This is a genomic window from Burkholderia sp. COPS, from assembly GCF_019425585.1.
GTDB lineage: Bacteria > Pseudomonadota > Gammaproteobacteria > Burkholderiales > Burkholderiaceae > Burkholderia > Burkholderia cepacia.
Genome location: NZ_WIXR01000015.1, coordinates 341138 through 397036, shown reverse-complemented (window position 1 = coordinate 397036; position 55899 = coordinate 341138). Strand labels below are relative to the sequence as shown.

The following is a 55899-nucleotide window of genomic DNA, read 5'->3' as shown; positions in this document are numbered from 1 at the left end:
TGTAACCGAGGAAAGATGGCGCGAGAGCGACAGTCCGGCGACTGCGGAAGGACGGTTGCGGGCAACCGTACACGCTGCACCGGCGCGTTGCGCGGCGGCGTTCCGCACGCTCAGGAAAACGCCCCGCCGCCCCGGGTTTTCCAGCACCAACGGCGCTCGCTTGCGGAACATGCCCTTCGGGGAGCCCGGCGCGAGGCGACAGGCCCACGGGCGGTCAGATCGCGCCGGCGTCGCGCAGTGCGGCAATCGCCTGCGCATCGTAGCCGAGGCCGCGCAGCACCTCGTCGGTATGCTCGCCGAGTTCGGGCCCGAGCCAGCGCGTTTCGCCCGGCGTGTCCGACAGCTTCGGCGTGATGTTCGGCAACGGAATGTCGGTGCCGTCGGCCAGCTTGAAGCGCTGGATCATCTGCCGCGCGACGAACTGCGGATCGGTGAACATGTCGGCGGCGCTGTAGATGCGCCCGGCAGGCACGTCGGCCGCGTTGAGCACGACGAGCGCTTCATCGATCGTGCGCGGCGCGAGCCATGCGGCAATCGCGTCGTCGATCTCCTGCGTGCGCGGCACGCGCCCGTCGTTTTGCGCGAGTGCGGGATCGTCGGCGAGGTCGTCGCGCTCGATCGCCTTCATCAACCGCTTGAAGATCGGGTCGCTGTTGCCCCCGATCACGATGCTGCCGTCGCGGCATGCATACGTGTTCGACGGCACGATACCCGGCAGCGACGCGCCGGTGCGCTCGCGCACCATCCCGTACACGCCGTATTCGGGCACCACGCTTTCCATCATGTTGAAGACGGCTTCATACAGTGCAACGTCGACCACCTGCCCCGCGCCGCCGTTGACCTTGCGGTGATGCAATGCCATCAGCGCGCCGATCACGCCATGCAGCGCGGCGATCGAATCGCCGATGGAGATGCCGATGCGCGGCGGCGGCAGGTCGGGATACCCGGTGATGTGGCGCAGCCCGCCCATCGATTCGGCGATCGCGCCGAAACCGGGCCGGTCGCGGTACGGGCCCGTCTGCCCGTAGCCGGACAGGCGCACCATCACGAGGCCCGGGTTCTCGGCCGACAGCACGTCGTAGCCGAGCCCGAGCTTTTCCAGCAGGCCCGGGCGGAAATTCTCGATCACGATGTCGGCCTCGCGCGCGAGTTGCCGTGCGATCGCCTTGCCGGCGTCGGCCTTCAGGTTGAGCGTGACCGATTTCTTGTTGCGCGCCTGCACGGACCACCACAGCGACGTGCCGCCCTGCTCCGGATGGAGCTTGCGCCACTTGCGCAGCGGGTCGCCGCCGTTCGGATCCTCGATCTTGATCACTTCCGCGCCGAATTCGGCGAACAGCCGCGACGCGAACGGCCCCGCGATCAATGTTCCGAATTCGAGCACTTTGACGCCCGCGAGCGGGCCCTGGCTGGTGCTCATGTGTCTCCCTGGCATGAGGAACGGCGCCGCCGACCGGCGGCGCCCGGCTTACATCGTGCGGCGGTCGAGCATCGCGCGGGCGATGGTGCCCGCGTCGACATATTCGAGCTCGCCGCCCACCGGCACGCCACGCGCGAGGCGCGTGACCGCGAGCCCGCGCGCCTTCAGCGTCTGGCCGAGGTAGTGCGCGGTGGCCTCGCCCTCGTTCGTGAAGTTGGTCGCGAGCACGACCTCCTTGACGACCCCGTCGGACGCGCGCCGCACGAGGCGGTCGAAATGAATTTCCTTCGGGCCGATCCCGTCGAGCGGGCTCAGCCGGCCCATCAGCACGAAATACAGCCCGCGGTAAGTCATCGTCTGCTCGAGCATGATCTGGTCGGCGGGCGTCTCGACGACGCACAGCAGCGTCGGATCACGCTCTTCGTCGCTGCAGACCTCGCAGATCTGCGCTTCGGTGAACGTATTGCACTTCTCGCAATGCTGCAGGTGCTCGGTCGCGAACAGCAGCGACCGGCCGAGCCGCTCCGCACCCTCCCGATCGTGCTGCATCAGGTGGACCGCCATGCGCTGGGCGGATTTCGGCCCGACACCGGGCAGCACGCGCAACGCTTCGACGAGAGCGGACAGGGCGGACGGCTGTTTCATACGGCGGCAAAAAGTGGCACGGACGCCGCGTTCAGAACGGCAGCTTGAAGCCCGGGGGCAGCGGCAGGCCGGACGTCATGCCGCTCATCTTTTCCTGCGACGTCGCTTCGGCCTTGCGCACGGCGTCGTTGAACGCAGCCGCGACGAGATCCTCGAGCATGTCCTTGTCGTCCGCGAGCAGGCTCGGGTCGATCGACACGCGACGCACTTCGTTGCGGCACGTCATCGTCACCTTGACGAGGCCGGCGCCCGACTGCCCTTCGACTTCGATCAGTGCAAGCTGCTCCTGCATCTTCTTCATGTTTTCCTGCATTTGCTGCGCTTGCTTCATCAGTCCGGCGAGGTTGCCTTTCAACATGGGAATACTCCTTCTTGATCGTGTGAACACCGGCACGCGGCGCGTGCCGGCCAATGTGTGGGCGTGATTGTGCCTGTCGCGGGGCGCTCAGTTCAATGCAGCGTCGGCGGCGGGCCGTCCGGCGCCGCGTCGGCCAGCGGGCGCACCGAACCCTCGACGATGCGCGCACCGAAGTCGCGCACGAGCTGCTGGACGAACGGATCGCCGTGAATCTCCTGCTCGGCCTCACGCTGGCGCGCCGCGCGCGCAGCCGCATCGAGTGCCGCCGCCGTACGCCGGGCAGGCCCGACTTCGACGGCCACCTCGACCGGCTTGCCGAGCGCATCGGCCAGCGCGGCCTTCAGCTTCGCCACCTGCGCAGCGTCCGCATATTGCGGCACCGGCACTGAAAGTTTCAACGTAGTCGCATCGACGGCCGTCAGCTCGCTGTTGAACGCGAGCTGGTACGCGACGCCCTTGAGCGGCAGCCGCGCGGCCAGCGCCGGCCACTCGCCGTCGAAGCCGACTGGATCGAGCGCGATCGCGGGCGGCAGCGGACGCGTGTCGACCGGAGTGGACGGGCGGGCTTCCGCCGGCTTCGGCGTCACGCGCACATCGTCGGGGCCGCTGTCGAATACCGGCACGAAGCCGTCGTCGGGCGGGCCGCCAAACATCTCGTCGGCACTGAGCGGCACGTATTCGTCCGGCGGGATGTCCTCCCACGGCGGCGGGGCCTGACGCGCATCGGCTGCCTGCGGCGCACGGGCCGCCGCGCGCGGCGTCGGTACCTGTACGGCGGCGGGACGCGGCGCGACGGGCCTCTCGGCGGCCGGCTGGGCGGCCGGTTTCGCGGCGGCGCCTGCGCGACCGCGGTCGGACGACACGCGCATCCCCGCATTGCGCAGCACGTCCAGCGCGGCGGCAGCTCCCCCGGAACGCGCTGCCGGACGGGCGGCGGGCTCGGGCGGCGCAGCGCGCGGCACCGGTTCGGCCGGCGCAGCCGGCGTGTCGCTTCGCTGGACAACCGCAGCCGGCGGCTCGGGTTCATCGCGGGCGGGTGTCGGCCTCTCGCTGGCCGGCTCCGCTTGCGGTACTGCGGCCACGCGCGGCTGCGGCGTTTCGACGACCGGCTCATCAACCGGGGCCAGCGCGGATGCGGGGACGGCAGCCGGCTTCTCGGCCGGCTGGTCTGCTTCGCCGCCAGCCGGTGCCGGCGCCGCACGCACAACCGGCGCCGCTGGCGCAGCCGTTGCCGTAGCCTGCGGCCGCGCTGCCTCGACGGGTGCGGCGGATGCCGGCTTCGCCACGGCAGCCGATGCCGCCGCGACGCGCGGACCCGGCACCGCTCGCGGCACGGACGGCTGTCCGCCCGGCGCGCTGCCGGCCGCCACAGCCGGCTCGAACGCGAGCATCCGCAGCAGCGTCATCGTGAAACCGGCGTATTCGTCCGGCGCCAGGCCGAGTTCCGCGCGGCCGACCGTCGCGATCTGATAGAACAACTGGACCTGCTCGGGGCTCAGCGTCTCCGCGAAGCGGCGCAGATCGCCCGCTTCGGGCCATTCGTCGAGCACCGAGCCCGGCGCGAACTGCGCCCACGCGATCCGGTGCAGCAGGCTCGCGAGATCCTGAAGCGCGGTCGAGAACGACAGGCTGCGCAGCGACATCTCGTCGGCAATCGCAAGGATTTCCGGGCCGCTGCCCGCGGCAAGCGCGTCGAGCAGACGCACCATGTAAGTCTGGTCGAGCGCGCCGAGCATGCCCGACACGGCCGACTCGGTCACCTCGTTTGCCGAATAGGCGATCGCCTGGTCAGTGAGGGACAGCGCGTCACGCATGCTGCCCTGCGCGGCACGCGCGAGCAGGCGCAGCGCCTGCGGCTCGAACGTGATGTGCTCTTCGCCGAGAATCCGTTCGAGATGCGACACGATATGCCCGGCCGGCATCTGCTTCAGGTTGAACTGCAGGCAGCGCGACAGCACGGTGACGGGAATTTTCTGCGGATCGGTCGTCGCAAGGATGAACTTGACGTGCGGCGGCGGCTCTTCGAGCGTCTTCAGCATCGCGTTGAACGCGTGATTCGTCAGCATGTGCACTTCGTCGATCATGTAGACCTTGAAGCGCGCATCGACGGGCGCGTACACGGCGCGTTCGAGCAGCGCGGCCATTTCATCGACGCCGCGGTTGCTCGCGGCATCCATCTCGACGTAATCGACGAAACGCCCTTCGTCGATCTCGCGACAGGCGCGACACACGCCGCACGGCTGCGACGTGACGCCGGTTTCACAGTTGAGTGCCTTGGCGAAGATCCGCGACAGCGTCGTCTTGCCGACACCGCGGGTTCCGGTAAACAGATAGGCGTGATGGAGACGCCCGCCGTCGAGCGCGTGCGTGAGCGCCCTGACGACGTGCTCCTGGCCGACGAGCGAAGCGAAATCCTTCGGACGCCACTTGCGTGCGAGAACTTGATAGGTCATCGGGAAATTGTATCAGTAACGCTGCGTCGCGCCGACACGCGAAACGGTGCGAAAGACAGGCAACGCGCAGGTAAAACGGAGTGTGGTGCAGAAATAAAAAACGCCCGGCGAACGGGGCGAGAAGGAAGGTGACGAGCCCAACCCTCGGCACTGGCAGAAAACGATTGTGGCTGCTTCGTTCCCGACCTGACCAGGTTCACCGCCCCACCATGCGAGGAGGCCCGTCACGGCATATTCTATCACCGCTTCCGGACGAATGCGACCGTTTGTTCGCACCAATGCGAATATGACCGGGCAAACCGGCGCGCATCGGGTCGCACGACGATCGCCCGCATCGAATTGCCTGCGTCCCCTTGTAATTTGCGGGCCGGCCTCCACCTGCAGGGCACAACGGTCGAACGGCGCGCCGTACCCCTACTCGCGTAGCGGCTACTATCGCCGCCCGCAGCAGATAGCAATTTAGGCTAATATGACGCCCGAACGACCCGCGAGCCGCGGCATGCAGCGCTTACACCCCTCCTGTCCGGAGAGCGGAGTGACCTGCCGCAGCGGCCGGCAGCCAACGGCGGCCGGTACGCCGCAACGCGCAAGCAGGCAGTCCCCGAACCGTAAGAGGTATTGACCCAATGAGCGAACAGATCAAACACATCAGCGACGCATCGTTCGAACAGGACGTCGTCAAGTCCGACAAGCCCGTGCTCGTCGATTTCTGGGCCGAATGGTGCGGCCCGTGCAAGATGATCGCCCCGATCCTCGACGAAGTCGCGAAGGACTACGGCGACAAGCTGCAGATCGCGAAAATCAACGTCGACGACAACCAGGCAACGCCCGCGAAGTTCGGCGTGCGCGGCATCCCGACGCTGATCCTGTTCAAGAATGGCGCGGCCGCCGCGCAGAAGGTCGGCGCGCTGTCGAAGTCGCAGCTCACCGCATTCCTGGACAGCCACCTGTAATACCGGCAGTTCCGCGGACGTGTTGTCAACCGGCAACACGTCCGTCGCCAAGCCGCCGTTCGCTCGCTCAAGCGCGAATCGGCCTATGCTAGAATTAAAAAACGTCTACAAGACGCATTTAAGTCTCTGAGCGCTTCCGCTCGCCCTCCTCCCTTTATTTCTTTCGTCGTCTCCTCCCTGGCGGGTTCTCCGTATGCATTTATCCGAGCTCAAGTCTCTGCACGTGTCCGAACTGATCGAAATGGCCAATGGCCTCGAGATCGAAAACGCGAACCGCCTGCGCAAGCAGGAGTTGATGTTTGCCATTCTTAAAAAGCGCGCCAAGACGGGTGAGACGATCTTCGGTGACGGTACGCTCGAAGTGCTGCCGGACGGTTTCGGCTTCCTGCGCTCGCCGGAAATGTCGTACCTCGCGAGCACCGACGACATCTACATCAGCCCGTCGCAGATCCGCCGCTTCAACCTGCACACCGGCGACACCATCGAAGGTGAAGTCCGCACGCCGAAGGACGGCGAGCGCTACTTCGCGCTGGTGAAGGTCGACAAAGTCAACGGGCAGCCGCCCGAGGCCTCGAAACACAAGATCATGTTCGAGAACCTCACGCCGCTGCACCCGAACAAGCCGCTCTCGCTCGAACGCGAAATGCGCGGCGAGGAAAACGTCACGGGCCGAATCATCGACATGATCGCGCCGATCGGCAAGGGCCAGCGCGGCCTGCTCGTCGCATCGCCGAAGTCGGGCAAGACCGTGATGCTCCAGCACATCGCGCACGCGATCAAGCAGAACCACCCGGACGTGATCCTGTTCGTGCTGCTGATCGACGAGCGTCCTGAAGAAGTGACCGAAATGCAGCGCTCGGTCGCGGGCGAAGTGATCGCGTCGACGTTCGACGAACCGGCCACGCGCCACGTCCAGGTCGCCGAAATGGTGATCGAGAAGGCCAAGCGCCTCGTCGAAATGAAGCACGACGTCGTGATCCTGCTCGACTCGATCACGCGTCTCGCACGTGCGTACAACACCGTGATCCCGGCATCGGGCAAGGTGCTGACGGGCGGTGTCGACGCGAACGCACTGCAGCGTCCGAAGCGCTTCTTCGGCGCGGCACGCAACATCGAGGAAGGCGGTTCGCTGACGATCATCGGCACCGCACTGATCGAAACCGGCAGCCGCATGGACGACGTGATCTACGAAGAGTTCAAGGGCACCGGCAACATGGAAGTGCACCTCGAGCGCCGCCTCGCGGAAAAGCGCGTCTATCCGTCGATCAACCTGAACAAGTCGGGCACGCGCCGCGAAGAAATGCTGATCAAGCCCGAGATCCTCCAGAAGATCTGGGTGCTGCGCAAGTTCATCCACGACATGGACGAAGTCGAGGCAATGGAATTCCTGCTCGACAAGATCCGCCAGACGAAGAGCAACTCCGAGTTCTTCGACCTGATGCGCCGCGGCGGCTAAGCGCCCCCGCCCCGCACCGAACGGCCGCCCGCGCATCCTGCCCGGCGGCCGTTTTTCGGCGCCAACCTGAACGTGAACGTACAGGTTGATCTATAATCGCGTCATCGCCCGGATCGAATTCCCTCCACGCCCCATGCCGAACGACACCTCCAACCCGTTGCTGACCGTGAGCGATGCCGCGTCGCGACTCGGCGTCACGCCGCGCACGCTGAAGTATTACGAGGAGCGCGGGCTCGTCACGCCGTCGCGCAGCGAGGGCCGCTACCGCCTCTACGACGAAGCCGACCTCGAGCGCTTCGCGCGTATCCTGCGGCTGCGCGCGCTCGGCTTCTCGCTGCACGGCATCACCGAAATGCTGAAGCGCCCGCTGGAAGAAACGGGCGACGGCCGGCGCCGCTACTCGGAAGCATCGCTGCGCGACATCCGTACCGGCCTCGCCGAGCAGGTCGATACACTCGACCGGCGAATCGCGGCCGTCCAGCGCGAACTGAAGGAAGCCGTCGCGCTGCGCAGGGAACTGCAGCACGACATCGACTACGTCGAGCGGCGTCTTGCCGGCGAAAGCGCCGACACGCTGATCGCGCAGCGGCAGGCCGAAAGCGGCACGCGGCGCGCGCGCAAGGCGCGCGAATGAACGCGATGCCCGGCCGCCCGCCGCTGTGGAGCCGCGCGAACCTGCGCGCGGACCTGTTCCCGTGGGCGCTCGCGCTCGTCACCGGCATCGACTATTTCGACAACGCGGCCTTCTCGTTCTTCGCAAGCCACATCGCGGGCGGCATCAACGCTTCGCCCGACGAACTCGTGTGGTCGTCGAGCGCTTACGCGGTCACGGCCGTGCTCGGCATCCTGCAGCAGCAATGGTGGGTCGACCGGCTCGGCCATCGCCGCTACGTCGCCGGCTGCATGCTGATGTTCTCGTTCGGCGCGATCGCGGCCGCGCTCGCCGACACGTCGCTCGAACTCGCGTTCGCGCGCGGTTTCCAGGGATATTTCATCGGCCCGATGATGGGCGCGTGCCGGATCCTGATCCAGATCAGTTTCAAGCCGCAGGAACGGCCGCCCGCGACACGCGCGTTCCTCATCATGATCCTGCTCGGCAGCGCGCTCGCGCCGATCGTGGGCGGCCTGCTCGTCGCACATTCGACATGGCGCGCGCTGTTTGCATGCACGGCGCCGGCCGGCATCGCGTTCGCGATCCTCGCGCTGCTCACGCTGCCCGACTCGGGCCGGACGCCCGACGACGAACGCGGCTCCGGACATTTCTGGCCGTATGTCGTGTTCGCGCTCGCACAAGGTGCGCTGCAGATCGTGCTGCAGCAGGTGCATTACCAGCTCTACAGCGGCTCGCCGATGCTGATCCTGCTGACGATCGCGGGGATCGGCGCGCTCGCGTGGTTCGCGTATCACCAGTGGAACCATCCGACGCCGCTCGTGCGCCTTCACGCGTTCCGCGAACGGACGTTCCAGGTCGGGCTGCTGCTCTACATGTTCTATTACTACGAGTCGACAGGCTTCAGTTACCTGACCTCGCGGCTTCTCGAAGGCGGGCTCGGCTATCCGGTCGAGAACGCCGGGCGGCTCGTGGGCACGATGTCGCTGATTTCGGCCACCGCGCTGTTCGCCTACCTGCGTTACGCGAAATTCGTCACGCACAAGAAGTGGTTCGTCGTGCCGGGGTTCGCGATCGCCATCACGGCCGCGCTGTGGATGACGCGAATGACGCCGCAGGTCGGCGAAGCCGCGCTGATCGTCCCGCTGCTGCTGCGTGGGCTGCTCCTGCTCTTCATCGTGCTGCCGGTGGCCAACCTGACGTTCCGGATCTTCGCGATCGACGAATACACGCACGGCTACCGGCTGAAGAACATCGTGCGGCAACTGACGATCTCGTTTGCGACGTCGTCGGTGATCATCGTCGAACAGCACCGCGTGGCCGTGCACCAGACGCGACTCGTCGAGCGCGCGAACGTGTTCGATCCGCTGTTCCAGCAGGCCGTCGATGCGCTGACGCGCAGCTATGCGGCCGCCGGCCACGCGCTGAACGACGCGCACGGGCTCGCGGTCGCATCGATCGCGCGCATGGTCGCGCAACAGGCGTCGTTTCTCGCGTCGCTCGACGGCTTTTACTTCCTGGCGGGCGTGGCGCTCGTCGGCGGCCTCTTCGCGGCATGGCAAAAAGAGATCGATTGAGTTAAAAGACAGGCTTTGGATTTCCGCGAGCCGCCTTCATGCTCTCGAAACTGACCCGCTGGTTCGACGACCGCCGCCGCGACCGCGCGCTGCGCAGCCATCCGATCCCCGACGCGCTATGGCAGGACACCGTCGAGCGCCTGCCGTTCCTCGCGGCGCTGTCGCCCGACGCGCTCGGCCGGCTGCGCGAACTGACGAGCCTGTTCGTCGCGAAGAAATCGTTCTCGACCGCGCACGGGCTCGAGCTGACCGACGCGATGATCGTCGCGATCGCCGCGCAGGCCTGCCTGCCCGTATTGAATCTCGACCTGTCGCTGTACGACGGCTGGGTCGGCGTCGTCGTGTATCCGGGCGAATTCGTGATCCGCAAGACGGTGCAGGACGAGGACGGCGTCGTCCACGAAGTGGAGCAGGACGCGAGCGGCGAGGCCTGGGAAGGCGGCCCCGTGATCCTGTCGTGGGAGGATGCGCAGATGACGGACGGCCGCGACGCGTACAACGTCGTGATCCACGAGTTCGCGCACAAGATCGACATGGTCAACGGCGCAGCCGACGGCTATCCGCCCCTTTTTCGCCGCTGGCACGCGCCGCACCTCGATGCGCAGGCCTGGGCCGACGTGTTCGAGCACGCGTACGACCAGTTCTGCGCGCGCGTCGACGCGGTGCCGGACCGCGCGTGGGCGCGCTTCGAGCGGGAATCGCTGATCGATCCGTATGCGGCCGACCACCCGTCCGAATTCTTCGCGGTGTGCAGCGAAGCGCTGTTCGTACGACCGAAAGCGTTCGAGTCCGAATTTCCGGAGCTGTACCGGCTGCTCGCGCGCTACTACCGGCAGGATCCGGCCGGCACCGGCGCGCTCGACGCACCGTGAAAATAATTCGTCAACCATCTGATTTTCTGGCATAATCGCCGTTTTTCGACCTTAGGCAAGTGGCTCGCGCCGGGCTTGACGTCGGCTGGATCGCGCAACTTTGTGCGGCACGGCACGGCAAGCGGCGGGTTGGCTACCGCTCTCACCAAGGAAAATCATGAAACCTGGCATTCACCCGGATTACCGCGAAGTCGTCTTCCAAGACATGTCGAACGGCTTCAAGTTCATCACGCGCTCGACGATCCAGACGCGTGAAAACATCGAACTCGACGGCAAGACCTACCCGCTCGCCAAGATCGAAGTGTCGTCGGAATCGCACTCGTTCTACACGGGTCAGCAAAAGATCATGGACACGGCCGGCCGTGTCGAGAAGTTCAAGAACAAGTTCGGCGTTCGCGCCAGCGGCAAGGCGAAGTAAGCTTTGCACCGCATCCGGTGGTTGCAACGCACCGGTATCGCACAAAAGGGCAGCCCAGGCTGCCCTTTTTTGTCTCTGCTCGCCGGAAAAGCACCGGCCGGCGTCCGGGCATCGGCCTGACGCGCAACTGCCGGCGCGTCTACAATGCCGGATGCTCGAAACCGGCTCGACCGCGCGCACCCGCGCCGGCCGCCCGCCCATAACAAATCGCTCATCTGCATGAAGCCTGTCGTCCGTCTCACCGCCTCCGCCACGCGTGCGCTGCCGCGCTGGCTGCTGCTTACCCTCTGCTTCGTCTACGCAGCGTTCGGCCTGTTCGGCCGCGACCCGTGGAAGAACGAGGACGCGGCGGGCTTCGGCGTGATGTGGACGATGGCCAAGGGCGGCTGGCACGACTGGCTGCTGCCGAACCTCGTCGGCAAGTTCATCACGACCGACGGGCCGCTCGGCTACTGGCTCGGCGCGCTGTCGATCCGCGGCCTCGGCCCGTGGGTCGATGCGAGCAACGCGTCGCGCGTCGATACCGGCGTGCTGTTCTGCGTCGCGTGCGCGTTCGTCTGGTACGCAGCCTACCTGCTCGGCCGGCGTGCCGAGGTCCAGCCGTTCAAATACGCATTCGGCGGCGAACCCGAGCCGCGCGACTACGGCCGCACGCTCGCCGACGGCGCGCTGCTGGTGCTCGTCGCCTGCTTCGGCCTCGCGGAACGCGGGCACGAAACGACGCCGCAGCTGGCGCAGTTCGCGTGGATCGCCATGCTCGTCTACGGGATCGTCCGCGGCATCGACAAGCCGATGCAGGGCGCGCTGTGGTGGGGTCTCGCGATCGGCCTCGTCGCCCTGTCCGGCAACCCGGTGCTCGTCGTCGCCCTGCTCGCCGGCACGGCCGTGCTGTGGCTCGTCACGCCCGAGATGCGCAACCTGCGCCTGCCGCTGGTCGGCGTACCGCTCGCGGCCGCGATCTTCGCGCTGTGGCCGCTTGCCGCGTTCGTCGCGGCACCCGACGACGCCGCATGGTTCTTCAACCAGTGGATTCACGGCAGCCTGATGCGCTTTTCCGGCCCGCCGACCGCCGTGCTCGGCTATGCGGCAAAGAACCTGCCGCTGTTCACGTGGCCCGCGTGGCCGCTCGCGATCTGGGCATGGTGGAGCTGGGCCGGCATGCGCCGCCGCGCGCACGTCGCGATTCCGCTGTCGGTCGCCGTGCCGCTCGTCGCGCTCGTGATCCTGCAAAGCCAGCAGTCGAACCGCATGTACATGCTGCTGATGCCGCCGCTGGCGGTGCTCGCGACGTTCGCGCTGCCGACCCTCAAGCGCGGCGCGATCAACGCGATCGACTGGTTCGCGGTGCTGAGCTTCACGATCCTCGGCACCTTCGTGTGGCTCGTATGGCTCGCGTCGCTCACGGGTTTCCCGCATCCGCTCGCCCGCAACCTCGCGCGCCTCGTGCCCGGCTATGAGCCGCACTTCAAGATCCTGTCGTTCATCTGCGCGGTGATCGCCACGGTGTGCTGGTGCTTCCTCGTGCGCTGGCGCATCTCGCGGCAGCCGAAGGTCCTGTGGCGCAGCGTCGTGCTGTCGGGTGCGGGCACCACGCTGATGTGGGTGCTGCTGATGACGCTGTGGCTGCCGATCGTCAATTACGGCCGGACCTATCGCGACGTCGCGCAGCAGATCGCCGTGCACCTGCCGTCCGACTACGAGTGCATCTCGCCCGTGCGGCTCGGTGACGCGCAGCTCGCGACCTTCGCGTATTTCGGCAACATGCGCTTCGATTTCTCCGGCGACTGCGACGTGATCCTGCGCCAGGACCGCGCGGACTTCGGCGAGCCGAGCTCGATGTCGCAATACGTGTGGCGTCTCGTGTGGGAGGGCCGCCGCGTCGCCGACCGCGACGAGCGCTTCCGCCTGTACGAGCGCATCGAACGGCCGAAGACGCCCGTCAAGCGGCGTCCGCCGCGCCGTCAGCCGGCCGACTGACGATGTTCGGCGACATCCGCCGGATCGTCGGTCTCGCGTGGCCGGTGCTCGTCGGCCAGCTCGCGATCATCGCGTTCGGCGTGATCGACACCGCGATGGTCGGCCGCTACTCGGCCGTCGATCTGGCCGCGCTCGGGCTCGGCTCGTCGATCTACGTGTCGATCTACATCGGCCTGACGGGCATCCTGTCCGCGCTGCAGCCGATCACCGGGCAACTGTACGGCGCGCGACGCTATGCCGAAATCGGCGAGGAAGTGCGCCAGGCGCTGTGGCTCGCGCTGCTGCTCGCGGTGCCCGGCTTTCTCCTGCTGCATTTTCCCGAGCCGCTGCTGCGCGTCGCGCACGCACCCGCCGCGCTGCACGACCGCACCGTCGACTACCTGCGCATCCTGTCGTACGGGCTGCCCGCCAGCCTCGTCTTCCGCATCTACAACGCGCTGACCAACGCGGCCGGCAAGCCGCGCCTCGCGATGATCCTGCAGATCGGCGCGCTGGTGCTCAAGTTTCCGCTCAACGTGTGGTTCATCTTCGGCGGGTTCGGCGTACCGGCCCTCGGCGGCCCCGGCTGTGGGCTCGCGAGCACGCTGATCAACTGGGCGCTCGCACTGATCGGCTACACGCTGCTCGCGAAGCTCGACGTGTTCGCGCCGCTCGCGATCTTCTCGCGCTTCTGCTGGCCAGTGTGGGAACGCCAGAAGGCGATCCTGAAACTCGGCGTGCCGATGGGCCTGTCGTACCTGATCGAGGTCACGTCGTACACGTGCATGGCGCTGTTCATCGCGCAATTCGGCACGACGACGCTCGCCGGCCACCAGATCGCCGGCAACATCGGCGCGGTGCTGTACATGACCCCGCTGTCGATCGGCGTGGCGGCATCGACGCTGGTCGCGCGCGCGCTCGGCGCCGGACGGCCCGAAGAAGCCCGGCTGCTCGGCCGGCACAGCGTGATCTTCGCGTGCGGCATTGCCGCGACATACGGCCTGCTCGTGTTCGTTCTGCGACCACTGATCATCGGCGGCTATACGCCGAACCCGGCCGTCGCCGCGGCCGCGATGCCGCTCGTCGCGATCGTCGCGTGCTACCACGTCTTCGATGCGCTGCAGGTCACGTCGGCGTTCGTGCTGCGGGCCTACAAGGTCGCGGTCGTGCCGACCGTGATCTATGCGGTCGCGCTGTGGGGCGTCGGGCTCAGCGGCGGCTACGTGCTCGGCTTCGACGTGGGCGGCATCGCGCCCGCGTGGCTGACCGGCGCGCGCGGCTTCTGGTTCGCGAACACGGTCAGCCTGATGCTCGCGGGCGCCGGGCTCGTGCTGTACCTGCGCCGGGTGAGTCGCGCGCACGCCCCGGCGCCGGCCTGACGCGCCGCCCGCTAGCTGTTCTCCAGCACGTCGGCCGCATGGTACGACGACCGCACGAGCGGGCCGGCGACGACTTCCCTGAAACCCAGCGCCAGCGCGTCGTCGCGCCATGCGGCGAATGCCTCGGGGCTTACGTACCGTCGCACCGGCAGGTGGTGCGACGACGGCGCCAGATACTGGCCGAGCGTCAGCACGTCGACTTCGTGCGCGCGCAGGTCGCGCAGCGTGTCGCGCACCTCGTCGTCGCGCTCGCCGAGCCCGAGCATCAGTCCCGACTTCGTCACGAGCGTCGGCCGCGCGGCCTTCGCCTGCGCGAGCAATTCGAGCGAGCCGCGATAGTCGGCGCCCGGCCGCGCCGCGCGATACAGCGACGGCACCGTCTCGATGTTGTGGTTGAACACGTCGGGCCAGGCCGTCGACAGCGCATCGAGCGCACGGGCCACGCGGCCGCGGAAGTCCGGCGTCAGCACTTCGACGCCGATGCCCGGCACGCTCGCGCGCACCGCCGCGATGCACGCGGCGAAATGCGCGGCGCCGCCGTCGCGCAAGTCGTCGCGGTCGACCGACGTGATCACGACGTAGCGCAGCCCGAGCGCCGCGGCCGCGTCGGCCAGCCGCGCCGGCTCGTCGGGATCGAGCGGCTCGGGACGACCGTGCGCGACGTCGCAGAACGGGCAGCGCCGCGTGCACAGGCCGCCCATGATCATGAACGTCGCGGTGCGCTGCGCGAAGCACTCGCCGATGTTCGGGCACATCGCCTCCTCGCAGACGGAATGCAGCCGATGGTCGCGCAGCACGGCAGCCATGTCGGCCACCGCCGCGCTCATCATCGGCCGCGCGCGCAGCCACGGCGGCTTCGGCAACGCCGCGCCGGCCGCGGGCTCGACGCGCACCGGAATGCGCGCGAGCTTGTCGCGGCTTCTCGCGCCCGGCTGGCCGAGCGCCGTGAGGCTGGGTCGTTCGAGCGCGGCGGCCATCGTCAGTCTCCGAGGAATGCGACGATCAGGCGGTTCACGTCGGCGGCCGCCTCCATCTGCACCATGTGCCCGCTGCCGGCGATCACTTCGGCACGCACGCCGTCGGGCAAACCCTGCGCGTGATGCGCCGGGATCACCTGGTCGCGCTCGCCCCAGATCACGAGCGTGCGCGGTGCAAGCGTCACGAGCCGGTCGCGGAACACACGCCGCTGCGCGGCGCCGTCGAACGCCGCGTTCGCGATCTTCTCGAGCGCGGCCTGCACGCCTTCGAGCCGCTTGTACTTGACGAGATCCTCGACAAGCTGCCGCGTGACCAGCGCGTTGTCCGCGAACAGCGCGCCGAGGTGCGGCTTCAGCGTATTGCGGCTGTTGCCGGCGACGAAACCATCGATGTAAGCGCGGTTGATGTCGGTGCCGAGCCCCGCGCTCGCGATCAGCGTCAGCGACGCGACACGTTGCGGCGCGCGTTCCGCTGCCGCCATCGCAACCGCGCCGCCCATCGAATGGCCGATCAGGTGTGCCTGGTCGATGCCCTTCGCATCGAGCAGCGCGAGCACCGCGTCGGCGAGTTCGTCGAGGCTGCCCGTCTCGACCGCCTTGCCCGATTCGCCATGGCCGGGCAGGTCCAGTGCCCACACGGGCCGGTGCGCGGCGAGATCCGCGTGATTGAACAACCAGTTGTTCAGGTCGCCGCCGAAGCCGTGAATCAGCACGGCGGGTGTGCCGGTGCCTTCGCCGAGCTTCAGGAAGCGCACCGTCCGGCCGCCGATCTGCGCCTTCTCGGGTTGCGGGCCGGCCGCTTCGTCGGAGGCCGCGCTCGGCACGAAATCGCGCTGGAAATCGGCGATCGCCGCGTCGATGTCCGCATCGCTCGCATCGGCCGCCGCGACGACGCCGAGCAGCGCGCCGACCGGCAGCGTCTCGCCTTCCTGCGCGACCTGCCGGCGCAGCGTGCCGTCGAACGCGCATTCGACGCCCGACGAGATCTTGTCGGTCTCGACGTCGAGCACCTCGTCGCCCTTCGTCACGCGTTCGCCGATCGTCTTCAACCAGCCGTTGACCTGCCCCTGCTCCATCGACAGCCCCCACTTGGGCATCGTGATCATGTGAATCGACATCGTGTCAGCTCCTCGTCTTCAGGACCGCCTGCGCAATCGCATCGGCGGACGGGATATACAGGTCTTCCAGCACGCTCGCGAACGGCGCGGGCGTGTGCGGCGCGGTCACGAGCTCGATCGGCGCCTTCAGCGCATGGAACGCGCGCTGCGCGACGAGCGCGGCAATGTCGGTCGCGATCGAGCAGCGCGGGTTCGCTTCGTCGACGACCACGACGCGCCCGGTGCGCTCCGCGCTTTCGAGGATCGTTTCCTCGTCGAGCGGCGACGTCGTGCGCAGATCGATCACGTCGACCTGAATGCCGTCCTTCGCGAGCTTCGCGGCCGCGTCCATCGCGAGATGCACCATCCGGCCGTACGTGACGATCGTCGCGTCGTCGCCGTCGCGCATCACGTTTGCCTCGCCGAACGGAATCGCATAGGACTCCTCCGGCACGTCGCCTTCGCGGGTATAGAGCAGCTTGTGTTCGAGGAAGATCACGGGATCGTTGTCGCGGATCGCCTGGATCAGCAGCCCCTTCGCGTCGTACGGCGTCGACGGGCACACGACCTTCAGCCCCGGGATGTGCGTGAACAGCGACGTGAGCATCTGCGAGTGCTGCGCGGCCGCGCGCAGCCCGGCGCCGTACATCGCGCGGATCACGACCGGCGTCACGGCCTTGCCGCCGAACATGTAGCGGAACTTGGCGGCCTGGTTGAAGATCTGGTCGAAGCACACGCCCATGAAGTCGATGAACATCAGCTCCGCGACGGGCCGCATCCCGCATGCGGCCGCACCGACCGCCGCGCCGATGTAGCCGCCCTCCGACAGCGGCGTATCGAGCACGCGGCCCGGAAACTTGTGGAACAGCCCCTTCGTCACGCCGAGCACGCCGCCCCACGCGTCGTCCTCGCCCGGCGCGCCCGCGCCGCCTGCATTGTCCTCGCCCATCACGATCACGCTGTCGTCGCGCGCCATTTCCTGCGCGAGCGCCTCGTTGATCGCCTGCGAATAAGTAATCTTCCTTGCCATGTCTGTCTCCTGGAATGTTCGGTTCGCCGTGTCGGCCGCGGTGTCAGGCCGCGCTCACGGGTACGACACGTAGACGTCGGTCAGCAGGTCGGCTGCGTCGGGCAGCGGCGCGGCCTTGGCCTGCGCGACCGCGTCGTCGATCAGCGCTTTCACCTGGGCATCGACCGCGCGCAGATCGGCGGTCGTCAACGCTTCGGCCCGCACGACGCGCGTCTCGAAATGCTTCAGGCAGTCCTTCTCGTCGCGCAGCTTCTGCACCTCGCCGGGTGCGCGATAGGTCTGCGCGTCGCCTTCGAAGTGGCCGAAATAGCGCGTGAACTTCACCTCGACGAGCGTCGGGCCGCCGCCGTTGCGCGCGCGCTCGACCGCTTCGCCGAGCGCTTCGTGCACCGCGAAGAAGTCGAAGCCGTCGACGATCACGCCCGGCATCCCGAACCCGTTCGCGCGATCGGCGATGTTGTCGGTCGCGACCGACCAGCTCGACGACGTCGCTTCCGCGTAGCCGTTGTTTTCGGCGACAAAGATCGCGGGCAGCCGCCACACCGACGCGAGGTTCATCGATTCGAAGATCACGCCCTGGTTCGACGCGCCGTCGCCGAAGAAGCACACGCCGACGCCGCCCGTCTTCTTGTGTTTCGCCGCGAGCGCGGCGCCGCACACGAGCGGGCCGCCCGCGCCGACGATCCCGTTGGCGCCGAGCATCCCCATCGACAGGTCGGCGATGTGCATCGAGCCGCCCTTGCCGTGGCAGACGCCGGTTTTCTTGCCGTAGATCTCGGCCATCATCCCGTGCACGTCGACGCCCTTCGCGATGCAATGGCCGTGGCCACGGTGCGTGGTCGCGACGTAGTCGTCGAGGCCGAGGTGCAGTATCGTGCCGACCGCGGACGCCTCCTCGCCCGCGTACAGGTGAACGAAGCCGGGGATCTCGCCGGTCGCGAATTCGACGTGCAGGCGTTCCTCGAATTCGCGGATCGTGCGCATCAGCCGGTAGGCGTCCAGCAGCTTGTCCCTGCTGAGCTGTGTCGAAACGGTCATGTGTGTCTCCTGGGTAGGTCTGACTGCGAATGCCGCCGCGGCGATGCCGTGGCGACGGATTGCACGGCCTGCGGCCGTCAGTGGAACGTGAAGCCGCCGTCGACGTTCACGGCCTGGCCCGTCACGTTGTCCATCGTCGCGAAGAACAGCGCGAGCCGGCCCATGTCTTCCGGTGTCTGCGCGCGGCCCTGCGGGATCAGCGTCAACTGGTGCCGCTGCCACGATTCCTCGACCGATTCGCCGTCGGCCTTCCATTCGTCGGACAGCCGGTCCCACATATAGGTACGGACGATGCCGGGGCAGATCGCGTTGACGGTCACGCCATCGCGCGCAAGCTCCTTCGCAAGCGCGTTCGTGAAGCCGACGACCGCGAATTTCGATGCGCTGTAGTGCGCGAGATTCGGAAAGCCTTCCTTGCCGGCGATCGACGCGACGTTGATGATCCGGCCGCGGCCCTGCGCCTTCAGGTGCGCGAGCGCCGCGCGGCAGCCGAGGAAGGTGCCCTTCGCGTTCACGTCCATCACGACATCCCAGTCGCGCTCGGTAAGTTCGGCGACCGGATGAATGCTGATCACGCCCGCGCAATTCACGAGGATGTCGAGCCGGCCGAGTTCGGCGAGCGCCTGCGCGACCATCGCGTCGACCTGCGCGGCCTGCGTGACGTCGACCTTCGCGACCGCCGCCCGCCGGCCGAGCGCGCGTACCTCGCGCGCGGTGGCGTCGAGCGCGTCGTCGAGCAGGTCGGCCAGCAGGATGTCGGCACCCGCGCCGGCAAGCGTCAGCGCAATGCCGCGGCCGATGCCGCGCGCGCCGCCCGTGACGATGGCGACCTGTCCTTCGAGTGAAGCCGTCATGGCAATGTCTCCTTGAGGATCGTTATGGATGTCGAAATGTCATGCTAAAAGCGGCGGCTCAGTCGTGCCACGCGCCGGCATCGCGCAGCAGTTGCCGCGACGACGCGTAACGCAGCGTGCGCCCGACATCGACCGTCAGCGGCCCGCGCCAGTCGAGCGAGATCTCGTAGCGATCGCCGCGCGCGACCTCGATCTCGCGTTCACCGTCGAACGCGAGCGTGCCGCGCTCGAACGGGATCGTCTGCCACGCGCCCGGCTCGAGCCGTTCGCAACTGCGCATCACGACGCGATCGACGCGGCCCGGCGCAATCGGCGCGACGAGCGGCGTGCCGGCCGCGTTGCCTTCGGCCGCGAAACGCATCGCGAGCCCGTGCGGCGCGCTGCGTTCGAGCGGCGCCCACGCGCCGCCGAGCGCGGACAGGCCGATCCCGTCCGGTTCCGCGAACGTCAGGTAGAGCGAATCGATGTCGTCGGACCCCGAGATCGCGCGGGCGCCGATGAAACGCTGGCGTGCGGCGCACACGTCGACGAGCGCGATCTCCTCGCGCCCCGGCTGCGCACCCGCCACGCAGCGCACGACGAGCCGCTTGTTGCGCGTGAATGCGACTTCGGCCGGCACCGCGCCGGTCGCGGCGAGTCCTGCCGCGACGCCCGCGACGGTTGCCTCGCGATGTTCGGGGAACGCGTTGTTGGTGCCGGTGGACAGCGCGACGAGCGGAGTCGCGCCACAGTGCGCGGCCACGGCGCGATGCGTGCCGTCGCCGCCGAGCACGACGATCAGCGCGACTTCCATCCGGTGCAGGTACGCGGCACCGGCCTGTGTATCGGCGACGGTATCGGTGATCGGCAGGTCGACGAATTCGACCTCGGGCCAGCGCTCGTGCGGCGCGACCGCGCGATGCGTGTCGATCGCGCGCAGCAGCAGCGTCGCGATGCCCGTGCGGTCGCGCAGCGTCAGCACGCGCTCGACGCCCATCGCGCCGAGGCCGGCCAGCAGGCGCACGATCATGTTCGCCTTCTCCGCCGTCGGAAACACGGAGGCATGCGTCGTGAGGCGGCGGATGTCGCGCCCCGATGCGGGGTTCGCGATCACGCCGACGGTAACGGGCGTCGTCACGGGTTCGTCTCCATCCAGTTGGCCGGCCCCGGCGCATGGGTGTACGCCGCGGCCCTGCCTGTCTCGTCCGCTGCCATCGCCGGGCGGCGGATCTTCATCGTCGACGCGACCGCGCCGACCTGCCCGTGATCTCTGCAAGCGGCGTGCCATCGTGCGTGCGATGACCGTGAAACCCGTGTGCACGCTGGCGCGGCGGGAATGTCGACGCCGCCGGTTCGCTGCCGGAACCGCAACGTGCGCGGCAATTCCGCCCGTTCGTCTCACCCCGTCGATGCGACGAAATGGCCGCCGCGAGGCCGGTGCAAGCGCGCCGTTGCGCCCGCAAACCCCGCGCTGTCGCGGCGCCGCGCGGGCCGCGTCATGCCGGACGATCCGCGCATGCCGCACATGCGTGCCTCTCAGCGACACGAGACAGCGCGCGATACCGGTGAGACGAACGTCTCACGCCCGCCGCGTGCTGCGATGCAATGTGATCCGTCGAACGGGATGTGCTACAAGAACATCGCATTCCCCGCCGTACGGAACCGGAGCCGACCATGCCCTACGCCGTCCCCCAGGCCCAGCACGCCGACCGTGTGCTCGGCGCGCTCGCCGGACGCCTGCCCGCGCCGGCCGAATCCACGCGCCTCGTGTCATCGTGGCAACGGTCGCTCGAGCGCTACCGTCTCGACCCCGCTTCGTCGATCGGCCCGCGCGTGCTGACCGCGGCGGAGCTGCGCGAAGTGCGCGACAAGGAAGAGGCCTTCCTGCGCGCGTCGGGCCAGTGCCTGACGCGGCTGCACGACATGATCCGCGTCGCCGACTACTGCGTGATGCTGACCGACGCGCACGGCGTGACGATCGACTACCGGATCGACCGCGAGCGTCGCAACGACTTCCGCCACGCGGGGCTGCACATCGGCTCGTGCTGGTCGGAAAGCGAGGAAGGCACCTGCGGTGTCGCGAACGTGCTGACCGATCTCGCGCCGATCACCGTGCACAAGACCGATCACTTTCGCGCGGCCTTCACGACGCTCACCTGCAGCGCGGCGCCGATCTTCTCGCCGGGCGGCGAGCTGATCGGCGTGCTCGACGCGTCCGCCGTTCAATCGCCCGACGGCCGCGACAGCCAGCGTCTCGTCTATCAGCTCGTGCGGCAGAGCGCGGCACTGATCGAGGACGGCTACTTCGTGCACAGCACCGCGCAGCACTGGATCCTGTTCGGGCATCCGAATCGTCACTACGTCGAAGCGCAACCCGAGTGGCTGATCGCGTTCGACGAATGCGGCAATATCGTCGCCGCGAACCGGCAGGCGCGCGACGCGCTGCCGGCGTTGCGCGAACCGCGCCATATCGACGAGATCTTCGATGCGACCGAGATGCCGCTACGCGATGCCGCGCGGCTCGATGCGATCGTCGCGCTGCGACTGCGCACGACCGGCGCGCCGCTCTATGCGCGGCTGCGCGCGCCGCTACGGCGCACCGGCCGCGAGCCCGGCTCGGCCTCGCGCCGCCCGGGCACCACGCAACGCCACGTCGGCGCGCTGACGCCGTTCCTGCACAGCAGTGATGCGCATATCGCGCAACAGGCCGAACTCGCGTTGCGGGTCGCGAGCAAGCGGCTGCCGATTCTCGTGCTCGGCGAGACCGGTGCGGGCAAGGAAGTGTTCGCGCGCGCGATCCACGACGCCGGCGCGCGGCGCGCGCGGCCGTTCGTCGCCGTCAACTGCGGCGCACTGCCGGAAGCACTGATCGAGAGTGAATTGTTCGGTTATGCGGCCGGTGCGTTTACCGGCGCACGCAAGCACGGCGCGCGCGGCAAGATCGCACTCGCCGACGGCGGCACGCTATTCCTCGACGAAATCGGCGACATGCCGCTCGCGCTGCAGACACGCCTGTTGCGCGTGCTCGCCGATGGCGAGGTCGTGCCGCTCGGCAGCGATACGCCCGTGCGCGTCGATCTCGACGTGATCTGCGCGACGCACCGCGATCTCGCGCGCATGGTGGCCGACGGCACGTTCCGCGAGGATCTGTACTACCGGCTGAGCGGCGCGACGTTCGAACTGCCGCCGCTGCGCGCGCGCGCGGACGTGCGCGACGTGATCGCCACCGTGTTCGCCGAGGAGGCGCAGGCAACCGGCCACGTGCTGACACTCGATGCAACGCTCGCGGAACAGCTCGCCGCGTATCCGTGGCCCGGCAATGTCCGGCAGTTGCGCAACGTGCTGCGCTATGCGTGCGCGGTGTGCGACGCCGCGCGCGTGACGCGACAGGATCTGCCGGCCGATATCGCCGCGCAGCTCGGCGGCGCGTCGATCGGCGCCCTGCCTGACGACGAGCGCGGCCGCATCGTCGCGGCGCTCACCGCGCACCGCTGGCGGCCCGACGCCGCCGCGCAGGCGCTCGGCATCTCGCGCGCGACGTTGTACCGGCGCATCGCGAAGCACCGGATCGTCGCGCCGCACCGCGCGTGACGCGCGGGTGCCGACGCATGCCCCGTCACGCGAGCTGCCCGACCGCGTCGTGCGCGTCGTTCGCGTCGTTTTCCTCTGCGGCCGCTTCGTCGAGCCGCGCGAACACCTCGCGCGCCGCGAACAGCGCGTTGAGCGCGGCCGGGAAACCCGCGTACACGGACATCTGCATGAACACCTCGACGATCTCGTCGCGCGTGCAGCCCACGTTCAGCGCGGCCTCGATATGCACCTTCAACTGCGGCTGCGCGTTGCCGAGCGCGGCCAGTGCCGAGATCGTCGCGATCTCGCGCGCCTTCAGGTCGAGTTGCGGCCGGCTGTAGATGTCGCCGAAGCCGAATTCGACCAGCAGCCGTGCGAAGTCCGGGGCGATCGGCGCAAGCGCCGCGATCACGCGTTCGCCCACCTCCCCGTCGATTTCCTTCAGTTTGTTCCAGCCGCGCGTGTAGCGGTCTTCAACGAGTCGTTCCATGGTGTTCGTCCTGTTCCGATGGGGAGTGAGAGGGTTTTGCCCGTCGTGCCGCATCGCGCTCCTGTGCCTCGTAGTACGCGATCTTGTCGCTGATCACGTCGAGGCTCGCCTGCAGCTCCGCGAGATGCGCGCGCACCGCGTCGCGATGCGCGACCAGCAGGCTGCGCCGCGCACCGAAGGTCGGCTCGCCCTGCGCGCGCAGCGCCGCGAATTCCTGCATCTGCGCGATCGGCATGCCGGTCGCCTTCAGGCGCATCACGAAGGCCAGCCAGTCAAGGTCGGCCGGCGCATAGAGCCGGTGCCCGGCCGCCGTGCGCGAAATCGCACGCAGCAGGCCGGCCTGCTCGTAGTAGCGCAGCGTATGCGTGGACAAGCCGGTCAGCTCGGCGACTTGCCCGATCGTCAGCGGACCGGTGGCGGAAGGTTTGGATACGGTTTTCGACATGGCAGGAACAAGGTTAGGAGTTAGAGTCAACTCTAAGTCAAGCGCTTTTGAACGGCCAGCGCGACGACGACCCACGACACCCCGCGACACCGTAAAGAATGGTCAAAACCGCCGCCCGGCACGGGTTTCGGTCTTTACAGCGCCGCAAGCCTTCAGCAAGATTCGGTCAGCCTGTCTTAAAAAGGGCACGCATTTGTCCTATGCTTAACGGCGACGCCCGGCCAAGTCTCGCCCGCCGTCCGTTGCAACAGCCATTCATCCGTCAGAATCAGAACCAGGGAGCCTTTGCCATGCTGAAAAAGCTGCTGATGCTGTTCGTCGCGCTGTCGCTGTCACTCGCCGCAGGCCTTGCCGCGGCCGTCGAAGTCAACACGGCCGACCAGGCCGCGCTCGAATCCGTGAAGGGTCTCGGGCCGGTGAAGTCGAAGGCGATCATCGACGAACGCACCAAGAACGGCCCGTTCAAGGACGCGGACGATCTCGCGAACCGCGTAAAGGGCCTCGGCACGAAGTCGGTCGGCCATCTCGAGGAAAACGGCCTGACGATCGGCGGCTCGTCGACGCCGCCGAAGGGCGTGAAGCTGTCGAAGCCGGCCGCGACGACACCGGCGACCCCGTCGGCAACGACGTCGGCAGGCACCGCGTCGACGTCCACGACCGCGACGGCCGGTACGACGGCCACTGCGCCGGCACCGGCGGCAAGCGCGCCGGACACGGCGGCGAAACCGGCCAAGACCAAGCGCGCGTCGAAGAAGGAAAAGGCCGCCGCGGCCGCAGCGGCATCCGCCGACGCGGGTGCGAGCGCACCGGCCGCCGCGTCGTCGACCAAGGCGACGAAGGGTTCGAAGAAGAAAAACAAGAAGGACAAGGCAGCCTCCGCCGCCGCGGCGTCGGGCGCCTGATGTGCGCCGCGCGCGCGACGGCGTGCGCGCGGCATTCGTTCAACGGGCGTCGTCGTCACGACGCCCTTTTCAGTAAAGGTGAAGCACCATGGGTCTCCTCGACATCGTTGGCGGTCTGCTCGGCGGCCAGGCCGGCGGCAACTCGCAAAGCGCGCTGATCACGACCGCGCTCGAATTCATCAACAACCAGCCGGGCGGCCTGAACGGCCTGATCGAGAAATTCAAGGCAGGCGGCGCCGGCGACATCATCGGCTCGTGGGTCGGCAACGGCGAAAACCAGCCGATCTCGGCAGACACGCTGCAGAACGTGCTCGGCTCCGACGTCGTCGGCTCGCTCGCGAGCAAGGTCGGCATCGATCCGTCGCAGGCTTCGTCGATCCTCGCGCAGGTGCTGCCGCACGTCGTCAACGGCGCGACGCCGAACGGCGAAGTGCCGGCAGGCGGCCAGGTCGATACGTCGAACGTGCTCGGCACGCTCACGCAACTCGCCGGCATGTTCGGCGGCAACAAGCAGGGCTGAGCCCGCACCACGCCGGCTGACGGCCCCGGCGGCGGTTTTGGCCGCCCCATAAGCAAACACCCCGCCGAGGCGGGGTGTTTGTTTTTGCGCGCCCGGCGCGAACCGGGCGGGCAGCCGATGGCAGGCGATCAGTGAACGACGCGGTCGAACACGAACTTGCCGTCGTTGACGTCGACCGGAATCACGTCCTTCGGACCGAAACGGCCCGCGAGGATGAGCTTCGCGACCGGGTTCTCGATCTCCTGCTGGATCGCGCGCTTCAGCGGCCGCGCACCGAACAGCGGATCGTAGCCGACCTTGCCGATCTGTTCGAGCGCCGCCGGCGACACGTCGAGCGCCATGTCGAGCTTCGCGAGCCGGTCGTGCAGGCGGGCGAGCTGGATCTTCGCGATCGACTCGATGTTGCTGCGGTCGAGCGCATGGAACACGACGACGTCGTCGATCCGGTTCAGGAACTCGGGGCGGAAATGCTGCTTCACCTCGAGCCACACCGCGTCCTTGATCTCTTCCTGCGGCGCGCCCGTCATCGCCTGGATCACCTGCGAGCCGAGGTTCGACGTCATCACGATCACCGTGTTCTTGAAGTCGACCGTGCGCCCCTGCCCGTCCGTCATGCGGCCGTCGTCGAGCACTTGCAGCAGCACGTTGAACACGTCCGGATGCGCCTTCTCGATCTCGTCGAGCAGGATCACGCTGTACGGCTTGCGGCGCACGGCTTCCGTCAGGTAACCGCCTTCCTCGTAACCGACATAGCCCGGCGGCGCGCCGATCAGCCGCGCGACGCTGTGCTTCTCCATGAACTCGCTCATGTCGATGCGGATCAGGTGCTCTTCCGAATCGAACAGGAACGTCGCCAGCGCCTTGCACAGCTCGGTCTTGCCGACACCCGTCGGGCCGAGGAACAGGAACGAGCCGTACGGACGGTTCGGATCGGCGAGACCCGCGCGCGAACGGCGGATCGCGTCGGCCACCGCGCTGATCGCCTCATCCTGGCCGACCACGCGCTCGTGCAGCTTTTCCTCGATGTGCAGCAGCTTCTCGCGTTCGCCCTGCATCATCCGCGACACCGGAATCCCGGTCGAACGCGACACGACTTCCGCGATTTCCTCGGCACCGACCTGCGTGCGCAGCAGGCGCGGCCGCGTCGGGTTGTGCTGCTCCTGCTCTTCGGCCTGCGTGACCTGCTTCAGCTGTGCCTCGAGCTGCGGCAGCTTGCCGTACTGCAGCTCGGCGACCTTCTCCAGCTTGCCGTCGCGCTGCAGACGCGCGATGTCCGCACGCACCTTCTCGATCTCTTCCTTCAACTGCGCGCTGCCCTGCACCGCGGCCTTCTCGGCGGTCCAGATCTCCTCGAGGTCCGCATATTCGCGGCCGAGGCGCTCGATCTCTTCCTCGATCAGCTGCAGGCGCTTCTGCGATGCTTCGTCCTGCTCCTTCTTCACGGCTTCGCGCTCGATCTTCAGCTGGATCAGCCGGCGGTCGAGCTTGTCCATCTCTTCGGGCTTCGAATCGATTTCCATCTTGATCTTCGAAGCGGCTTCGTCGATCAGGTCGATGGCCTTGTCGGGCAGGAACCGATCGGTGATGTAGCGGTGCGACAGTTCGGCCGCAGCGACGATCGCCGGATCGGTGATGTCGACGCCGTGGTGCAGTTCGTACTTCTCCTGCAGCCCGCGCAGGATCGCGATCGTCGCCTCGACGCTCGGCTCGTCGACGAGCACCTTCTGGAAGCGGCGCTCGAGCGCGGCATCCTTCTCGATGTACTTGCGGTATTCGTCGAGCGTGGTCGCGCCGATGCAGTGCAGCTCGCCGCGCGACAGCGCCGGCTTCAGCATGTTGCCCGCATCCATCGCGCCTTCGGCCTTGCCCGCGCCGACCATCGTGTGGATTTCGTCGATGAAGACGATCGTCTGGCCTTCGTCCTTCGCGATGTCGTTGAGCACCGCCTTCAGGCGCTCCTCGAATTCACCGCGATACTTCGCGCCGGCGAGCAGCGCGGCCATGTCGAGCGACAGCACGCGCTTGCCCTTCAGCGTCTCCGGCACCTCGCCGTTGACGATCCGCTGCGCGAGCCCTTCGACGATCGCGGTCTTGCCGACGCCCGGCTCGCCGATCAGCACCGGGTTGTTCTTGGTGCGGCGCTGCAGGATCTGGATCGAACGGCGGATTTCGTCGTCGCGGCCGATCACCGGGTCGAGCTTGCCCGCACGGGCGCGCTCGGTCAGGTCGACCGTGTACTTCTTCAGCGCCTCGCGCTGGCTTTCCGCATCCTGGCTGTGCACCTGCGAGCCGCCGCGCACCGCGGCGATCGCGGCTTCGAGCGACTTGCGCGTAAGGCCGTGCTGGCGCGCGAGCTTGCCGGCTTCGCCCTTGTCGTCGGACACGGCGAGCAGGAACATCTCGCTCGCGATGAACGTGTCGTTGAGCTTCTGCGCTTCCTTGTCGGCCTGGTTCAGCAGCCCGGCCAGTTCGCGGCCGATCTGGATGTCGCCGCCCGTGCCCGTCACTTGCGGCAGGCGCGAGATCGCTTCGTTCAGCGCGCCTTGCAGCGCCTGGATGTGAACACCCGCGCGCGACATCAGCGAGCGGGCGGAGCCGTCCTGCTGCGCGACCAGCGCGGCCAGCACGTGAACGGGTTCGATGTATTGATTGTCGCGGCCGGCCGCAAGGCTTTGCGCGTCAGCGAGTGCTTCCTGGAACTTGGTGGTGAGCTTGTCGATTCTCATTTTGTCGAGACCTCCAATTTTCGATTAACACCAAGGTGAGGATGGTTATGCGGCTTTCAAGCGTAATTCGGGTTGATTCAGCGCAAAAATCGATGGATGTCCTCGAAGCGGCCCCGGGACGGGCCGCTGCCGGGTCGCAGGGCGCGGCGCTCGCGTATCAGTCGGCCGTCGACGGCGGCTCGACGGACACGGGCGCGTCTTCCGGCAACGGCGCGGCGGGATGCACGCGCACGACCGGGCGAATGCCGAGCAGCGCCATGAGCGGCGCAGCGGGTTCGACCAGTTCACCGAGCGTGTGACGGTCGAGTTCGGCGAAGAACGCGTCGCGCGCGGCCGCCAGTACGCCCTTCAGCCGACACTGCGGCTCGATCACGCAGCCGCGCGACTCACCTTCGGCCGAAAAGCAGCCGACCAGCGCGAAATCGCTCTCGGTTGCGCGCACGACCTGACCGACGGTCAGTTGCAGCGATTCAGGGAACAGCCTCAGCCCGCCATTGCGGCCGCGAACGGTGTCGACCCATCCCAGCTCGCCGAGCTGCTGCACGACTTTCATCAGATGGTTCTTCGAGATGCCGTAGGCGTCCGAGATCTCCTGGATCGTCGCGAGTCCCTCGCCGCGCACGGCAAGGTAAAGCATCACGCGCAGCGAATAGTCGGTGTAGTCGGTGAGTCTCATGGGTGAATACGGAAGAGATCGATCGTGTCCCATTTACGTGAGCCGGGCCGATCGGGATGCGCACGGGGCCGGTCGACAGCCCTGTTCCGCGGCCCCGGGTTGCCGGGATGGCGCGCGCACAATAAGATGCGTGACATCTACACGTTTTTCAGGGGTCGTTGGTCGCTATTTTGCGTCAAAATCCGGCCGGCGTCCTGCCCGATGCCGGCGCCGCCGCCCCGTCGTTGTCTGTCTCTCCCGGCCCTTTTTTGCCATGACCGCCCTGCCCGCCTCGCCCGAACCCGCACCGGCCCGCCCTCGCGACGCCGAGCCGACCGAAGAAAACATCCGCGATCTCGTCTACGCGTTCTACGACCGCGTGCGCACCGATCCGCTGCTCGGGCCCGTGTTCGACGCAAGGCTGGCCGGCCGCTGGGACGACCACCTGCCGAAGATGGTCACGTTCTGGTCGAGCCTCGTGCTCGGCACCAAGGGCTATCGCGGCAACGTGCAACAGGCGCACCAGCCGCTCGGCGGGATCGAGCCGGCCCATTTCAGCCGCTGGCTGTCGCTGTTCCTGAAGACCGTCGAGGCGCGCTACGCACCGCCCGCGGCGATCCGCTTCATGGAGCCGGCGCTGCGGATCGCACAGAGCCTGCAGTTGAGCCGCTTCGGCTGGGATTACCGGATTCCGCCCGAGCAGCAGGCGCTGCTCGACGCGATCGCACCGCGCCGCCGCGGCGGGGACGACGGGGGCGACGATCCGCACGCGTTGCCGTCGCGTGCCCGCGGCGAGCCGTTTCCGGCGAAGATCATCGGGCGCGGCACCGATCCGGACGCATAACGGGTTGCCGTCACGGGTTGCCGTCACGGGTTGCCGTCGCGCGCGGCGCTTGCATGCATGCGGCACCTTGCTGCACGATGCCGACGCCGCGCTCAGCGTCGTGTATTGCCCGATTCGATCCCCCAGCGCGCGAGCGCGGCATCGTCGGTGCTGCGCGCGTCGACCCAGCGCTCGCCGTCCGGCGTGGTTTCCTTCTTCCAGAACGGCGCTTCGGTCTTCAGATAGTCCATCACGAACTCGCACGACGCGAACGCGTCGCCGCGGTGCGACGCAACCGTGGCGACCATCACGATCTGGTCGAGCGGCAGGAGCCTGCCGACGCGATGCACGATCGCGATGTCGATGCCCGGCCAGCGCCGGCCGGCCTCGGCCGCAATCTTCTCGAGCGCCTTCTCGGTCATCCCCGGATAGTGCTCGAGTTCCATCGCGGCAACCGCATCACCTTCGTTCAGATCACGCACCGTGCCGACGAAGCACGCGACCGCGCCGATCTTCGGGTTGCGCGCACGCAATGCCGCGACCTCGGCGTTCAGGTCGAAGTCGTCGGTCTGGATTCGTACCGTTGCCATTGCCCGAGCCTCAACCGCCCGTCACCGGCGGAAAGAACGCCACTTCGCAGCCTTCGGTGAGCCGCGTATCGGGATCGGTCATCTCGTGATTGCACGCCATGCGCAGCGCGCGCCCTTCCGCGAGCGTCTCGGCCCATGCCCCGCCGCGCACGCGCAGCCATGCGCGCACGTCGCCCACGGTCGTGACGCTGTCCGGCACGTCGGCCTGCTCGTCGGCCACACCCAGTGCCTCGCGTACGCTTGCAAAAAATTTCAGCTGAATCTTCATGGTTCGGGAAGCCGTCGCGTTACGACAGCAGTTCGGAAAACGGAATGAAACGCACGGTCTCGCCGGCGCTGATCGCGTGCTGCGGCGGATTGTCGATCAGGCCGTCGCCCCACACCGTCGACGTCAGCACCGCCGAACTCTGGTTCGGGAACAGGTCGAGGCCGCCGGCCGCGTTCACGCGAGCACGCAGGAATTCGTTGCGGCGGTCGCCCTTGCGTTGCGAGAAGTCGGCACGCAGCGACAGCGCGCGTGGCGCAACGTCGCGCACGCCGGACAGGCGCAGCAGGAACGGCCGCACGAACAGCAGGAACGTGACGAAACTCGATACCGGGTTACCGGGCAGCCCGATGAAGTGCGCATCGGGGCGATCGTCGCCGCGGCGCACCGCGCCGTAGGCAAGCGGCTTGCCGGGCTTCATCGCGATCTGCCACAGCGCGAGCCGCCCTTCGGCCTCGACGGCCGGCTTCACGTGATCCTCGTCGCCGACCGACACGCCGCCGCTCGTCAGGATCACGTCGTGATCGCGCGCGGCCGCGCGCAGCGTGTCGCGCGTCGCGGCGAGCGAATCGGGCACGATCCCGTAGTCGGTCACGTGGCAGCCGAGCCGCTCCAGCAGCCCGCGCAGCGTGAAGCGGTTCGAGTTGTAGATCGCGCCGGGCTTCAGCGGCTCGCCCGGCATCGTCAGTTCGTCGCCGGTGAAGAACACCGCGACGCGAATCCGCCGCGCGACCGGCAACTGCGCGCAGCCGACCGATGCGGCAAGACCGAGCGCCTGCGGCGTGAGCCGCGTGCCGGCCGGCAGGATCACCGAGCCCTGCCGGATATCCGCGCCCTGCGCGGTGATCCATTCACCGGCCTTCGGCGTGTGCAGGATCTCGACCGCATCGCCGTCGGCCGACGCCTGCTCCTGCATCACGACAGCGTCGGCGCCGGGCGGCACCGTCGCGCCGGTGAAGATCCGCGCGGCCGTGCCGGCAACGAGCGGCGCGGCCGGATGGCCCGCCGGAATGCGCTGCGACACCGGCAAGCGCCGCTCGCCATGCAGCAGGTCGGCGACGCGCACCGCATAACCGTCCATCGCGCTCGTATGCATCGGCGGCACGTCGAGCGGCGAGCTCACGTCGGCCGCCAGCACGCGGCCGAGCGCATCGAGCGTGGCGACGGTTTCGACGCCGGGCAACGGCTTCGCGGCATCGAGCAGCGCGGCGAGCGCCTCGGCGGTCGACAGCATCGGCGCGCGCGGCGCCGCGGGATTCGGGTTCGACATCGATGGAATCGGGGATCGTTGGATGCAATACGTCATTGTAGCGACGCCGTCGCGCGGGCGCGCGATATGGCGGACATGCGGAAACTGTGATTCGCGCGAACGCGCGGGTCTGGCACTTGTTTCACGCGCGATGCCGGTTTGACCGCAGCCGCGCGGCGCGGCACCGCCAAACGAAACGGCCGGAACCCCGATCCGTTCGACGAATCGGCATTCCGGCCGTCCTGCGCTGCCGGGCCCGCGGCCCGGCCACGCGTCATGCGCCCGTATGGGCGGCGATGAAGTCCTTCACCTGCTGCGCGTCGGCCTTCACGACCTCGAAACGCTGCGGCAGCGCCTCGAGCCCGTCGAATGCGGCCGGACGCTCGGCTTCGCGATCGAGCGCCTCGCGAATCGTCTCGCCGAACTTGATCGGCTGAGCGGTCTCGAGCACGACCATCGGCACGCCCGCGTCGAGATGCTCGCGCGCGACCTTCACGCCGTCGGCCGTGTGCGTATCGATCATCGTGTCGTAACGCGAGAACACGTCGCGGATCGTCGCGATGCGGTCCGTGTGGCTGCTGCGGCCCGACACGAAACCGAACTCGGCGACCCGTGCGAAATCGCCGCTCGCCGCGAGATCGAAGCCGCCTTTCTCCTCGACGTCGCGGAACAGCTGCATCACGCGCGCCGGATCGCGGCCGAGCAGGTCGAACACGAAGCGCTCGAAGTTCGATGCCTTCGAGATGTCCATGCTCGGGCTGCTCGTGTGATAGGTGTTCTCGGCGCTGCGCACGCGATACGCGCCCGTGCGGAAGAACTCGTCGAGCACGTCGTTCTCGTTGGTCGCGACCACGAGCTTCGCGATCGGCAGGCCCATCATCCGCGCGATGTGGCCCGCGCAGACGTTGCCGAAGTTGCCCGACGGCACCGTGAACGACACGCGCTCGTCGTTGGACTGCGTCGCCGCGAAGTAGCCCTTGAAGTAGTACACGACCTGCGCGACGACGCGCGCCCAGTTGATCGAGTTGACCGTGCCGATCTTCTGCTGCGCCTTGAACGCGTGATCGTTCGACACCGCCTTCACGATGTCCTGGCAGTCGTCGAACACGCCCTCGACCGCGAGGTTGAAGATGTTCGGATCCTGCAGGCTGAACATCTGGGCCGTCTGGAACGCGCTCATCTTCTTGTGCGGCGACAGCATGAACACGCGCACGCCGGCCTTGCCGCGCATCGCGTATTCGGCCGCGCTGCCCGTGTCGCCGGACGTCGCGCCGAGAATGTTCAGCGTCTGCCCGTGCTTCGCGAGCGTGTACTCGAACAGGCTGCCGAGCAGCTGCATCGCCATGTCCTTGAACGCGAGCGTCGGGCCGTTCGACAGTTCCAGCAGCGACAGCGCCGCACCGTTCTCGGTGCCGAGCGTCTTCAGCGGCGTGATGTCGGACGCGTTCTCGCCATGGCGCGTGTTGCGGTACACGTCGGCCGTGTACGTGCGGCGCGTGATCGCGCGCAGGTCATCGGCCGGCACGTCGTCGCAGAACTTCGACAGGATCTCGAACGCGAGATCCGCATACGGCAGCGTGCGCCAGCGCGCGAGCTCGTCGGCCGACACCTTCGGATATTCGGACGGCAGGTACAGCCCGCCGTCCTTCGCGAGGCCGCCGAGCAGGATGTCGGAGAACGTGTGGCGCTCGCCGATGCCGGCGCCGCGCGTGGAGATGTAGTTCATGTCGCCTTCCGTCCTCAGTTCAGCGCTTCCATGCGCAGCTTCGTTACCTTCGAGACCACCGTCGAGAGGCTCTCGATCTGCGCGATCGCCGCGTTGACGTTCTTCTCGACCGTCTCGTGCGTGATCAGGATGATGTCGGTCTCGCCGTTCGCGCCGTCGATCTGCTCGGATTCCTTCTGCAGCAGCGCGTCGATCGAGATGCCCGATGCTGCGAGGATGCGCGTGATGTCGGCCAGCACGCCCGTCTGGTCGGCGACGCGCAGGCGCAGGTAGTAGCCGCTCGTCACTTCCTCGATCGGCAGGATCGGCGTGTTCGACAGGCTGTCCGGCTGGAACGCGAGATGCGGCACGCGATGCTCCGGGTCCGCCGTGTGCAGGCGCGTGACGTCGACGAGATCCGCGACCACGGCCGACGCGGTCGGCTCCGCGCCCGCGCCCTTGCCGTAATACAGCGTCGTGCCGACCGCGTCGCCGTGCACGACGACCGCGTTCATCGCGCCCTCGACGTTCGCGAGCAGGCGCTTTTCCGGGATCAGCGTCGGGTGCACGCGCAGCTCGATGCCGTTTGCGGCGCGGCGCGCGATGCCGAGCAGCTTGATCCGGTAGCCGAGCTCTTCCGCGTAGCGGATGTCGGTCGCGTCGAGCTTGCTGATGCCTTCGACGTATGCGCGGTCGAACTGCACCGGCACGCCGAACGCGATCGCGCTCATGATCGTCGCCTTGTGCGCGGCGTCGACGCCTTCGATGTCGAAGGTCGGATCGGCTTCCGCGTAGCCGAGCTCCTGCGCGGCCTTCAGCGCGGTCGCGAAGTCGAGCCCGCGATCGCGCATTTCCGACAGGATGTAGTTGGTCGTGCCGTTGATGATGCCCGCGATGTACTGGATGCGGTTCGCGGTCAGGCCTTCGCGCAGCGCCTTGATGATCGGGATGCCGCCGGCGACGGCCGCTTCGAACGCGACCATCACGCCCTTCGCGCGCGCAGCCTCGAAGATCTCGGTGCCGTGCACCGCGAGCAGCGCCTTGTTGGCCGTCACGACATGCTTGCCGTTCGCGATCGCGCGCAGCACGAGGTCGCGCGCGATGCCCGTGCCGCCGATCATCTCGGCGACGATCGCGATCGACGGATCATCGACGACCGCGTTGAAATCGTCGGTGATCCGCGCGGCGCCGGCATCGCCGCCGAGCGCAGCCAGCGCCTTGGCCGGGTTGCGCACCGCAATGCGCGTCACCTCGATGCCGCGCCCCGCGCGTCGCTTGATTTCTTCCTGGTTGCGGCCCAGCACCGTGAAGGTGCCGCTGCCCACCGTGCCGAAGCCCAACAGGCCAACTTTGATCGGTTCCATGCTGCGTGTGATCGATGAGTAAGAAGTAGTGAGTACCGTGTGGCCCTGCCGCTCAGGCCGAATGGCGCTTGCGGTAGCCGTCGAGGAAGCGTGCGATCCGGTTGATCGAATCGGTCAGGTCGTCGAGGTTCGGCAGGAAGACCACGCGGAAGTGGTCCGGTGTCGTCCAGTTGAAGCCCGTGCCCTGCACGAGCAGTACGCGCTCCTCGAGCAACAGGTCGAGAATGAACTGCTGGTCGTTCTGGATCGGATAAAGCTTCGGGTCGAGGCGCGGGAACATGTACAGCGCGGCCTGCGGCTTCACGCAGGTCACGCCCGGGATCGACGTGAGCATGTCGTACGCGAGTTCGCGCTGCTTGTACAGGCGCCCGCTCGGCACGATCAGCTCGTTGATGCTCTGGTAGCCGCCGAGCGCCGTCTGGATCGCGAACTGCCCGGGCACGTTCGCGCACAGGCGCATCGACGACAGGATGCCGAGCCCCTCGAGGTAATCCTTCGCGCGCCGGCGGTTGTCGCCGCCGAGGCCCGACACGGCCATCCAGCCCGCGCGGTAGCCGCACGAGCGATAGCTCTTCGACAGGCTGTTGAACGTGACGGTGATCACGTCCTCCGACAGCGAACCCAGCGCCGTGTGCTCGAGGCCGTCGTAGACGATCTTGTCGTACACCTCGTCGGCGAACACGATCAGCCCGTGCTGGCGCGCGATCTCGAGCAGTTTGAGCAGCAATTCGTCCGAATAAAGCGCGCCCGTCGGGTTGTTCGGGTTGATCACGACGATCGCCTTCGTGTTCGGCGTGATCTTGCGGCGGATGTCGTCGAGATCGGGCATCCATGCGTTCTGCTCGTCGCAGATGTAATGCACCGGCGTGCCGCCCGACAGGCTGACCGCCGCCGTCCACAGCGGGTAGTCGGGCGCGGGCAGCAGCACTTCGTCGCCGTCGTTCAGGAGCGCCTGGGTCGCCATCACGATCAGCTCGGACGCGCCGTTGCCGATGTAGATGTCGTCGAGGCCGACGCCCACGACGCCCTTTTCCTGCGTGTAGTGCATCACCGCCTTGCGCGCCGAGAACACGCCCTTCGAATCCGAATAGCCGGACGACGTCGGCAGGTTGCGGATCATGTCCTGGATGATCTCGTCCGGCGCATCGAAACCGAACGGCGCGAGGTTGCCGATGTTCAGCTTGATGATGCGGTGGCCTTCTTCCTCGAGGCGCTTCGCGTGCTCGAGCACCGGGCCACGGATGTCGTAGCAGACGTTGAGCAGCTTGTTCGACTTCTGAATCGGTTTCACGACGACACGGTTCCTGGGTTGGCCTTGCGGCCGGGGGGACGGGATCAAAACTGGAAAGCGGCCGGTCTGTGCGCGCTGTCTAGACTGGGGAAAAGCGGGCGGTCGGGCGCGGCTTGTGGCGACGCGCGACGCAAGTGGCGCCCGGGGGCGACCAAAAAGTTATAATTTAGCGGATTTTGGCCGACTTTCGCAATGCACCATAGCCGCGCCGGGCCCACGCCGTCAGGCGTCCCGCGTGCCCGGGCAAGCGAAACCGGCCTTCCGGGCCCCCTGTGGCCCTGCAACACATTCCCCTTCGGAACCGCGGAATACCGACTTGAAACTGCACCAGGACGCGAGCGGCGCGCTCAACACCGTCACCGGCTACGGCCCCGATTATGTCGACGTCAATCTCGAACGCCATGAAACGAGCGTCATCGTGCTGCCCGGCGCGCCGGTCCAGACGTGGCCCGTGTCGTCGTTCGACGCGCTCGCGCCCGAGCATTTCGCGATGCTGCTCGAACCGACGCCCGAACTCGTGATCTTCGGCAGCGGCGCACGGCTGCGCTTCCCGCACCCGCGGCTCGTCGCGGCGCTCACGGCCAAGCGGATCGGCGTCGAGACGATGGATTTCCAGGCGGCCTGCCGCACCTACAACATCCTGATGGCCGAAGGCCGCAAAGTCGCCGCCGCGCTCTTAATTGAACGTTAATCCGCGATGCGGTAAAACTCGGGCCGGCGCAGCGGGTCGATCCCCCGGATCGGCCCGGCCAGGCCGCCCGCCCCCGGCGCAACCCGCCGGCGGCCCGTCACAACAACCAACAGGCTGAAAATCCATGAACGATACGCCGTCGAGGCTACCGCTCAACCGCATCACGCTCGTCCTCCTCGTCGTCGCGCTCGCGATCGTCTGGTTCGCGCCGCTCGGGCTGCGCCACCTGATCCCGAGCGACGAAGGCCGCTACGCGGAAATGGCGCGCGAGATGTTCGTCACCGGCGACTGGATCACGCCGCGCTACAACGGCTACAAGTACTTCGAGAAGCCGCCGCTGCAGACCTGGCTGAACGCGCTCACGTTCGCGTGGTTCGGCATCGGCGAATGGCAGGCGCGCCTCTACACGGCCGTCGCGAGCTTCGCCGGCGTGCTGCTGGTCGGCTTCACGGGCGCGCGCCTGTTCAACCCGCTGTCGGGCTTCCTCGCCGCCGTCGTGCTCGCGGCGTCGCCGTACTGGAACCTGATGGGCCACTTCAACGCGCTCGACATGGGCCTTGCGTTCTGGATGGCACTGTCGCTGTGCTCGCTGCTGCTCGCGCAACGGCCCGGGCTGCGCCCGGCCGCGGCACGCGGCTGGATGTGGGCGTGCTGGGCCGCGATGGCGTTCGCGGTGCTGTCGAAGGGCCTCGTCGGCCTGATCCTGCCCGGCGCCGTGCTCGTGCTCTATACGTTGATCGCGCGCGACTGGGCGCTCTGGAAGCGCCTGTACCTGGTGAGCGGCCTCGTGATCTTCTTCGCGATCGTCACGCCGTGGTTCGTGCTCGTCCAGCAGCGCAACCCCGAGTTCTTCAACTTCTTCTTCATCGTCCAGCAGTTCCGCCGGTACCTGACCCCGGAACAGAACCGTCCGGGCCCGCTCTACTACTTCGTGCCCGTGCTGCTGGTCGGCTTCCTGCCGTGGCTGTCGGTTGCGTGGCAGAGCATCCGCCATGCGCTGCGGATGCCGCGCCAGCCGAACGGCTTCTCGCCGATGCTCGTGCTGCTGATCTGGAGCGCATTCATCTTCCTGTTCTTCAGCGCGTCGCATTCGAAGCTGATCTCGTACGTGCTGCCGGTCGCGCCGGCGCTCGCGCTGATCATCGGCGCGTACCTGCCGCTGATGACCGCCGACCGGTTCCGCCGCCACCTGCTCGGCTACCTCGTGTTCTTCGTCGCCGCGGCGTTCGGGATCATCTTCCTCGCGTACCAGGGCGATGCCCGCACGCCGAACGCGCTGTACCGCGCGTTCCAGATGTGGCTGTACGCGGGCCTCGCGGTCGCCGCCGCGCTGACGCTCGCGGCCGCCTGGCTGAACCGCCGCACGGGCGTCGCCGCCGCGCTTGCCGCGTTCGGCGCCGCGTGGCTCGCCTTCGGCACGATCGGCGGCACCGGGCACGACGAGTTCGGCCGCTACAGCTCGGGCGCGCTGCTCGCGCCGACGGTGCGCGCCGAGCTGGCGAAACTGCCGCCCGACACGCCGTTCTACTCGATCGAGATGCTCGATCACACGTTCCCGTTCTACATGGGCCATACGACGATCATGGTCCAGCGCCAGGACGAGCTCGCGTTCGGCATCTCGATGGAGCCCAACAAGTGGATTCCGACCGTCGACGAATGGATCACGCGCTGGAAGCAGGAAACCCATGCGCTCGCGATCATGCCGCCCGGCCAGTACGACGCCCTGGTCAAGCAAGGCGTGCCGATGCGCGTGATCGCGCGCGACAACCGTCGCGTGATCGTCGAGAAACCGCAATCGTAAGGACGCCCATCGCATGAATCCCGTTTCGCTCGTCTGCATCGTCACCGGCGTGATGCTCAACGCCGTTGCGCAACTGCTGCTGAAGGCCGGCGTCAACGCCGTCGGGCACTTCGAGTTCAGCCGTGCGAACATCATCCCGGTCGGGCTGAAGATCGCCACCCAACTGCCGATCATCGGCGGCCTCGGCTGCTACGTGCTGAGCGTCGTGGTCTGGATCCTCGGGCTGTCGCGGGTCGACGTGTCGATCGCGTACCCGATGCTGTCGCTCGGCTACGTCGTCAACGCGTTCGCGGCCTGGTACCTGTTCGGCGAGGTGCTGTCGATCCAGCGGCTCGTCGGCATCGGCATCATCCTGATCGGCGTGCTGGTGCTCGCGCGAAGCTGAGCACGCTCCGCCGCGTTAAGCGTCCGCCTACAAAAAATCACGGTGCGTTTCCGCCAACCGGTGTTTAATGCCGGTTTCGGCCGGGATCGCCCGACCCTTTTATTACACGCCATTACAGGCCAAAGCGTACATGAGCCAGACTACCGCTCCGTTTCTGCCGTTCACCCGCCCCGAGATCGATGAGGAAACCATCCAGGGCGTCGTCGAAGTGCTGCGTTCGGGCTGGATCACCACCGGCCCGCAAAGCCAGAAATTCGAAGCGGCGCTGTCCGAATACTGCGGCGGCCGTCCGGTCCGCGCGTTCAACTCGGGCACCTGCACGCTCGAGATCGGCCTGCGCATCGCGGGCGTCGGCCCCGGCGACGAGGTGATCACGACGCCGGCGTCGTGGGTCTCGACCAGCAACGTGATCCTCGAGACGGGCGCGACGCCCGTGTTCGCCGACATCGATCCCGTCACGCGCAACATCGACCTCGACAAGCTCGAGCAGGCGATCACGCCGCGCACGAAGGCGATCATCCCCGTGTTCCTGTCCGGCCTGCCGGTCGACATGGACCGCCTGTACGCGATTGCGCGCGCGCACAAGCTGCGCGTGATCGAGGACGCCGCGCAGGCGTTCGGCTCGACGTGGAACGGCAAGCGCATCGGCGCGATCGGCGACATCGTGTCGTTCAGCTTCCACGCGAACAAGAACCTCACGACGATCGAAGGCGGCGCGCTCGTGCTGAACAACGAGGAAGAAGCGACGCTCGCGCAGAAGTACCGGCTGCAGGGCATCACGCGCACCGGCTTCGACGGGATGGACTGCGACGTGCTCGGCGGCAAGTACAACCTGACCGACGTCGCCGCCCGTGTCGGCCTCGGCCAGCTGCCGCACATCGAACGCTTCACCGCGCAGCGCCGCGCGCTCGCCCGCGCGTATTTCGACGCATTCGACGGCAGCGCGGCCGTGAAGCTCGGCGTCGGCCTGCCGGTCGCCGAATTCGAGAACGGCAACTGGCACATGTTCCTGATCACGCTGCCGCTCGAGCGGCTGACGATCACCCGCGCCGAGTTCATGGCGCAGATGAAGGAACGCGGCATCGGCACGGGCATCCACTACCCGGCGATCCATCTTTTCACGCTGTACCGTGCGCGCGGCTTCAAGGAGGGCATGTTCCCCCACGCCGAACGGTACGGCGCGTCGACCGTCACGCTGCCGCTCTTCACGCAGATGACGGAAGGCGACGTGCGTCGCGTGGTCGACGCCATCAACCAGATTTGCGAACAATACGGAAATTAAGCGTACATGAGTCACCTTGAAGCACGCGCCGGGCATCCGGGCGCCGGGCACCTGGACGCAGGCCGTCCCGAAGTATCGGTCATCATCCCCGTGTACAACGAGGAAGACGGCCTCGCCGCGCTGTTCGCGCGGCTGTATCCGGCGCTCGACGCACTCGACACGTCATACGAAGTGATCCTGATCAACGACGGCAGCCGCGACCGCTCGGCCGCGATGCTCGCCGATCAGTTCCACGTACGTCCCGACACGACGCGCATCGTGCTGCTCAACGGCAACTACGGCCAGCACATGGCGATCCTCGCCGGCTTCGCGCAATCGCGCGGCGAGATCGTCATCACGCTCGACGCCGACCTGCAGAACCCGCCCGAGGAAATCGCCAAGCTGATCGCGAAGATGCGCGAGGGCTACGACTACGTCGGCTCGATCCGCAAGCAGCGCCAGGACAGCCTGTGGCGGCGCAAGGCGTCGCAGATGATGAACCGGCTGCGCGAGCGCATCACGCGCATCAAGATGACCGACCAGGGCTGCATGCTGCGCGCGTACAGCCGTCGCATCATCGATACGATCAACGTGTGCGGCGAAGTCAACACGTTCATCCCCGCGCTCGCCTATACGTTCGCGCAGAAGCCGACCGAGATCGAGGTCGCGCACGAGGAGCGCTTCGCCGGCGAATCGAAGTACTCGCTGTACAGCCTGATCCGGCTGAACTTCGACCTCGTGACGGGCTTCTCGGTCGTGCCGCTGCAGTGGCTGTCGTTCATCGGCGTGATCCTGTCGCTCGGCTCCGCCGCGCTGTTCGTGCTGCTGCTCGTGCGACGCTTCATCGTCGGCGCGGAAGTGCAAGGCGTGTTCACGCTGTTCGCGATCACGTTCTTCCTGCTCGGCGTGATCATCTTCGCGCTCGGCCTGCTCGGCGAGTACGTCGGCCGCATCTACCAGCAGGTGCGCGCGCGGCCGCGCTACCTGATCCAGGCCGTGCTCGAGCAGCACGACGGCGTGCCGCCGGTGCCGGCCGGCACGAACCGCACGGGAGCCGGGCAATGAAACCGCGCGCAGTCGTCTTCGCGTATCACAACGTCGGCGTGCGCTGCCTGCAGGTGCTGCTCGCGCGCGGCGTCGACGTCGCACTCGTCGTCACGCACGAGGACAACCCGAACGAGAACATCTGGTTCGGCAGCGTCGCATCGGTCGCCGCCGAGCACGGGATCCCGGTCGTCACGCCGGCCGATCCCGCCGATCCGGCGCTGCGCCGCGCGGTGTCCGACGCGCAGCCCGATTTCATCTTCTCGTTCTACTACCGGCACATGCTGCCGGTGGACCTGCTCGCGATCGCGCCGCGCGGCGCGTACAACATGCACGGTTCGCTGCTGCCGAAATACCGGGGTCGGGTACCGACCAACTGGGCCGTACTGAACGGCGAGACCGAAACCGGCGCGACGCTGCACGAGATGGCCGCGAAGCCCGACGCGGGCGCGATCATCGCCCAGACCGCGGTGCCGATCCTGCCGGACGACACGGCCGCGCAGGTGTTCGACAAGGTCACGGTGGCCGCCGAGCAGACGCTCTGGCGCGTACTGCCCGCGCTGCTCGCGGGCGAGGCGCCGCACCTGCCGAACGACCTCGCGACCGGCAGCTACTACGGCGGGCGCAAGCCCGAGGACGGCCGCGTCGACTGGTCGAAGCCGGCCGCGCAGGTCTACAACCTGGTGCGCGCGGTCGCGCCCCCGTATCCGGGCGCGTTCACGGACGTCGACGGCACGCGTTTCGTGATCGCGCGCGCGCGCCTCGCGGCGCCCGGCAGCGCGGCAGCGGCCGCCGCGGCAGATTTGCCGCCCGGCCTGCACGTAAGCGATAATGCGCTATTCGGCGTCTGCGGCGACAGCCGCGCCCTATCCATTCTCGAGCTGTGGCAGCAGCGCGACGGCAGCGAAACCGTCGTGACGCCCGCGGAATTCGCGCAGTTCATTCATTCTTCCCGTCATTCATGAAAGCAAAAAAAGTCCTGATCCTGGGTGTGAACGGCTTCATCGGCCATCACCTGTCGAAGCGCATTCTTGAAACCACCGATTGGGAAGTGTTCGGCATGGACATGCAGACCGATCGGCTGGGCGACCTCGTCAACCACGAGCGGATGCATTTCTTCGAAGGCGACATCACGATCAACAAGGAGTGGGTCGAGTATCACGTGAAGAAGTGCGACGTGATCCTGCCGCTCGTCGCGATCGCGACGCCCGCCACCTACGTCCAGCAGCCGCTGCGCGTGTTCGAACTCGACTTCGAGGCGAACCTGCCGATCGTGCGTTCGGCCGTCAAGTACGGCAAGCACCTCGTGTTCCCGTCGACCTCCGAGGTCTACGGCATGTGCTCGGACGAGCAGTTCGACCCGGATGCATCGGCCCTCACCTACGGCCCGATCAACAAGCCGCGCTGGATCTACGCGTGCTCGAAGCAGCTGATGGACCGCGTGATCTGGGGCTACGGGATGGAAGGCCTGAACTTCACGCTGTTCCGTCCGTTCAACTGGATCGGCCCGGGCCTCGACTCGATCTACACGCCGAAGGAAGGCAGCTCCCGCGTCGTCACGCAGTTCCTCGGCCACATCGTGCGCGGCGAGAACATCAGCCTCGTCGATGGCGGCTCGCAGAAGCGCGCATTCACCGACATCGGCGACGGCATCAGCGCGCTGATGAAGATCATCGAGAACAAGGACGGCGTCGCGTCGGGCAAGATCTACAACATCGGGAATCCGAAGAACAACTTCTCGGTTCGCGAACTCGCGCACAAGATGCTCGAACTGGCGGCGGAATTCCCCGAATACGCCGATTCGGCCAAGCAGGTGAAGCTCGTCGAGACGACGTCCGGCGCGTACTACGGCAACGGCTACCAGGACGTGCAGAACCGCGTGCCGAAGATCGACAACACGATGCAGGAGCTCGGCTGGGCACCGCAGGCGACGTTCGACGACGCGCTGCGCAACATCTTCGAAGCGTATCGCGGCCACGTCGCCGACGCGCGCGCGCTCGTCGAGCAGCAAGGCTGAGCGGGACGTTCGCTTGGCTCGCATCGTCCTCAAGATCGACGTCGACACGCTGCGCGGCACGCGCGAAGGCGTGCCGAACCTCGCGCGCATCTTCGACCGCTTCAGTGCGCGCGCGACCTTCCTCTTCAGCCTCGGGCCCGATCACACGGGCTGGGCACTGCGGCGCGTGTTCCGCCCCGGCTTCCTGAAGAAGGTGTCGCGCACGTCGGTGGTCGAACACTACGGCGTGAAGCAGTTGATGTACGGCGTGCTGCTGCCGGGCCCCGACATCGGCCGCCGCGCGATCGCCGACATGCGCGCGATTCACGAGGCCGGCTTCGAATGCGGGATCCACACGTGGGATCACGTGTACTGGCAGGACAACGTCCGTGCGCGCGATCGCGACTGGACCGCGCGTGAAATGCAGAAGAGTCACGCGCGCTTCATCGAGATCTTCGGTGCGCCGCCCGTCACGCACGGCGCGGCCGGCTGGCAGATGAACGATTCCGCATTCGAGCAGATCGACGCATGGGGGATGCGCTACGCATCCGACGGCCGCGGCCATTCGCCGTACCTGCCCGTCGTCGACGGCCGCACGCTGTCGCACGTGCAGATGCCGACCACGCTGCCGACGCTCGACGAAGTGCTCGGCATCGACGGCGTCGACACGCACAACGTCGCCGCGCACATCCTCAAGTTCACCGAAACCAATCCGCACGACCAGGTGTTCACGCTGCATGCGGAACTGGAAGGCCAGAAGCTCGCGCCCGTGTTCGAGCAACTGCTCGCCGGCTGGCGCGCGCAAGGCCACACGTTTGCGACGATGGGCGACTACCACGCGACGCTGGACCGCGACTCGCTGCCATCGTACCCTGTCACGTGGGGCGAAATTCCCGGCCGCTCCGGCGAACTGATCGTCCAGCCCGACTGAGTTCGCGCGCGCCGGCGTCGCCCGCGCCGCCCATGCGGCGCGCTGCCGCGACGCCCCGCCGAACCGCGCCGCCGCAGCGGCGCCTTTCCATAACAACAGGAGAAACACGTGTCCGTCGAAGTTGACCGTCAAGTTCCCGATTTCACCGCACCGGCCACGGGCGGCGACATTTCGCTGTCCGGCCTGAAGGGCAAGAAACTCGTGCTGTACTTCTATCCGAAGGACAACACGCCGGGCTGCACGACCGAAGGGCTGCAGTTCCGCGATCTCTATCCGAAGTTCAAGAAAGCCGGTGCGGAAGTCATCGGCGTGTCGCGCGACAGCCTGCGCTCGCATGACAATTTCAAGGCAAAGCTCGAACTGCCGTTCCCGCTGATTTCCGATGCCGACGAAGCGCTGTGCGCGCTGTTCGATGTCATCAAGATGAAGAAAATGTATGGGAAGGAAGTGCGCGGAATCGAGCGCTCGACGTTCCTGATCGACGCCGACGGCGTGCTTCGCCAGGCATGGCGCGGCATCAAGGTACCGGGTCATGTGGACGACGTGCTAAGTGCTGTACAAGCGCTTTGAGGCGCGTTATATTGGGCCGCAATGAATGCCAGTTCGCCCCATATTTCTCGTAGCTGCGCCGGTGCCTGTTGCAATGCTTCACGGCACCTGACGCGCATCACGACGGCATCAGCCGAGCCGCATGTCCCTGTCGACGGGGCAGCGGCTTTTTTTATGGAACGCGCGCCGGCCCTCCCCGGTCCGGCCTTTACCGCATCGAGGAGCTGATCGACACTTAGGCGAACCGGCTAGACGAAATTCCTGTGCGCCACCGCGCGCAAACTGCATGCATCTACGTCACGCAGGATGCGATCAGCGGCGCACGCCATGCGACACGATTCCTCCCGAGGGACACCATGCCTTTGCCTACTCCCCCCAGCAAGCTCGGCAGCCTGCTGCCGCCCGACGAATACAAGGCGAAAGCGCGGCCCGCGAAAGCCGCGAAGAAATCCGCCGAAGGGGACGCATCCACAGCCGGTGACTACGGTCCGGCGAGCGTGGCCCAACCGATGATCGAAGCCGCGAACACGGCCGCGCCGCTGCGCGCCGTCGCGTCTTCGGCGCAGGAAACCGCGAGCGCACCCGCACGCGGTCGCAAGACCAGACAGACGGCCGCACTGTTGCAGCCGATGCCGGCACCCGCCGAACCCGCGGCGCCGGTCGTCGCGCGCAACGACAAGCCGGCCGCCGGCAAACCGGCCGCGGCTCCCGCGCGCGACACGGGCGCTGCCACGAAATCGCGCAGCCGCAAGGCCGCCGAAGCCGAACAGCAGAAACTGTTCGTGCTCGACACCAACGTGCTGATGCACGACCCGAGCAGCCTCTTCCGCTTCGAGGAACACGACGTCTATCTGCCGATGATGACGCTCGAGGAACTCGACAACCACAAGAAGGGGATGTCCGAAGTCGCGCGCAACGCACGCCAGGTCAGCCGCACGCTCGACGCGCTGGTCGCCGATGCGGGCCCGATCACGGCCGGCATTCCGCTGTCGCGCCTCGGCAGCCGCGAGGCGGTCGGCCGCCTGTACTTCCAGACGAAGCTCACCGACATCGCGCCCGTCGAAGGCCTGCCCGAAGGCAAGGCCGACAACCAGATCCTCGGCGTCGTGCGCGCGCTGCAGCGCGACCGGCCGGACCGCCAGGTCGTGCTGGTGTCGAAAGACATCAACATGCGGATCAAGGCGCATGCGCTCGGCCTGCCCGCTGAAGACTACTTCAACGACCAGGTGCTCGAGGATTCGGATCTCCTGTACAACGGCGTGCGTGAGCTGCCGCAGGATTTCTGGACCAAGCATGCGAAGGGCATGGAGAGCTGGCAGGACACGAAGACGGGCACCACGTACTACCGCGTGACGGGCCCGCTCGTCGCGTCGATGCTCGTCAACGAGTTCGTCTATCTCGAGCCGCAGAACGGCGAGCCGACGTTCCATGCGATCGTCCGCGAACTGAACGGCAAGACGGCGCTGCTGCAGACGCTGCGCGACTACAGCCACCACAAGAACAACGTGTGGGGCATCACCGCGCGCAATCGCGAGCAGAATTTCGCGCTGAACCTGCTGATGAACCCGGAGATCGACTTCGTCACGCTGCTCGGCCAGGCCGGTACCGGCAAGACGCTCGTCGCGCTCGCGGCCGGCCTCGCGCAGGTGCTCGACGACAAGCGCTACAACGAGATCATCGTGACGCGCGCGACCGTGCCCGTCGGCGAGGACATCGGTTTCCTGCCCGGCACCGAGGAAGAGAAGATGCAGCCGTGGATGGGTGCCTTCGACGACAACCTCGAAGTGTTGCAGAAGACCGACGACGCCGCCGGCGAATGGGGGCGTGCCGCGACGCAGGAACTGATCCGTTCGCGCCTGAAGGTGAAGAGCATGAACTTCATGCGCGGCCGCACGTTCGTCGACAAGTACCTGATCATCGACGAGGCGCAGAACCTGACGCCGAAGCAGATGAAGACGCTCGTCACGCGTGCGGGCCCGGGCACGAAGATCGTGTGCCTCGGCAACATCGCGCAGATCGACACGCCTTACCTGACCGAAGGCAGCTCCGGGCTCACGTATGTCGTCGACCGCTTCAAGGGCTGGGGCCACAGCGGCCACGTGACGCTCGCGCGCGGCGAACGCTCGCGACTCGCCGACTACGCGTCGGACATCCTGTAACGCGACAGGCCGGCCCGTCGGCCGGCCGTCGACGCATCGCGGCGCTCCGCTTCCGGAGCGCCGTTTTTATTTTTGGGGTCTGAAACGTTGGTCATGCATCGTTACGCAACAGCCGCACTTACGCGCGAAACTTCAAGTAAATTCTCAGGAACGGTTGATTAAGTCCCGCCGGAACGTCTACCATCGGGTCTGTCTGTTGTCATACGATTCGCGAGCGTCCCGCGCTCGCCCGCCTTGCCATGCTTCGAATCTGGGTTCCCGTTGCTGTCGTTTCACTGCTTGCGGCCTGCTCCAGCGTGCCGCCGCAGTCGGCATCGCGCCCCGCGTCGGGCATGAGGATCACGACGCCGCGCGCATTCCCCGCTCCCGCCAATTTCCCGAAGTTCGTCGATCACAGCGTCGGCCAGGAAGAAATTTCGATCCAGGCGATGAGCCTCGTCGGCGTCCCGTATCGTTGGGGTGGCAACACGCCGACGAGCGGCTTCGACTGCAGCGGGCTCGTGCGCTACGTGATCGGCCGCGCAGCCGACGTGAACCTGCCGCGCACGACCGCCGACATGAGCGGCCGCGGCGTATCGGTCGAGCCCGACCAGATCGCGCCGGGCGACCTGATCTTCTTCAACACGACCGGACGGCCGCATTCGCACGTCGGCATCTACGTCGGCAAGCTGCGCTTCGTCAACGCACCGTCGACGGGCGGCACCGTGCGGCTCGACTACCTGACGAACCCGTACTGGGCCAAGCGTTTCGACGGCATTCGCCGCGTCGCGCCGCCGCGCGGGGCACCTGCGCCGTTCGATGCGCCGACCTACGAGGCGAAGCGCGACGAGCCGCGCAATTCGCCGGCGGTCGCGGCTGCTCCGGTGGTCGTGACGGCTGCTACCGCGCCGCGGCAACCCGCGACTGCGTCGTCGCAAGCGAGAGCGGCGCAGGTGCAGGCGCCCGCCCCGACCACGCCGGTCGTGACGACGGCCGCAGTTGCACCGGCAGCACCGGCCGCCGATCCGTACGAACCGCCGCCCTCGCGGATGCAGGCGGCCCAGCAGCAGGCCACGTCGATGAATGACGAGCTGACCGCGACGACGGCCAATGCCGCACCCGCCGCCACGGCGGAAGTCGGCACGCAGATTCCGACGACCGCGCTGACGGCCGCCCAGGCCGCCGCCTTCGATGCCGAACCGCCGCCCGCCACCGCGTCGATGCCTCCACGCAGCATCGAGCCCGTGCAGGTGTGGCGTGCGTCGACGCAATCCGCGCCCGTCAGTCCGCGCACGAGTACGGCAGACGATCCGATCGCGCGGTTCGCGAACGGCAGTTACTGACCGGTCGCTCGACCTTCGACCGCCGCGAAGTTGGCGGCATCCGCCGCCCTCCACCTCGCCGCCCCCTTCCGCCGCCCCAATAGAAAATGCGCCGCAGCCTTTCGGCTTGCGGCGCACTTCATGTCCGTTCGACAGTGCTGGCGATCAGAAGATCTGATGGCCGAGCCACCATCCGCCGGCCGCGAACAGCGCGGCTGCGGGCAGCGTCAGCACCCACGCCCATACGATGTTGCCGGCGACACCCCAGCGCACGGCCGACAGCTTCTGTGTCGCACCGACACCGACGATCGCGCCGGTGATCGTATGCGTGGTCGATACGGGAATGCCGAGGAACGACGCGATGAACAGCGTGATCGCCCCGCCGCTTTCCGCGCAGAAACCGCCGACCGGCTTGAGCTTCGTGATCTTCTGGCCCATCGTGCGCACGATGCGCCAGCCGCCGAACAGCGTGCCGAGGCCCATCGACAGGTAGCACGCGCCGATCACCCACGCGGGCGGCGCATCGGCGGTGGCCGATGCGTAGCCGCTCGCGATCAGCAGCATCCAGATGATGCCGATCGTCTTCTGTGCGTCGTTGCCGCCGTGGCCGAGGCTGTACAAGCCGGCCGACAGCAGCTGCAGCCGGCGGAAGCGCCGGTCGACCTTGCTGGGCGCGGTACGGAAGTACAGCCACGACACGCCGAGCATGAACAGCGAACCGAGGATGAAACCGAGCAGCGGCGAAATGAAGATGAACGCAACCGTCTTCAGCAGCCCGTCGATGTTCAGCGAGCCCCAGCCCGACTTCGCGAGCGCGGCGCCGACGAGGCCGCCGATCAGTGCGTGCGACGAGCTCGACGGAATCCCGTAGTACCAGGTGATCACGTTCCAGCCGATCGCACCGACCAGCGCGCCGAATATGACGTAGTGGTCGACGATCTCGGGGTCGATCGTGCCTTTGCCGACGGTCTGCGCGACTTTAAGGTGGAAGATGAAATACGCGATCACGTTGAACGCGGCCGCGAACACGACGGCCTGCTGGGGCTTCAGCACCCCGGTCGACACGACGGTGGCGATCGAGTTCGCCGCGTCGTGAAAGCCGTTCATGAAGTCGAATACGAGCGCGACGAGAACGAGCGTCGCGACCATCCAGAGGGCGAGTTGTATCGAATGCATCGTGGTCCGCTCAGGCGTTTTCCAGCACGATGCCTTCGATGATGTTCGCGACGTCCTCGCACTTGTCGGTGATCTCTTCGAGCAGCTCGTAGATCGCCTTCAGCTTGATGAGCGTCTTCACGTCGTCTTCCTCGCGGAACAGCTTCGACATCGCCGCGCGCAGCACGCGATCGGCCTCCGATTCCCAGCGATCGATCTCCTCGCACTGCTTGAGGATCTGCGCGGACTGCTTCATGTCGGACAGCAACCCGACCGCCTGCTGCACGTGCTGGGCGGACTGCGTGACGATGTGCGCGAGCTGGCTCGCCTCGGACGTGACGGACTGCACGTCGTACAGCGACACGGCGGTCGCGACGTCTTCCATCAGGTCGAGGATGTCGTCCATCGTCGTGATCAGCTTGTGGATCTCGTCGCGATCGAGCGGCGTGATGAAAGTCTTGTGCAGCAGATCGATCGCCTCGTGCGTGAGCTTGTCAGCGGCCTTCTCGGCAATTTGCACGTTTTGCTTGTGAATCTCGGCGTCGGCGAGATTGTCGATCAGCAGTTCGAGCTCGCGGCCACCGGAAACGATGTGCTTCGCGTGCGCGTTGAAGAGTTCAAAGAACTTGCCCTCGGTGGGCATGAATCGACCGAACATGGGATTCCTGAGAGATTGTCAAACTACTGTCACGAAAACGGGCGACATTGTACCGTTTTCGGTCGCGCCGCGACGCGCGCACATGCGCGCGCCGGGATTGGATACAACGTTTGGCGATTTAGGACTTTACAATCGGCGCTACTCGCCGTAGAACGTCTGCGCTCCCGCAAAGTTGTCGAACTTCGTGTATTGCCCCAGGAACGTGAGCCGAACGGGGCCGATCGGGCCGTTACGCTGCTTGCCGATGATGATCTCGGCCGTGCCCTTGTCGGGGCTGTCCGGGTTGTAAACTTCGTCGCGGTAAATGAACAGGATCACGTCCGCATCCTGTTCGATTGCGCCCGATTCGCGCAAATCGGACATCACCGGACGCTTGTTCGGGCGCTGTTCGAGGCCACGGTTCAACTGCGACAGCGCGATCACCGGCACGTCGAGTTCCTTCGCGAGACTCTTCAGCGATCGCGAGATTTCCGAGATTTCGGTCGCGCGGTTCTCGCCCTGCGACGAACCCGACATCAGCTGCAGGTAGTCGACGATAATCAGGCCGAGCTTGCCGCACTGCCGCGCCAGGCGCCGCGCGCGCGAGCGCAATTCCATCGGGTTCAGGCCGCCCGTCTCGTCGATGAAGAGCTGCGCCTCGCTCATCTTCTGCACCGCGTGCGTCAGCTTCGGCCAATCCTCGTCCGTCAGGCGCCCGGTACGCATCCGGTGCTGGTCGAGCCGGCCGATCGAGCCGAGCATACGCATCACGAGCTGGGTGCCCGGCATTTCCATCGAGAACACCGCGACCGGCAGCCCGTACTCGACCGCGACGTATTCGCCAATGTTCATCGAGAACGCGGTCTTACCCATCGACGGTCGTCCCGCGACGATGATCAGTTCGCCGCCGTGCATCCCGGAGGTCATCCGGTCGAGGTCGACGAAGCCCGTCGGCGTGCCCGTGACGTCGCTCGGGTTCGCGGTGTGGTACAGCGTGTCGATGCGCTCGACGACCTGCGTGAGCAGCGGGCCGATCTCGAGGAAGCCCTGGTTGCCGCGCGCGCCCTCTTCGGCGATCGAGAACACCTTCGATTCGGCCTCGTCGAGCAGCTGACGGACTTCCTTGCCCTGCGGGTTGAACGCATCGGCCGAGATTTCGTCGGCAACCGACACGAGCCGGCGCAGCACCGCACGGTCGCGCACGATTTCCGCATAACGGCGGATGTTCGCGGCGCTCGGCGTGTTCTGCGCGAGGGCATTCAGGTACGCGAGGCCGCCGACGTCGTCGGCCTTGCCGGACGTGGTCAGTGCTTCGTACACGGTCACGACGTCGGCCGGGCGCGTCGACGCGATCAGCCGGCCGATGTGCTCGTAGATGATCCGGTGATCGTAGCGATAGAAATCGCCCTGAGACAGGAAGTCGGCAATCCGGTCCCATGCCGCGTTGTCGAGCAACAGGCCGCCGAGCACCGACTGTTCGGCTTCGACCGAATGCGGCGGGACTTTCAGCGATTCGATTTGGGGATCTTGCGGCGCGTTCATGGGTTGGGATTATCGCGAATAGATCGCAGCAGCGCTACCGCTCCGGCGATCGGGCAATAAAAAAGGCAGGCCCCGGTTGCCCGGGCGCCTGCCCTTGTCCGGACGACGGAAGCCGCCCGGAAAGCTTGCGTACGCTTACGCGTGGTCGCCGATCACGTTGATCGTGACGTCGACGACGACGTCCGTGTGCAGCGCGACCTGGACGTTGTGCTCGCCGATCATCTTCAGCGGGCCTTCCGGCATGCGAACTTGCAGCTTCTCGACTTCGAAACCTGCCTTCTTCAGCAGTTCCGCGACGTCGCCGTTCGTGACCGAGCCGAACAGACGGCCGTCAACGCCCGACTTCTGCGTGATTTCGAACGACTGGCCGTTCAGCTTCTCGCCGACTGCCTGCGATGCTGCCAGCTTTTCAGCGGCGATCTTTTCGAGTTCAGCGCGGCGCACTTCGAATTCGGCGATCGCTTCCTTCGTTGCACGGCGAGCCTTGCGGTTCGGGATCAGGAAGTTGCGAGCGTAACCGTCCTTGACCTTGACGATGTCGCCGAGGTTGCCCAGATTGGCGACTTTTTCCAACAGAATGATTTGCATTCGAATTCTCCTTATGGCGTCGCCGAGTTACGCCTTGTGCTGATCGGTGTACGGCAGCAGCGCGAGGAAACGCGCACGCTTGATTGCCGTGTCGAGCTGACGCTGATAGTGCGCCTTCGTACCCGTCAGACGCGCCGGCGTGATCTTGCCGTTTTCGCCGATGAAGTCCTTCAGCGTTTCCGTGTCCTTGTAGTCGATCTGCTCGACGCCTGCGGCCGTGAAACGGCAGAACTTCTTGCGCTTGAAGAGCGGGTTTTGTTGCTGACGACGCTTGTCGAATTTCTTACCAGTCGGGCGGGGCATGATTTCAGTCCTTTCCAATGTCCTGCAATGCTGTGATGTGAAACACCAAGGTTCTCGCGTTGCGGCTTTTTTTTGCCAGGAAGCCCGTGAACAGCGTTTCGACGCCCATTTCACGGCTTTCCAGCCTGCCGCTCGCCTCACCGGCCGCCACCGCCTCGATCGTCATTTCGACCTGACGGGGAATGCCTGCTTCGACGACTTCCGTGCGGTGATGCAATGTGGCGCTTGCGATCGGAACACCTGCCGGCGTATATCGCACCGGTGCGCGTTCGACGACGCTCGCCGTCAATTGCAACCTGTTCACGTGAGTGGCGCGCTCCTTGATGGCTTAATGAATGACGAACTTAAGCCTGCGCTTCGGTCGGCTGAGCTGCAGCCGCCTTCTTGGCTTCTTCGCGCTGAACTTCCTTCATCATCGGCGACGGGCCGGTTTCGGCCTTCTTCATCTTGACGATGAGGTGGCGCAGCACGGCGTCGTTGAACTTGAACGCGTGTTCGAGTTCGTCGAGCGTCGTCTGGTCGCACTCGATGTTCATGCAGACGTAGTGAGCCTTCGCGAGTTTCTCGATCATGTAGGCCAGTTGGCGACGGCCCCAGTCTTCGACACGGTGGATCTGACCGCCGTGCGACGTGATCGTGGTCTTGTAACGCTCGATCATCGCGGGCACTTGCTCGCTCTGATCGGGGTGCACGATGAATACGATTTCGTAATGACGCATTACACACTCCTTGTGGATTAAAGCCACCCGGGCGTCTGAACCGGTGTGGCAAGTGAGAAGCCGAAGATTCTAACCCGGATACGGGGCGCATGCAAGACCAATCGACGATCGGCGTGCGGATTCGGCCATGTTTTCAAAGACTTGAAGGGGCGAGGCCGGGCAGCCGGGCCATTCTTCGGCCTTTTCCCCGCTCAGGGTCGGAGCGCAAGCGGGCGGCGGGCCCGCAGGCAGCCGTCGCGACGTCACTCGCTGCGCGTGCCGGCCAGCCGCGCGTCGAGTGCGGTCCTGAACGCCGCAAGTGCCGACGGCTCGGCGTCGGTCACGGCCCACCACGTCATCCCGGCCGCATCCCAGCGATCGAGCGCATAACCCTGCGACACGGTCGAGTACGGCGCCCCCGGCCCTTCCCCGGCCGGCCGCACATAGACGTCGATCACGTGCTGCCGGTAACGGTAGACCAGCACCGCGACACGGCGGCGCCCGACGTAGTCGAGCCGGCCGCCGACCAGCGCGAAGCCGTTCGCCGCGAGATCCTCGACCGGCGGCGCATAGTCGAGCCGGCCGTTGAACCACGGCTTGACCGTGTGCCGGTCGGTCGAGATCACGTCGATGTCGCGCGCCGACAGGTCGGCACGCACGTGGCTCGACACGAGTTCGTCGACCGTGCGGTCGGTGTCGGCGTGGCGCGCGGACACCACCATCCCGCCCGCCGCGGCAAGCGCCACCAGCAGCGCGACGCCCCAGCCGAGGCCGGGCAATGCCGCGACGCGCGGCCCGGTGCCGGCCGTGGCCGGGCGTGCCGCCCCGCCAAGCCCCCGCAGCCAGGACAACCCGTTACGCCCGCGCGGCCGCCGCTGCGGCTGCGATCGGGATCCGGATTGCGGCTCCGCCCGCGCCTGCTCGCGGGCAGGCGCGTCGGCCGCGGCAGGCAGGCTCGCAAGAATGCTCGCCCGCAACGCATCCGGCGCACGGTGATAGTCGGCCTGACGCACGGCCTGCACCAGCGTGACGATCCGTTCGCGTTCCTGGCGACACACGTCGCATCCTTCGACATGCTGCTGGACCCGCAACGCGTCGGGCGCCGACAGCTCGCGGTCGACGTCCGCGTCCAGCAACGCTCGCGCTTCGTTACAGTCCATCGATAGCCTCCGATGCGGTTCCGCCTGCCGGCGTACGGCCCGGCCTGCCTTCGGCCGCCGGTGCCGGCGCGCCGCCCAGCAGCGCGGCGAGCTTGCGCCGGCCGCGTGCGAGCCGCGACATCACCGTGCCGACCGGCACGTCGGCGATCGCCGCGATCTCGCGGTAGCTCAGGTCCTCCATCTCGCGCAGCACCAGCACCTCGCGGTATTCGGGCGGCAGCTTCGCGAGCGCCGCGTTCACGAGCCGCACGTTCTCGCCGCGCAGCAGGTGCGCGAGCGGGTCCTCGGTGGCGGGCTGCCAGTCGTCGGGCACGTCGGTATCGTCCAGCGTATCGGGCAGCGCGACCTCGTGCGCATGCGTGCGGCGGCGCCACTCCGTGTACCAGGTGTGGCGCACGATCGTCAGCAGCCACGGCCGCGCGTTGTCGCCGCGACACGAATCGACGAAGCGCAGTGCGCGCATGCACGCGTCCTGGACGACGTCGTCCGCATCGCCGGCGTTGCCGCTCAGCCAGCGTGCGAGGTTGTACGCGGCGTCGAGATGCGGCAGCACGAGCGCGCGAAACCGCTCGCCGCGCGCGACCGCGTCGTCTGCCACCCGTTCTTCGACCGCCTGTCCGGCTTGCCCCACATGGCCTCCCTGGTCCCGGCGGCCGAAACCGCGCCCGTTCCGCGCACGGCGCCCGGACAGACCGGCAACGTGCGCGCTCGATGACCATACCGTTGCTGCGTCGAGTTTATTCCCGCGCCGGGCGCATGAAGCGTAAAAAAATCGCCGGGCCGCCCGCCTCCCGTTACGGCGTGGTGCTCCAGTAACCGGGGCGCGCATACGCGGCGCGCAGGTAGTCGATGAAATAACGCACGCGCGCCGGCACGTAGCGCTGCTGCGGATAGACCGCGAGGATGTCGTAATCGGGCAGCGCGTATTCGTCGAGCACGGTCTCGAGCTCGCCCGTCTCGAGCTGCGCGGCGATTTCCCACGTCGAGCGCCAGCCGAGCCCGAGGCCTTCGGCCACCCACCGGTGCAGCAGCTCGCCGTCGTTGCAGTCGAGGTTGCCGGCCACGCGCATCGTCGCGATCTTGCCGTGGCGCTGGAAATACCAGCCGCGGTTCTGCCCGCCCTGCAGGTTGAACGCCAGGCAGTTGTGCCTCAGCAGGTCGTCGAGCGACTTCGGCCGGCCGTGCCGGCGGAAATACTCGGGCGTGCCGCACACGACGCGCCGGTTCGACGCGAGCTTCACCGCGACGAAGTTCGGATCGACCGCACCGCCGATCCGGATCGACAGGTCGTAGCCCTCGCGCACGAGATCGACGACGCGGTCGGTCAGGTTGAACGACAGCTGCATCTCGGGCTTGTCGGCCAGAAAGCCCGGCGCGTGCGGCGCGACGTGCTTGCGCCCGAACGCGGCCGGCGCCGACACGATCAGGTGCCCGCTGACCGCGCGCCGCCCGGCGGCCAGTTCGTTCTCGGCCTGGTCCCATTCGGACAGCAGCCCGCGGCAGCGCTCGAGGAACGCCGCACCCTCCTCGCTGACCACCAGCCGCCGCGTCGAGCGGTACATCAGCTTCACGCCGAGCCGCTTCTCGAGCGCGTCGATGCGCCGCCCGAGCACGACCGGCGACACGCCCTCCTCGAGCGCCGCCGCCGCGAGGCTGCCGGCATCGGCCACGCGCACGAACGTCTCGATCTGCTTGAAGCGATCCATCTCCCGTCTCCGTCTCTGTTCCGGCTCCGGCGGAAAGCCTCGCCCAGCCGTCATTCCATACTTTTAGTTTCGAAAAAAGCGACTTCGGCTGATCTTATCAAACCTTTCCTGCATCCCTAAAGTGTCCCCAACAGACCCATTCGCAAGATCCACCCCATTCAAGGAGACATTCATGGCCAAGATGAGAGCCGTCGACGCAGCTGTGCTCGTGCTCGAGAAGGAAGGCATCCAGACCGCGTTCGGCGTGCCGGGTGCGGCGATCAATCCGTTCTACTCGGCGATGCGCAAGTCCGGCGGCATCAGCCACGTGCTGGCCCGCCACGTC

The 55899-nt window shown here is 67.0% G+C and carries 54 protein-coding genes, 1 other RNA gene and 1 pseudogene (1 of these 56 running past the window's edge); 24 read left to right on the top strand and 32 right to left on the bottom strand.

Going from position 1 to position 55899, the window contains the following annotated elements; all coding sequences use genetic code 11:
* Positions 1 to 214: 214 nt before the first annotated feature.
* The 5 genes from FOZ70_RS14935 to ffs form a co-directional block, all read right to left on the bottom strand.
* Positions 215 to 1420 (bottom strand): CaiB/BaiF CoA-transferase family protein, encoded by a 1206-nt coding sequence (locus tag FOZ70_RS14935; RefSeq protein ID WP_027787226.1) that lies wholly within the window; start codon positions 1418 to 1420, stop codon positions 215 to 217.
* 48 nt (positions 1421 to 1468) lie between these two features.
* Positions 1469 to 2065 carry a recombination mediator RecR gene (gene recR, locus FOZ70_RS14930; protein ID WP_006478665.1) on the bottom strand — a complete coding sequence of 199 codons (597 nt, stop codon included), beginning with the start codon at positions 2063 to 2065 and terminating at the stop codon, positions 1469 to 1471.
* A gap of 31 nt (positions 2066 to 2096) precedes the next feature.
* Complete coding sequence (locus FOZ70_RS14925) at positions 2097 to 2423, bottom strand: YbaB/EbfC family nucleoid-associated protein (protein WP_006482124.1); 327 nt, start codon at positions 2421 to 2423, stop codon at positions 2097 to 2099.
* A 92-nt stretch (positions 2424 to 2515) separates the two neighbouring features.
* Positions 2516 to 4876 (bottom strand): DNA polymerase III subunit gamma/tau, encoded by a 2361-nt coding sequence (locus tag FOZ70_RS14920; protein ID WP_219706183.1) that lies wholly within the window; start codon positions 4874 to 4876, stop codon positions 2516 to 2518.
* 127 nt (positions 4877 to 5003) lie between these two features.
* An RNA gene (gene ffs, locus FOZ70_RS14915) (signal recognition particle sRNA small type) lies at positions 5004 to 5102 on the bottom strand.
* 400 nt (positions 5103 to 5502) lie between these two features.
* Here ffs and trxA point away from each other — a divergent pair.
* The 8 genes from trxA (at position 5503) to FOZ70_RS14875 (ending at position 14097) form a co-directional block, all read left to right on the top strand.
* Positions 5503 to 5829, top strand: a complete 327-nt coding sequence (trxA, locus tag FOZ70_RS14910) for a thioredoxin TrxA (protein WP_006402348.1) — start codon at positions 5503 to 5505, stop codon at positions 5827 to 5829.
* A gap of 193 nt (positions 5830 to 6022) precedes the next feature.
* Entirely contained in the window at positions 6023 to 7285 is a 1263-nt protein-coding gene (rho, locus tag FOZ70_RS14905; protein ID WP_006478662.1) for a transcription termination factor Rho, read from the top strand.
* 133 nt (positions 7286 to 7418) lie between these two features.
* Positions 7419 to 7919, top strand: a complete 501-nt coding sequence (locus tag FOZ70_RS14900) for a MerR family transcriptional regulator (RefSeq protein WP_060073109.1) — start codon at positions 7419 to 7421, stop codon at positions 7917 to 7919.
* A complete protein-coding gene (locus tag FOZ70_RS14895) occupies positions 7916 to 9472 on the top strand; it encodes an MFS transporter (RefSeq protein WP_219706182.1) in 1557 nt (518 codons plus the stop codon). Before FOZ70_RS14900 ends, FOZ70_RS14895 begins: the two co-directional genes overlap by 4 nt.
* Positions 9473 to 9510: 38 nt before the next feature.
* Positions 9511 to 10344: a M90 family metallopeptidase gene (locus tag FOZ70_RS14890; protein WP_021156485.1), complete on the top strand. Its 834-nt coding sequence runs from the start codon at positions 9511 to 9513 to the stop codon at positions 10342 to 10344.
* Positions 10345 to 10501: 157 nt separating this feature from the next.
* Complete coding sequence (locus FOZ70_RS14885) at positions 10502 to 10762, top strand: type B 50S ribosomal protein L31 (protein ID WP_021156486.1); 261 nt, start codon at positions 10502 to 10504, stop codon at positions 10760 to 10762.
* 144 nt (positions 10763 to 10906) lie between these two features.
* Entirely contained in the window at positions 10907 to 12739 is a 1833-nt protein-coding gene (locus FOZ70_RS14880; protein WP_104766265.1) for a UDP phosphate-alpha-4-amino-4-deoxy-L-arabinose arabinosyl transferase, read from the top strand.
* 2 nt (positions 12740 to 12741) lie between these two features.
* Complete coding sequence (locus FOZ70_RS14875) at positions 12742 to 14097, top strand: MATE family efflux transporter (protein ID WP_048021078.1); 1356 nt, start codon at positions 12742 to 12744, stop codon at positions 14095 to 14097.
* A gap of 11 nt (positions 14098 to 14108) precedes the next feature.
* Here FOZ70_RS14875 and lipA read toward each other — a convergent pair whose 3' ends face one another.
* The 6 genes from lipA to FOZ70_RS14845 all read right to left on the bottom strand — a co-directional run bounded on the left by lipA (position 14109) and on the right by FOZ70_RS14845 (position 20210).
* Positions 14109 to 15074 carry a lipoyl synthase gene (gene lipA / locus FOZ70_RS14870; protein WP_165581741.1) on the bottom strand — a complete coding sequence of 322 codons (966 nt, stop codon included), beginning with the start codon at positions 15072 to 15074 and terminating at the stop codon, positions 14109 to 14111.
* Between the two features lie 2 nt (positions 15075 to 15076).
* A complete protein-coding gene (locus tag FOZ70_RS14865) occupies positions 15077 to 16192 on the bottom strand; it encodes an acetoin dehydrogenase dihydrolipoyllysine-residue acetyltransferase subunit (RefSeq protein WP_048021075.1) in 1116 nt (371 codons plus the stop codon).
* Between the two features lie 4 nt (positions 16193 to 16196).
* Positions 16197 to 17201, bottom strand: a complete 1005-nt coding sequence (locus tag FOZ70_RS14860) for an alpha-ketoacid dehydrogenase subunit beta (RefSeq protein WP_048021073.1) — start codon at positions 17199 to 17201, stop codon at positions 16197 to 16199.
* 54 nt (positions 17202 to 17255) lie between these two features.
* Positions 17256 to 18239 (bottom strand): thiamine pyrophosphate-dependent dehydrogenase E1 component subunit alpha, encoded by a 984-nt coding sequence (locus FOZ70_RS14855; protein ID WP_021156490.1) that lies wholly within the window; start codon positions 18237 to 18239, stop codon positions 17256 to 17258.
* A gap of 77 nt (positions 18240 to 18316) precedes the next feature.
* Positions 18317 to 19093: an SDR family NAD(P)-dependent oxidoreductase gene (locus FOZ70_RS14850; protein WP_219706181.1), complete on the bottom strand. Its 777-nt coding sequence runs from the start codon at positions 19091 to 19093 to the stop codon at positions 18317 to 18319.
* A 58-nt stretch (positions 19094 to 19151) separates the two neighbouring features.
* Positions 19152 to 20210, bottom strand: coding sequence for an NAD(+)/NADH kinase (locus FOZ70_RS14845; RefSeq protein WP_021156492.1), 1059 nt, complete (start codon positions 20208 to 20210; stop codon positions 19152 to 19154).
* 536 nt (positions 20211 to 20746) lie between these two features.
* On the opposite strand from FOZ70_RS14845, the gene FOZ70_RS14840 reads away from it, so the two are divergent.
* Positions 20747 to 22663 (top strand): sigma-54-dependent Fis family transcriptional regulator, encoded by a 1917-nt coding sequence (locus FOZ70_RS14840; protein WP_219706180.1) that lies wholly within the window; start codon positions 20747 to 20749, stop codon positions 22661 to 22663.
* A gap of 25 nt (positions 22664 to 22688) precedes the next feature.
* On the opposite strand, the gene FOZ70_RS14835 is transcribed toward FOZ70_RS14840, so the two are convergent.
* Positions 22689 to 23132 carry a carboxymuconolactone decarboxylase family protein gene (locus FOZ70_RS14835; RefSeq protein WP_048021065.1) on the bottom strand — a complete coding sequence of 148 codons (444 nt, stop codon included), beginning with the start codon at positions 23130 to 23132 and terminating at the stop codon, positions 22689 to 22691.
* A complete protein-coding gene (locus FOZ70_RS14830) occupies positions 23116 to 23577 on the bottom strand; it encodes a MerR family transcriptional regulator (RefSeq protein WP_059816810.1) in 462 nt (153 codons plus the stop codon). Before FOZ70_RS14830 ends, FOZ70_RS14835 begins: the two co-directional genes overlap by 17 nt.
* Positions 23578 to 23867: 290 nt before the next feature.
* Between FOZ70_RS14830 and FOZ70_RS14825 the strand changes: the two genes are divergently transcribed.
* Both FOZ70_RS14825 and FOZ70_RS14820 read left to right on the top strand, forming a co-directional pair.
* Positions 23868 to 24479: a helix-hairpin-helix domain-containing protein gene (locus tag FOZ70_RS14825; protein ID WP_048021061.1), complete on the top strand. Its 612-nt coding sequence runs from the start codon at positions 23868 to 23870 to the stop codon at positions 24477 to 24479.
* Between the two features lie 88 nt (positions 24480 to 24567).
* Positions 24568 to 24999 (top strand): YidB family protein, encoded by a 432-nt coding sequence (locus tag FOZ70_RS14820; protein WP_021156497.1) that lies wholly within the window; start codon positions 24568 to 24570, stop codon positions 24997 to 24999.
* A gap of 128 nt (positions 25000 to 25127) precedes the next feature.
* Here FOZ70_RS14820 and clpB read toward each other — a convergent pair whose 3' ends face one another.
* Both clpB and FOZ70_RS14810 read right to left on the bottom strand, forming a co-directional pair.
* Positions 25128 to 27725 (bottom strand): ATP-dependent chaperone ClpB, encoded by a 2598-nt coding sequence (gene clpB / locus FOZ70_RS14815; RefSeq protein WP_021156498.1) that lies wholly within the window; start codon positions 27723 to 27725, stop codon positions 25128 to 25130.
* Positions 27726 to 27882: 157 nt separating this feature from the next.
* The gene (locus FOZ70_RS14810) at positions 27883 to 28401 is read right to left on the bottom strand and encodes an Rrf2 family transcriptional regulator (protein WP_042972750.1); all 519 of its coding nucleotides are present in this window, start codon (positions 28399 to 28401) and stop codon (positions 27883 to 27885) included.
* Between the two features lie 253 nt (positions 28402 to 28654).
* On the opposite strand from FOZ70_RS14810, the gene FOZ70_RS14805 reads away from it, so the two are divergent.
* Positions 28655 to 29224, top strand: a complete 570-nt coding sequence (locus tag FOZ70_RS14805; RefSeq protein WP_059862139.1) for a group III truncated hemoglobin — start codon at positions 28655 to 28657, stop codon at positions 29222 to 29224.
* A gap of 92 nt (positions 29225 to 29316) precedes the next feature.
* On the opposite strand, the gene FOZ70_RS14800 is transcribed toward FOZ70_RS14805, so the two are convergent.
* From FOZ70_RS14800 to FOZ70_RS14775, 6 genes are all read right to left on the bottom strand, one after another.
* Positions 29317 to 29793, bottom strand: a complete 477-nt coding sequence (locus tag FOZ70_RS14800) for a molybdenum cofactor biosynthesis protein MoaE (protein ID WP_059862137.1) — start codon at positions 29791 to 29793, stop codon at positions 29317 to 29319.
* A gap of 10 nt (positions 29794 to 29803) precedes the next feature.
* Positions 29804 to 30061 carry a molybdopterin converting factor subunit 1 gene (gene moaD / locus FOZ70_RS14795; protein WP_011352296.1) on the bottom strand — a complete coding sequence of 86 codons (258 nt, stop codon included), beginning with the start codon at positions 30059 to 30061 and terminating at the stop codon, positions 29804 to 29806.
* Between the two features lie 19 nt (positions 30062 to 30080).
* Complete coding sequence (gene glp / locus FOZ70_RS14790; RefSeq protein WP_059587865.1) at positions 30081 to 31328, bottom strand: gephyrin-like molybdotransferase Glp; 1248 nt, start codon at positions 31326 to 31328, stop codon at positions 30081 to 30083.
* A 253-nt stretch (positions 31329 to 31581) separates the two neighbouring features.
* Complete coding sequence (gene thrC / locus FOZ70_RS14785; protein ID WP_021156504.1) at positions 31582 to 33033, bottom strand: threonine synthase; 1452 nt, start codon at positions 33031 to 33033, stop codon at positions 31582 to 31584.
* Between the two features lie 14 nt (positions 33034 to 33047).
* Positions 33048 to 34376 (bottom strand): homoserine dehydrogenase, encoded by a 1329-nt coding sequence (locus FOZ70_RS14780; protein WP_219706179.1) that lies wholly within the window; start codon positions 34374 to 34376, stop codon positions 33048 to 33050.
* A 52-nt stretch (positions 34377 to 34428) separates the two neighbouring features.
* Positions 34429 to 35667: a pyridoxal phosphate-dependent aminotransferase gene (locus FOZ70_RS14775; RefSeq protein ID WP_219706178.1), complete on the bottom strand. Its 1239-nt coding sequence runs from the start codon at positions 35665 to 35667 to the stop codon at positions 34429 to 34431.
* A 316-nt stretch (positions 35668 to 35983) separates the two neighbouring features.
* Here FOZ70_RS14775 and FOZ70_RS14770 point away from each other — a divergent pair, with 316 nt between their 5' ends.
* The 9 genes from FOZ70_RS14770 (at position 35984) to FOZ70_RS14730 (ending at position 44346) form a co-directional block, all read left to right on the top strand.
* The gene (locus FOZ70_RS14770; RefSeq protein WP_021156508.1) at positions 35984 to 36358 is read left to right on the top strand and encodes an Mth938-like domain-containing protein; all 375 of its coding nucleotides are present in this window, start codon (positions 35984 to 35986) and stop codon (positions 36356 to 36358) included.
* Between the two features lie 124 nt (positions 36359 to 36482).
* Positions 36483 to 38159, top strand: coding sequence for a glycosyltransferase family 39 protein (locus FOZ70_RS14765; protein WP_048021053.1), 1677 nt, complete (start codon positions 36483 to 36485; stop codon positions 38157 to 38159).
* Between the two features lie 13 nt (positions 38160 to 38172).
* The gene (locus FOZ70_RS14760; protein ID WP_021156511.1) at positions 38173 to 38544 is read left to right on the top strand and encodes an EamA family transporter; all 372 of its coding nucleotides are present in this window, start codon (positions 38173 to 38175) and stop codon (positions 38542 to 38544) included.
* 130 nt (positions 38545 to 38674) lie between these two features.
* Entirely contained in the window at positions 38675 to 39826 is a 1152-nt protein-coding gene (locus FOZ70_RS14755) for a DegT/DnrJ/EryC1/StrS aminotransferase family protein (RefSeq protein WP_021156512.1), read from the top strand.
* A 6-nt stretch (positions 39827 to 39832) separates the two neighbouring features.
* Positions 39833 to 40870 carry a glycosyltransferase gene (locus FOZ70_RS14750; RefSeq protein ID WP_021156513.1) on the top strand — a complete coding sequence of 346 codons (1038 nt, stop codon included), beginning with the start codon at positions 39833 to 39835 and terminating at the stop codon, positions 40868 to 40870.
* Entirely contained in the window at positions 40867 to 41814 is a 948-nt protein-coding gene (locus FOZ70_RS14745) for a formyltransferase (RefSeq protein WP_021156514.1), read from the top strand. Before FOZ70_RS14750 ends, FOZ70_RS14745 begins: the two co-directional genes overlap by 4 nt.
* Complete coding sequence (locus tag FOZ70_RS14740) at positions 41811 to 42866, top strand: bifunctional UDP-4-keto-pentose/UDP-xylose synthase (protein WP_006482864.1); 1056 nt, start codon at positions 41811 to 41813, stop codon at positions 42864 to 42866. The genes FOZ70_RS14745 and FOZ70_RS14740 overlap by 4 nt, the downstream gene beginning before the upstream one ends.
* Before the next feature lie 13 nt (positions 42867 to 42879).
* Positions 42880 to 43776, top strand: a complete 897-nt coding sequence (locus FOZ70_RS14735; RefSeq protein ID WP_021156515.1) for a polysaccharide deacetylase family protein — start codon at positions 42880 to 42882, stop codon at positions 43774 to 43776.
* A gap of 108 nt (positions 43777 to 43884) precedes the next feature.
* Entirely contained in the window at positions 43885 to 44346 is a 462-nt protein-coding gene (locus FOZ70_RS14730) for a peroxiredoxin (protein ID WP_011657063.1), read from the top strand.
* Positions 44347 to 44544: 198 nt separating this feature from the next.
* On the opposite strand, the pseudogene FOZ70_RS38535 reads toward FOZ70_RS14730, so the two are convergent.
* A pseudogene (locus tag FOZ70_RS38535) lies at positions 44545 to 44786 on the bottom strand (hypothetical protein); the annotation flags it as partial.
* On the opposite strand from FOZ70_RS38535, the gene FOZ70_RS14725 reads away from it, so the two are divergent.
* Both FOZ70_RS14725 and FOZ70_RS14720 read left to right on the top strand, forming a co-directional pair.
* On the top strand, positions 44682 to 46484 hold the full coding sequence (locus FOZ70_RS14725; RefSeq protein WP_042972757.1) for a PhoH family protein: 1803 nt from the start codon (positions 44682 to 44684) through the stop codon (positions 46482 to 46484). The pseudogene FOZ70_RS38535 and the gene FOZ70_RS14725 sit on opposite strands and share 105 nt — an antisense overlap.
* 239 nt (positions 46485 to 46723) lie before the next feature.
* Positions 46724 to 47806, top strand: coding sequence for a C40 family peptidase (locus FOZ70_RS14720; RefSeq protein WP_219706177.1), 1083 nt, complete (start codon positions 46724 to 46726; stop codon positions 47804 to 47806).
* A 144-nt stretch (positions 47807 to 47950) separates the two neighbouring features.
* Here the strand turns inward: FOZ70_RS14720 and FOZ70_RS14715 are convergent, their stop codons facing one another.
* The 10 genes from FOZ70_RS14715 to FOZ70_RS14670 all read right to left on the bottom strand — a co-directional run bounded on the left by FOZ70_RS14715 (position 47951) and on the right by FOZ70_RS14670 (position 55574).
* A complete protein-coding gene (locus FOZ70_RS14715; protein WP_021156518.1) occupies positions 47951 to 48961 on the bottom strand; it encodes an inorganic phosphate transporter in 1011 nt (336 codons plus the stop codon).
* Positions 48962 to 48971: 10 nt separating this feature from the next.
* A complete protein-coding gene (locus tag FOZ70_RS14710) occupies positions 48972 to 49598 on the bottom strand; it encodes a DUF47 domain-containing protein (RefSeq protein ID WP_006478627.1) in 627 nt (208 codons plus the stop codon).
* 138 nt (positions 49599 to 49736) lie between these two features.
* A complete protein-coding gene (locus tag FOZ70_RS14705) occupies positions 49737 to 51119 on the bottom strand; it encodes a replicative DNA helicase (protein WP_006486249.1) in 1383 nt (460 codons plus the stop codon).
* A 135-nt stretch (positions 51120 to 51254) separates the two neighbouring features.
* On the bottom strand, positions 51255 to 51707 hold the full coding sequence (rplI, locus tag FOZ70_RS14700; RefSeq protein WP_021156519.1) for a 50S ribosomal protein L9: 453 nt from the start codon (positions 51705 to 51707) through the stop codon (positions 51255 to 51257).
* 27 nt (positions 51708 to 51734) lie between these two features.
* On the bottom strand, positions 51735 to 52010 hold the full coding sequence (rpsR, locus tag FOZ70_RS14695) for a 30S ribosomal protein S18 (RefSeq protein WP_006486248.1): 276 nt from the start codon (positions 52008 to 52010) through the stop codon (positions 51735 to 51737).
* Between the two features lie 4 nt (positions 52011 to 52014).
* Positions 52015 to 52314 (bottom strand): primosomal replication protein N, encoded by a 300-nt coding sequence (gene priB, locus FOZ70_RS14690; protein WP_011657069.1) that lies wholly within the window; start codon positions 52312 to 52314, stop codon positions 52015 to 52017.
* Between the two features lie 40 nt (positions 52315 to 52354).
* Entirely contained in the window at positions 52355 to 52729 is a 375-nt protein-coding gene (gene rpsF / locus FOZ70_RS14685; protein WP_006402295.1) for a 30S ribosomal protein S6, read from the bottom strand.
* Between the two features lie 242 nt (positions 52730 to 52971).
* The gene (locus tag FOZ70_RS14680) at positions 52972 to 53868 is read right to left on the bottom strand and encodes an anti-sigma factor (protein WP_059651684.1); all 897 of its coding nucleotides are present in this window, start codon (positions 53866 to 53868) and stop codon (positions 52972 to 52974) included.
* Positions 53858 to 54499 carry an RNA polymerase sigma factor gene (locus tag FOZ70_RS14675; RefSeq protein WP_048021041.1) on the bottom strand — a complete coding sequence of 214 codons (642 nt, stop codon included), beginning with the start codon at positions 54497 to 54499 and terminating at the stop codon, positions 53858 to 53860. Before FOZ70_RS14675 ends, FOZ70_RS14680 begins: the two co-directional genes overlap by 11 nt.
* 163 nt (positions 54500 to 54662) lie before the next feature.
* Complete coding sequence (locus FOZ70_RS14670; RefSeq protein WP_021162120.1) at positions 54663 to 55574, bottom strand: substrate binding domain-containing protein; 912 nt, start codon at positions 55572 to 55574, stop codon at positions 54663 to 54665.
* Between the two features lie 172 nt (positions 55575 to 55746).
* Between FOZ70_RS14670 and gcl the strand changes: the two genes are divergently transcribed.
* Positions 55747 to 55899 carry the beginning of a glyoxylate carboligase gene (gene gcl, locus FOZ70_RS14665; protein ID WP_021162121.1) on the top strand. It continues 1623 nt past the right edge of the window, so 153 of the gene's 1776 nt are visible here — the first part of the coding sequence; the start codon lies at positions 55747 to 55749; the stop codon falls past the right edge of the window.

Excerpts from the sequence above, each read along its gene's own strand:
- FOZ70_RS14935 (WP_027787226.1), bottom strand. The coding sequence starts at position 1,420 with ATGAGCACCAGCCAGGGCCCGCTCGCGGGCGTCAAAGTGCTCGAATTC.
- recR (WP_006478665.1), bottom strand. The coding sequence starts at position 2,065 with ATGAAACAGCCGTCCGCCCTGTCCGCTCTCGTCGAAGCGTTGCGCGTG.
- FOZ70_RS14925 (WP_006482124.1), bottom strand. The coding sequence starts at position 2,423 with ATGTTGAAAGGCAACCTCGCCGGACTGATGAAGCAAGCGCAGCAAATG.
- FOZ70_RS14920 (WP_219706183.1), bottom strand. The coding sequence starts at position 4,876 with ATGACCTATCAAGTTCTCGCACGCAAGTGGCGTCCGAAGGATTTCGCT.
- trxA (WP_006402348.1), top strand. The coding sequence starts at position 5,503 with ATGAGCGAACAGATCAAACACATCAGCGACGCATCGTTCGAACAGGAC.
- rho (WP_006478662.1), top strand. The coding sequence starts at position 6,023 with ATGCATTTATCCGAGCTCAAGTCTCTGCACGTGTCCGAACTGATCGAA.
- FOZ70_RS14900 (WP_060073109.1), top strand. The coding sequence starts at position 7,419 with ATGCCGAACGACACCTCCAACCCGTTGCTGACCGTGAGCGATGCCGCG.
- FOZ70_RS14895 (WP_219706182.1), top strand. The coding sequence starts at position 7,916 with ATGAACGCGATGCCCGGCCGCCCGCCGCTGTGGAGCCGCGCGAACCTG.
- FOZ70_RS14890 (WP_021156485.1), top strand. The coding sequence starts at position 9,511 with ATGCTCTCGAAACTGACCCGCTGGTTCGACGACCGCCGCCGCGACCGC.
- FOZ70_RS14885 (WP_021156486.1), top strand. The coding sequence starts at position 10,502 with ATGAAACCTGGCATTCACCCGGATTACCGCGAAGTCGTCTTCCAAGAC.
- FOZ70_RS14880 (WP_104766265.1), top strand. The coding sequence starts at position 10,907 with ATGCCGGATGCTCGAAACCGGCTCGACCGCGCGCACCCGCGCCGGCCG.
- FOZ70_RS14875 (WP_048021078.1), top strand. The coding sequence starts at position 12,742 with ATGTTCGGCGACATCCGCCGGATCGTCGGTCTCGCGTGGCCGGTGCTC.
- lipA (WP_165581741.1), bottom strand. The coding sequence starts at position 15,074 with ATGGCCGCCGCGCTCGAACGACCCAGCCTCACGGCGCTCGGCCAGCCG.
- FOZ70_RS14865 (WP_048021075.1), bottom strand. The coding sequence starts at position 16,192 with ATGTCGATTCACATGATCACGATGCCCAAGTGGGGGCTGTCGATGGAG.
- FOZ70_RS14860 (WP_048021073.1), bottom strand. The coding sequence starts at position 17,201 with ATGGCAAGGAAGATTACTTATTCGCAGGCGATCAACGAGGCGCTCGCG.
- FOZ70_RS14855 (WP_021156490.1), bottom strand. The coding sequence starts at position 18,239 with ATGACCGTTTCGACACAGCTCAGCAGGGACAAGCTGCTGGACGCCTAC.
- FOZ70_RS14850 (WP_219706181.1), bottom strand. The coding sequence starts at position 19,093 with ATGACGGCTTCACTCGAAGGACAGGTCGCCATCGTCACGGGCGGCGCG.
- FOZ70_RS14840 (WP_219706180.1), top strand. The coding sequence starts at position 20,747 with ATGCCCTACGCCGTCCCCCAGGCCCAGCACGCCGACCGTGTGCTCGGC.
- FOZ70_RS14835 (WP_048021065.1), bottom strand. The coding sequence starts at position 23,132 with ATGGAACGACTCGTTGAAGACCGCTACACGCGCGGCTGGAACAAACTG.
- FOZ70_RS14830 (WP_059816810.1), bottom strand. The coding sequence starts at position 23,577 with ATGTCGAAAACCGTATCCAAACCTTCCGCCACCGGTCCGCTGACGATC.
- FOZ70_RS14825 (WP_048021061.1), top strand. The coding sequence starts at position 23,868 with ATGCTGAAAAAGCTGCTGATGCTGTTCGTCGCGCTGTCGCTGTCACTC.
- FOZ70_RS14820 (WP_021156497.1), top strand. The coding sequence starts at position 24,568 with ATGGGTCTCCTCGACATCGTTGGCGGTCTGCTCGGCGGCCAGGCCGGC.
- clpB (WP_021156498.1), bottom strand. The coding sequence starts at position 27,725 with ATGAGAATCGACAAGCTCACCACCAAGTTCCAGGAAGCACTCGCTGAC.
- FOZ70_RS14810 (WP_042972750.1), bottom strand. The coding sequence starts at position 28,401 with ATGAGACTCACCGACTACACCGACTATTCGCTGCGCGTGATGCTTTAC.
- FOZ70_RS14805 (WP_059862139.1), top strand. The coding sequence starts at position 28,655 with ATGACCGCCCTGCCCGCCTCGCCCGAACCCGCACCGGCCCGCCCTCGC.
- FOZ70_RS14800 (WP_059862137.1), bottom strand. The coding sequence starts at position 29,793 with ATGGCAACGGTACGAATCCAGACCGACGACTTCGACCTGAACGCCGAG.
- moaD (WP_011352296.1), bottom strand. The coding sequence starts at position 30,061 with ATGAAGATTCAGCTGAAATTTTTTGCAAGCGTACGCGAGGCACTGGGT.
- glp (WP_059587865.1), bottom strand. The coding sequence starts at position 31,328 with ATGTCGAACCCGAATCCCGCGGCGCCGCGCGCGCCGATGCTGTCGACC.
- thrC (WP_021156504.1), bottom strand. The coding sequence starts at position 33,033 with ATGAACTACATCTCCACGCGCGGCGCCGGCATCGGCGAGCGCCACACG.
- FOZ70_RS14780 (WP_219706179.1), bottom strand. The coding sequence starts at position 34,376 with ATGGAACCGATCAAAGTTGGCCTGTTGGGCTTCGGCACGGTGGGCAGC.
- FOZ70_RS14765 (WP_048021053.1), top strand. The coding sequence starts at position 36,483 with ATGAACGATACGCCGTCGAGGCTACCGCTCAACCGCATCACGCTCGTC.
- FOZ70_RS14760 (WP_021156511.1), top strand. The coding sequence starts at position 38,173 with ATGAATCCCGTTTCGCTCGTCTGCATCGTCACCGGCGTGATGCTCAAC.
- FOZ70_RS14755 (WP_021156512.1), top strand. The coding sequence starts at position 38,675 with ATGAGCCAGACTACCGCTCCGTTTCTGCCGTTCACCCGCCCCGAGATC.
- FOZ70_RS14750 (WP_021156513.1), top strand. The coding sequence starts at position 39,833 with ATGAGTCACCTTGAAGCACGCGCCGGGCATCCGGGCGCCGGGCACCTG.
- FOZ70_RS14745 (WP_021156514.1), top strand. The coding sequence starts at position 40,867 with ATGAAACCGCGCGCAGTCGTCTTCGCGTATCACAACGTCGGCGTGCGC.
- FOZ70_RS14740 (WP_006482864.1), top strand. The coding sequence starts at position 41,811 with ATGAAAGCAAAAAAAGTCCTGATCCTGGGTGTGAACGGCTTCATCGGC.
- FOZ70_RS14725 (WP_042972757.1), top strand. The coding sequence starts at position 44,682 with ATGCCTTTGCCTACTCCCCCCAGCAAGCTCGGCAGCCTGCTGCCGCCC.
- FOZ70_RS14720 (WP_219706177.1), top strand. The coding sequence starts at position 46,724 with ATGCTTCGAATCTGGGTTCCCGTTGCTGTCGTTTCACTGCTTGCGGCC.
- FOZ70_RS14715 (WP_021156518.1), bottom strand. The coding sequence starts at position 48,961 with ATGCATTCGATACAACTCGCCCTCTGGATGGTCGCGACGCTCGTTCTC.
- FOZ70_RS14710 (WP_006478627.1), bottom strand. The coding sequence starts at position 49,598 with ATGTTCGGTCGATTCATGCCCACCGAGGGCAAGTTCTTTGAACTCTTC.
- FOZ70_RS14705 (WP_006486249.1), bottom strand. The coding sequence starts at position 51,119 with ATGAACGCGCCGCAAGATCCCCAAATCGAATCGCTGAAAGTCCCGCCG.
- rplI (WP_021156519.1), bottom strand. The coding sequence starts at position 51,707 with ATGCAAATCATTCTGTTGGAAAAAGTCGCCAATCTGGGCAACCTCGGC.
- rpsR (WP_006486248.1), bottom strand. The coding sequence starts at position 52,010 with ATGCCCCGCCCGACTGGTAAGAAATTCGACAAGCGTCGTCAGCAACAA.
- rpsF (WP_006402295.1), bottom strand. The coding sequence starts at position 52,729 with ATGCGTCATTACGAAATCGTATTCATCGTGCACCCCGATCAGAGCGAG.
- FOZ70_RS14680 (WP_059651684.1), bottom strand. The coding sequence starts at position 53,868 with ATGGACTGTAACGAAGCGCGAGCGTTGCTGGACGCGGACGTCGACCGC.
- FOZ70_RS14670 (WP_021162120.1), bottom strand. The coding sequence starts at position 55,574 with ATGGATCGCTTCAAGCAGATCGAGACGTTCGTGCGCGTGGCCGATGCC.